The following is a 57,671-nucleotide window of genomic DNA, read 5'->3' as shown; positions in this document are numbered from 1 at the left end:
ATTAATATTTTATGGTTTTTATCAATTCATTAAAAACTTTGATTCTCAATTAGCTTTAGGTACCTGTTTGGTATAGCAATGTATTCCTCCACCTCCCCAATTATAAACTGTAGCATCTATCCAGACCAATTGTTTATCAGGGTATAAGCTTGAAAAAATCTCTTTGACGTGTTCTTCTTTTTCAGCAGAGCTATCAACTGCCAAATAAGTTGGCAAGAGCACCTTATCATTGGAAATCAAAAAATTGAGGTAAGAGGAAGCAGAAAGGTATTGCAGGGTATCTCCTAATGCCACCTTTTGGTGGGGGAGAAAATACTTGTTCCCAATAGTCGAATCACTTATTGCCCAGCCCTCTACAACAATATTAGACCTGTACCGCAGATCCGGTAAAGGAACTTTGATGATCTTGAATGGTTTTCCATCCTGATCTTTTGCTTTGACCAAAATATCATACGTTTCCTGTAGCCTTCGGTAGTTTTCAGCATGAACAGGATGTACATCTTTTTCTTCTTCATCCACCCAAGCCAGCAAAATGGTATTCGCATTGGCAAATCGGATATATTCATCGGTATGACCGGCGGTACCAATGGCAACATATCCAGGAACAATGAATTCCGTTGGATCACTATCTTCGACCAAACCTTTTCCTACCCAAATAAAATGATGGACCCCTAAAGTACGCTTGAGTTCCTCTTCAATGCTGAGTTTGGACAATTCCGGATTAACCTTAAACATCCAATCCTCATTCAACAAAATACTTCCTTTCCCATTCACCTCTATTGCACCACCATCTAAATTCAAAGGAGAGACAAGCACCTCTAGTCCCTCTCTTGCAGCTATCAAACTGTCCGTTTTTTGATTTCTGTTGAAAAATGAAGCATCGGCCTTAGCTGTGTCCGGATCCACACCTTTCTCGATTAAAAACCGTTCGAAAAAATCCTGAAATGACCAGCTATAGTCCACTGCTTTTGTGTCCCCCAGCCCATTGACCAGATACACCGGGCCAACGTCTCTTAGTGCCACAGCTTGCCATACGGGTAAAGATATAAAAGTATATGCTGCAGTATCTAAGCCATTTTCCAATAGGTATTCTTTGAAAACCACAGGATTTTCACTGGTATCTGATACAAAAATGACAGATGTAGAACCTTCAAGTGCGCGTGCCAAATCGACAACCAATGGAAAAAACTCCGGTTGCCTTTCCGTCCAACCCATTAACATAGCTTCCTGTGGTTCCCATTCAGCCGGATAGTAAAATAGTGCAGGATCCCTTTGCTCTTTCTTGCAGGAAGAAATTACAACTATCAAAAAGACAAATAATGTTAGGTTTTTCATGATTTGAGGATTTTTGTTTCACGCAGCGAACGCGGCGATTTTAAATCTCTCCCGTTGCGCTCTACCGAGATCCGGGACAAGGTTTGCGTTTTATCGTTGCGGTCGCCGCGTGAAATATCACCCTTAAAATTCCATGAAATTCAGAACACTACCAATACCCTAATGATGTGATAGCTATCCATTTAAAAAGTCAAAAAACTCCATTAAGTGACACACCTGATTAAAAAAAACAACAGCTACACCATCTTAACCAAAGTAGTGGCAATAGCTTCAGCAAGCTTTGAATTCACTTTATACTTTCCAGCATAGTCCATCCAATTGGAAACAATCTCCTGTACTTCCTGGATAATGCCTTGAGGATTTCGAATAGAGTTTTGCTTGGCAATCGTTAAAAAATCGTCCAGCACAAAATCTTTCCTTTTACCATTGATGCTCAGGCAATGCTGACTGACCCATACACTATCCGGTCTGTAAGCATGGCAGATATCGTAAGCAGGAGAAAGGCTCCATTTACCTTCCTGATCCATCAGAAAAGCAAAGTTTTTGGTATGATCATCACAGTTACGGGCCAGTACATTGAATACCATCCTTCGGAACAATTGCTCTGCCTCGGCATAGGTAAGCCGCAGTTGGCGCATGGTCTGAAACAGCTGTTCATAGCTGTAGCTACTGACATTGTTAAAATCAAAATGCTGCAAAGCACAAAAAGTCTGCATGTGAAGCTTATCCGTTCCATTCACCCTGTCAAAGCGCTTGGTCATAAAATGTGCCCTGCCTTCTTCTTCAATCAACCTGCTTTGAGCCATTTCAATACCCGCATCTATCGCCATGGCATAGTAGGCCATCTCCACTCGTCCATAACCAAATGTCTCTCCAAACTGCGTGTCATTGACCCCGTCAAACTTGATCAGCCAGTGTTCAAATCCAGTCTCCTGCAAAGTCTGTCCTGAGCGGATCATCCCTGTGGATTCATTGTATGCAATGATGGCTTTTGGTCTTGCCCCTCCTGCTGAAGTTCCCATCTTCAATACATTCAGCATGACATCTCGCATACCTTGGTCTGTGTGCATTTCAAATTGCTCCCTGCTCTCCAACAACTTTTTGGTAGTTTCGATCAGACTCGATAGCTCCAATAATTGCCCTTGCTCTTGAGCCGGCAGCGTAGAAGGCTCAAACTCCAAAGCACCCAAGCCTCTATTTCCGATGAAACAAAGTAATTCTACAGGATTCAGGGAGTTTTCTGGCCTACCATTGCGGGCAAGCCAGCCATTAATCAATTCATTCCCATAGCGATCAGGTAAGGAATCCGCCAACAAGCCAGGAAGACCTTTGAATGTTGCATTTCTCCTCAATTCCGGGAAGCTGTAAATGCGAGTTCCCAGCGGCATCCGAACAGGGGAGATATCCAGTTTCCCTGAGGCAAACCTTCGGTCGTATTCGAAAAAAGCCAACTCCTGACTTTCATCCCATACCACCGCACCTATGCGCTGACCCCAGAGCTTGACAAATGCCGTCCTTACCATCCCAGATCATCTTTAGGTGAAGACTTTTTGCTTTTGGAAGCCCTTTTCCATTTCACTTCGTCTTCTTTGGCGAGCTGCATAGGACTTATAGGCTTAACCTCTTGAAAATGCTCCAACACATACAGTGCATCCAATACCCGCAAAACTTTCAATAGATTGGTCAGGGCAATATTCTCTCCCCTTTCCAGTAAACTAAGCGTAGACCGACTGATCGCAGCCCGCTCTGCCACCTCGTCTTGCGTGAGGTTTTGCTCAATCCTACGGGATTTGACAAAGCCACCTATTTTTTTGAGAAGCGCTCCATCACTTATATATGATATGTATGAAAAGTCATTCATTATAATATTAATCTAGCTATTATGACTTATTTTTCATACAAATATATAAATTTTATTCGAATCAATAAAAACAATTTGAGTGAAATATCATTCATTAATGTATGAAATTGGTTTCAATGAATGATTTTTCATTCAAAACATTCATATAAAAACCTTCTACTGAACGTCTGTTTACAACTCACAATCAGTACAGCATTCCAAATAGCCATAAAGGGATTCTTTTGCCATTTCCACTTTCGATGTCAAGGGCAAGGTAAGCGTTGGGGACCCCTTGGATCTGGTCGGTGGTTTTGCTGCCTCCCCCTACCTCAAATACATAAGCATCATCCACCATGAAGTCCCCATATTTTGGACTTGTCACTTTATGAACTGCACTCAGTTGATTAATAAAAAAAGTTTCACGGACATTTCCCACATTGGCCATAGTTGGCGAAAAGAGATGAATAAAGTTGGGGTTTTGAAGGTATATTTTATCGGGCTTCTGAAGATAGCTGATTCCTTTTGTAGCAGACCTAAGCAGCTTAAGGATTTGGGCCTGATCCAAAATGTCCAACAATCTCAATATAGTATTTCGAGGAGTTTCTAATTTTTCTGCCAACTTGTTGATATTGGGTGTAAACGGAACACTTTCACTTAGGACAACTAGTAGCTTTTTTAAAGTCCGAACTGTACTGTGCTGCAACTCTTCAAAAGGAGCAATATCCGTATCAATCACCAGTTGGATTGTCTCCTGAAGTTTTTGTGAATACCCGATTTTGGATTCCAGAAAGAAAGGGAAATAACCAAATTTCAAATAATCCTGAAAATAGGACTGGACAGGTATATTATCCAACAGTTCAGGAGCCAGAGCATGGTGCTTGGTCAAAATATCATCCAAAGTAAAGCTTGAAAGATCTGTTCGGTACTGAAAATTCAGATACTCTCTAAAAGAAAGACCATGTAAATGATAAACAGATGCCCTTCTTGAAAGATCAGCATTACCTCTGGAAATATCAAGGATAGAGAATCCTGTCGCAATGACTTGAATATCATCATAATCATCGTATAGCTGTTTGAGATCTTTTGACCAAAATGCATACCTATGGACTTCATCCAAAAGAAATAGCCGATATCCTAATTCATAGAGTTCATTCACAAACGCTACCAATCTATGCGTTTCGAAATAAAAATCATCAAGGCTAAGGTAAATGCCTTTCTTATCGGAAGTTGACAAATATTGCAGTAAAAGGGTGGTTTTCCCTGAACCTCGGTAACCCAAGATCAAAATCAAACTTTGGGTCCAATCAATTTGATGGTACAAATACCTCTTTTGCTTTTCCTTGACAGACTTTGCTTTCCTTTCAGACTTTTTGATCAGCACTTCCATAAAATAGTTTTTATATAAAGCAAATTTACAAAATAGTTTTTACAAAAAGCATTTTTATAAAATAGTTTTTCAAGAAAGCATGATGTAAGCCCTGCTTTACTTCACCCCTCTCCTTTTGGGTTCCTGTTGTGTACTACAATGAATGCCTCCACCCTGCCAATTCATCTGCATGGCATCAACAAAGACGATTTCACGTCCGGGAAATGCTTGTTTGAATAATGCTTCTACTTCCTTTTCCCGCTTGACAAAAGCTTCATCTCTGGCATAGGAAGATGTCACCACTACGCCATTTGTAACCAAAAAATTCATTTAGCTACCAATACCCTAATGATGTGAGGTGAATTACACCATCAGATTAATTCTTGAAATTTTTCAGTTATTTATCGAAATATTTATTATTTTAAAGTCGGAAAAATATAAGTATTGAAACCATCATTTCCAGAGCAGTACTTAATATCCCTAATGATTGATATAACTTAACCTTTTTTCCCATGAAAATTCACTTCCCAAACCACGTACTTATTTTATTTTCCCTCTTATTGATATTTGGCTATTGTACACCAAAAGGAGAAAATCATAATGATTTTGATGTTGTAATTTTAAATGGGAGAGTTATTGATCCGGAAACTGAGCTAGATGGAATAAGAAATATAGGAATCAAAAATGGGTCAATTAAAATCATTACAGAAAGCACAATAGAAGGATTAAAAACAATCGATGCGGAAGGGCTGGTGGTAGCACCCGGCTTTATTGATCTCCATGCTCATGGGCAAACTTTAACAGCTGATCGCATGCAGGCTTTTGATGGAGTAACTACTGCCCTTGAGTTAGAGTCCGGCATCTTGCCCGTGGATCCGTGGTACAAACAAATGGAAGAGCAAGGAAGAATACTAAACTATGGAACAGCAGCCGCATGGACTTTTGCAAGAATTGAAACTTTAGAAGATATACCTATGGAGCCAAATTTGAAATGGTTTCAGGAAGCATTTTCATTAAGAAGCTGGGTAAGAGATGCTGCAAGTCCATCCCAAATAGAAAATATTATCCGACTGATAGAAGAAGAAGGGATTAAACAAGGCTCAATTGGTATTGGAATCAATGCTGGTTATGCTCCAGGTGGTGGATTCAAGGAGCTTTTGGCCGTTCATCAATTGGCGTCTGATTATGGTGTCCCAACATTTACACATATCAGCGGAGATTTCCCTAATGATCCCAAATCTGCTGCGGAATATGTTGGGCAAATCATTGCATTTTCTGCTGCTACTGGTAGTCAGAGCCATATCTGCCATCTAAACAGTAGTAGTTTGAGAGATGTGAAAACGACAAAAAGCATGATCATAAGCGCCCAAAACTCAGGACTTCCTATTACTACTGAAAGTTATACATATGGAGCTTCGAGCACAACAATAGGTGCTGCTCTTTTCAACGAAGAGGCAAGAGAAAAAAAAGATATCAAGGCTGAGCAGATTGAATTAAATGGAAAGCCTTTAACTGAAGATGAATTTCAAAAGGTCAGGAATGAAAAGCCTGGTTCTGTTGTGGTTTTTAGGTTTTTGTATATGCCGAGAGACGAGTCTATTTTGGATGAATCTGTTTTATTTCCCGGAGGAGTAATTGCTTCGGATGCTATGCCTTGGGTAGATATTGAGACAGATGACTATTTTGATGATAACATTTGGCCTTTGAATGAAAATGCCTTCGCACATCCAAGAAGTGCCGGTACCTTTACCCGGCTGTTGAGTCATTATGTAAGAGAAAGAGGGGTCTTGAGTATGATGGAAGCAATTGCCAAATCCTCCTTGTATCCAGCAAAGATTTTAGAGCAATCTGTAGATCAGATGAAATACAAGGGACGAATCCAAACTGGAATGGATGCTGATATCATAATTTTCGATGAAAAAACTGTACAGGATAAGGCAACTTTCACAGAGCCTCAATTGCCTGCTGTTGGAATGAAATTCGTACTTGTGAATGGTGAATTGATCATTGAAAATGGAGATTTGGTGTTAGACGCGAGACCTGGAAAAGCAATAAGAAGAACTGTGAATGAATGATTAATTTAATCCGTAATTTAAGGTACCCTTTGCATTTTTTCAGATGTCACTTTAGCAATTCTAGGCCCTTCAATTTTCTGTATTTCAGCGGACTTTTGTTCCACTGCTTCAAAGACCCTTAAAAAATTCTCTTGGGTCACCTTTTTCAGCTCCTTTTCTGTCCAACCTCTATTGGCCAACTCCAAAAGGATATTCGGAAATGTACTTGCATCCTCTATCCCCTCAATCAAGTAACTCATGCCATCAAAATCACTTCCAATACCTAAATGATCTACACCGATCAAATTTTTCACATAATCAAAATGATCAACAAAATCCTTGACCGTTACTTTAGGATGTGGATTGGCTGCTTCCCAAGCATCCCATTCAGCATCAGCAAATTCAATTTCTTCGTCAGACATCTGGTCAGGATTAGGGTATTTTTCTTGAAAGGCCTTACCCATGCTATCAAGCTTCACCAAAAAATAATCATGGGCTTCTTGAGTGGTAAAATAGTTGACAGGAGTCAACATAATCAATCCTCCGTTTTCCTTCAATTTCAAAAGTACCTGATCTGAGGCATTTCTTTCGGTATCGGTAAGGGCTCTTGCATTGGCATGGCTGAATATGACAGGAGCCCTCGTGATTTCCAGTACATCCAGCATTCCTTTTTCTGTAATATGGGAAAGGTCGATCATGATACCAAGGCGGTTCATTTCCAATACCAACTCTTTCCCATAATCGCTCAGACCATCATGAATGGGTTCATCGAAAGCCCCATCCGCAATGTTATTGTTGTTATAAGCCAAAATCACAGAGCGTAAACCCAATCGGTATAATGTCCTCAATCTCCCCAGATCATCCACCAATTCATAGGTATGCTCCATGGATGGAATGATGGCAATCTTGCCACTTTTCATCACCTGCCTGACTTCAGAAGAAGTAACTGTTACTTTGAAATCATCAGCATACTTCTCCTCTATTCTATAGATCAAGTCCCAACCTTGCAGATATTCATTCATCTCCTTCCCTCTACCAAAAATATTGGTCAGCAGTGCCCCCACACCTCCTTTACGAAGTCGGGCAATATCAATATGGCCATCCGAAATGGTATCTAATTTATAGTCATCCAACTCTCTCGGACATGCTTTACACCAGAAATAATGGATCAATAAATCATTGTGTCCATCAATCAGCGGAGCTTCCCTCAGTACTTTGGCAACCAAATCTTCATGACTTAGCTCTACATGGCTAGTGCAGGAAATCAAAAAGATTAAAATCAACCTATAAATTTTAACTTGCTCAAAGTTCATAAAACCAATAGTTTTTATTAAGGCAATTGCCAATTTCATAATTCATTGATAAAGTTTTCTAAAAGAATCATTATCTCTAGAAAGCTATTACCATTCACTCCATAATTCTTCAAAAAAAGGATGCACATCATCACGTAATCCGGACAACAATGCATCATCGTCCAAAGTCTCTTGGTTATTCAAAAGAAACAACCAAAGATTGATCAACACATCTGCCCCACCTTCATTATAAAGCTTCCTAGCAGCATCATGAAACCTGTACTGATACCAGGCATAATTCCGAGGGGACTGCGTTCCTATTTCCCAATAATTGTCTTGAAACTGTTCAAGGGATCTGAAGGTATAATTGGATTGGTCTTCTTTGGACCAATACATGGGTAAAAGTTCTAAAGCCCCAAGGAATTCACCTCTTTCTTCCGCAATAAAAGTATGTAGCATCAGGTTGCACAGTATTTCTGAAAGCCAGTTTCTTTGGGTATTAAGACCTGCTTTAGAAGCCCATGCATGCCCGAGTTCGTGGACAGGCAATAAATCAAAAAAGTACCTGCTACTTACTTCATCATTTAGACTATAAGTCATTGGAAAAAGCTCCTTGTAAGGTGAGGATAATGAAGAAAAGTCAGGAAGCTGCATCCTCCAAAATGTATTATCCTCTGCCGCAACTACTAATCTTTTTTCGTTAGGAATAAAGTGAGGCATTCCATAAATCAAATTTGGGTCAGTGTAATGTGACCAATCCTCCTTAGAAAGCACATAGATCTTGAATTCAACTTCCAAGTCCTCTAAGGTTCTTTTGAAAAAACTGTTGGCTTCATAACAGATTTCACCTGAAAACTGGGCAGAAACTTCCTGATCCTGGCTGTAAAAAACAGCCGTTTCGCCAATACTCCATTCCACGAGTAAAGGTTTATCTTGGGCTTTGCTAAAGGTGTAAAATCCCAGCAAAAACACATAAAGTATCAAAAACTTTATTTTCATCATCAAGTATTTAAAAGGTTCAAAGTTAAAGGGTTAACTCAAATTTATTTCCCTAAAACTAGTCAAATAAAAAGCATCAAAAATACCCCGATCATGTGATATACCGGATTTTTTATACTGAGTATAATTGATGAATTTTGTTAGTAATAAAAAAATGAATAGGCTTAAAAATATGCATCAAGGAGAGATTTTAATAGAAGAGTTTCTAATTCCACTAGAAATTTCTGCTTACAGATTGGCCAAGGAGACTTTTATTCCTCAAACGATTGAGCAAGTTCATAGTAACAAGCCCCGAGTTTTGGCTAAGGTTACAGAATGATTATGATCTTGAGGAAGAACAATACCAAAAAATAAATGAACTGGATAAAATCATTCCAATCGAGGATTCTACTGCTTGAGAATATTATTTCACGCAGCGAGCCAAGAGATGATCGTGGCAGGAGCAATGGAATTCTATTCTTTTTATTCTCCGTGTCCTCCCTATGTTCGGGACAGCGTCTACCTAAAAAATGCTGGGTGCGTGAATCTAAAATCTAAATTCTTAAATCTAAATTCTAAAATTCCACCACCACCCTCACTTCATCCGAAAGCACCAGACTCTTTTCACCTAACCCATAATCCAAGCGATCAATTGTGAACTCACCTTTAAACATCTGCTGTTTTCCTGTTTGGGACAAAGTAAATGGGATTTCAAGTTCTCTTTTCACACCCCTGATCTGCAACTCAAAAATCCCAATAAAAGCATTTTTCCCTTTAGACCGAAAAGACTTTGATTCCAAACTGATGAAAGGAAATTTTTCGATATGAAAATACTCTCGTCCATGTAGGTGCTTGTCCCTTAACTTGATTCCAGTTTGGATACTCTCTGGGTTTGCTTTTCCTCGAATACTCGATTGAGTCAACTTCTTTGGATCAAAATCAACCATTACTTCCCAGTCTGAGATCAATCCATCCACAGTAATCCCTGCGTTTTTGATTTTGAATTGGATGGGATTTTCTGGCTTGAAAGATTGTGCAGAAAGTAGAAACGGCACTATCAAAAAGAATATTAGCGTTAATATTAACAAACGACTTCTAAAGTCAATTTTCCCACTTAAGTAATTAAAGTTCTCGCGACGAACGCAACATTTACGTAACGATCCCCACGGGGCTACAACAATATCTAAATATCCAATATCCATCAATATCAATGTTTAAAGCGTCAACAAATAAGCAATCAACGCCTTCTTGTCCATTTCATTCAACTCCATCCCAAATTCATGTCCCTTGACCGCCTTGGTCTTCACATCATGGGGCTTGAAGGCTGTAGGTACATAATCATCTTTCAATCTTGCCGGATCAAACAAGTCCTCCAAATTGGCTAAGGAAGCATCATGCAGGAATGGTCCCCTGTACCATAAACCCAATAAAGAAGGTACTTTGTAATAACCCGTCCCTCTTCTGGTCTTCATGGTGTATCCCGGATCTGTACCCACAGAAATACCGAAGATATCATACTTGTCATAATGTGCATCAGGCACCTCAAACCCATCCGTGGGAGTCAGTTTATTGTTGGTAAAAAGCGGTGGGGTATGGCAGGTTACACAACCTTGCTCGGCAAAAATGATTTTACCACTTTCGCTCAATTCAGATGGTTTATTCGGGTTTTCAGGTGGACTGAGTGAATAAATATATTTGGCTAAAGCATATAGCTGGGCATCTGAGTGCCGGTCATAAGTACCTGGAAAAAAAATAGGTTCTCCGCTATTGAGCCTTTCTTTGGTCAAACCAATTGGATTGTAATCACCATAGAAATTTAGGAAATCCAAAGCCTGGTTCATGGAAATATACCGCATCATGTCCTCGATATTCCTGTGCTGTCCTAGGCCTCCGTGATCCAAGTACTTCCTGTCCTTGACCCCTATCAGGTTTGGCGCCTGGGGAGGAAAGAGGATACTGGTTCCTTGCCTACCAAATGCGCCTTCTGGGACAGCCCTATAAGCTTCCAGGATGGCTTCTTTTCCAGTGGCCAAGAGTTTGCCATGGGGGTCACCTTCGGCAAAAGGACTTGCAAACAAAAAACTGGTGATATTTTGTATAGCCCTTTCAGAAGCACCGTCAGTTTCCAAGGCAAAAGCAAAAGCCTTGTCACCAGGCCAGTTTCCCTGCGCACCTTTGAGTAGTGAACCATCATCCATCACGCGGGTATGGCACATGGCACAAGAGAGATTGCCAAGGTAAACCTTCCCCTTTCCAGCTACTACCCACTGGGCAAATGGCATGATACCCTCAGGAGTCAAGGGCATTTCTGTAGCAGTATAAAAATCAATATTGCGGACATGCTTTGTACTGATCACTGCACCCAAAGTGTCAATTGGATAATCAAAAAGTAGTTCTCCTGCCTTGATATAATCCTCCTCTGTCAGCAATTTACTTTCATCCAATACAATCTCTGCCTCTAGTTCATGCAACCATTCCCAATACCCTTCCGGTTCATGGTCAGGATGGTAGACAGGATAAGTCTTATAGATGACCCTTTCAGGGAGATTATAATAAAACTCCTCCGATACTGGCTGTGCTGAATATTCCGGATTTGAATTGGGCAGCTCCCAATCCTTCATGGCTTCATCCGTCCAGATGCGGGGGATATCTGAAAAAGAAAAATAGGAAACAACTTGTTTGCTCAACCCAAAAGCGAGTAGAGGTAGCAGCATGCAGCCATAAAGCCACAAGGGGAGTCTAGAAAGCCATTCTTTGATTTTCATCTTAACACTTTATTTTCAATCACTTACACAAGTTACAGCTTTCAAAAATCTTTCACAATACCCTAATCATGGGATTAGACCTGACAGGTCTCAACCAATATCCTAATCCCGATACTCGGGACAAGTTATCTAATCGTATTTACTCATATCTTTTTTTAATCAATCTCAAACGCCTGCTACTCTTCAAACTTCGAGGTCACAAAAAGACTTCAAAGGTTTGCAGTACCCGACCTTTGGGGTTTCCAAAACCCCGAAGGTCTTATTTACCAAGAATCAACCTTTAGCATTTTGTGTTTCCCGATAAAACCGTCGAGGTCAAAAAAGACCTCAAAAGTCTTTAAACCAACCCTTCATTAATAGCCTTAGAAACTGCCTCTGTTTGGCAATGTACCTGAAGCTTTTCGTAAATATGCTTGATGTGGGTCCTAACCGTATCGATACTGATTTTACATTCAGCTGCGATCAACTTAAAACTGTTTCCTTTACTAAGTGACAGTAAAACATCTTTCTCCCGTTCAGTGAGTCCGTAGTTTTGAGCGTTACCGGCTTTTTGCATGGATTGAACCACCAGCTTTGCTACAGCTGGAGACATAGGGGCACCACCTTCCAGAATTTCCTCTACTGCCAAAAAAATCTTAGCTGCTATGTGCTTTTTCAACAAGTACCCTGAAGCACCGGCTTTGATGGCATTTAGCACATTTTCAGAATCATCAAATACCGTCAAAATCAATATCAGGGTCGATGGAGCAAGTTTTTTGATGATTTTAGTAGCTTCAATTCCATTCCTCCCTGGCATTTCTATATCCATTAGAATCAATTCAGGCTGAAAAATTTTCAATTGATCTTCCAAATCGTTGGCATGTGGAAAAGTCCCCAAAAGCTCTAATTCTCCATTCAACGACACCATACTGCTGATGCTTTCACGGAGGAGCTCATTGTCTTCGTATAGGAGCACTTTGATCATTACTTTTCTCAGATTGGTTTTTGTTTTGCAAAAGAGATATTTGTAGATACTGGATATTCATAGATATTATCACTGATCATGATCCTCATCCTCAGCAAAACATCTATTTAATATCAAAAAACATTCATTAATATCAATAATAGGCATTAAAGATCCGACTTATTTTAATAACTATAAATACCACAATCATGTGATAGAGAGGAATCATGTGATAGGTGTTCTCAGCTGAATGGAAGTTCCCGTATGGGGAAAACTTTCAATTACCATATCACCCCCCATCATCTCGGCCCTTTGGTGCATATTGAATAAACCGTTCCCTTTTTTGATCGAATTCATATCAAAACCTTTTCCGTCATCCTTGATCAACAATTCCAAAGCCCCATTCTCTACCTCCAACTTGATTTTTAGATGTTTTCCATCTGCATATTTTGCAACATTGTTGACTGCTTCTTTAAATATCAAAAAGATGTTTCTTCTTTTCTCCAAGTCCAGTTTAATATCCATCGCTCCTTCAACTATTTCAAAGCTATAGTTGATTCCTTTTGGCTCAAGGATCTCTCCTGCAAATTCCTGCATTTTGCTTAGCAATTGATCTGTATTGTCATTGTTTGGGTGAATGGACCACACGATATCACTGAGCTTATCCATCATTGATGCTGTTTGGGCATTGATTTTGGAAAATAGATGATTAGTAGAAGGCACTTCTTTTTGGAGAGCCATTTGGGAAAGGATATGGATACTTGAAAGTGCACTACCTAAGTCATCATGCAAGTCTCTTGCTAGTGAATTCCTCAGTCTTTCCACTTCCAAAAGCCTATTTGCTTTACCGACAATCCTGTATTTGTTGACCAAAATCCCTGCAATTAAAATCAGAAAAATAGAGACGGACAAGATCAGCTGTTGATTGACTTTTCTCCTTTCCAGCTCTAAGTTACTAAGCTCTTTTTCTGCTTTTAGCAGGCCAATTTCATTTTCTTTCAAATCCAAAGCATACCTAGATTCGAGTTCTTTGAGTTGGGTTTGTAATCCTCCCATTCCTACAGAGTCTCTATAGGCATATTCTTTTGACTGTGCTTCCAGGGCTTCTTCAAACCTTCCCTGTTCTTGGTAATACTCTTTAAGATTCTTGTAGGCAACTATAGAATTGCTGTGATTTTTTTGTTCGGTCGCGGATTTTGTGGCAGCCAAAAGGTTTTGATAGGCTTCTTTTTGTTGAGCCAAAAGCCGCTGAACATTCCCCATATCTGCAAGAATGATAGCGTCATGGTTTTTGATTCCTGCTTCTGCCAAGGTCTTTTGTGCTTGCTGAAAGTGCTGCAACGCGAGTGGATACTCACCCATTTTCTCGTAATTCTTGCCCAAGTTGATCTGTTGTATTCCCACCATTTCTTTGAGGCCGAGACTTTCCTGGATTTCCATTGCAAGGGTAAAATATTCCTTTGCCAATTGATGCTCCCCTCGATCCATATAGATATTCGCAATATTACCAATGACTAATGACTCTCCTCTTTTATCACCCAGAGATTTTCTGTATCCCAATGATTTTAATAAATTAATCTCCGATTCATCATAATTTTTCAAGTCATAATAAACTGTCCCCAAGGCATTGTAAACAAATGCCAAACCCGTCTGATTCTGGGTTTTTTCAAAAATCTCCAAAGCTTTGTAAATAGCATCGATTTTTGACTTTCCATCATCCAACTGCCCATAAACTTTGGCTAGGTTCAAAAACAGTCCAGCCACATTATTCTGTCCTATTACATTATGGTCAAGATTTAGCGCATTTCTATAGTTTTCCAATGCTTCTGGGTATTCACTTATTCTCCCAAAATGAATCCCCAGACCATTATAATAGGTATAAGCAGTCATTTGATCCTCAGGATTTGTTTCCAGAAACCTTTTTGCCAATCCGAAATAAAAAGCTACACTATCCAATTCTCCTGTCGCAGAATAATTACCTCCTAACCTTATTGATGCCAAAGCTTTGTATTTCTCAATCGTAGGATTACCTCCCAATTCAAAAAGTTTCTTGTAAGTAGTTATAGAGCGCTTGATATCAGATCTCTCCAGAGTCGCACCCATATTAAACAAAGCTTTGGCATGAAGTGTATCTCTCTTGTTTTGAGAAATAATATGCTGCAAACTATCAATTAGAGGAGTTTGCGCCATTGCAATGGCTGAGGTTGAAACCAACGCAAGTATCAAAAATAAAAACTCAACCAATAGCTTTACGAAACACCTCATAATTAACATCTTAACAACGATATAAATTAACAGGATTTTTGCTATTCAGGAAATATTATTATAGATATTTTTTATTATCTTCTTCTAATCAATCTTTTTTATAAACCTTCCCTTCTTTCATCACAAAAATTACATTTTTCATAACCTCAATATCTTCTTCAGGATTTCCATCAACGGCAATTATATCTGCTATTTTACCTTTTTCTATAGATCCAAGCTGACCTTCCATTCCTAGTAATTGGGAAGCTCTCAAAGTAGCGGATTGGATAGCCTCCAAATTTGGCATCCCCATCTCAGTCATATAAATAAACTCCCTGTAGTTTTCACCATGAGGAAATACTCCTGCATCAGTACCAAAGGCTATTTTAACTCCCTTTTTATATGCTCTTCCAAAAGTGTCCTGAATCAAAGGGCCAATAGTCTCAGCTTTTGCTTTTACCGGAGCAGGATAGTAACCTGGGATTTTGGCATATTCAGCCACAGACTTGCCAGCTGTGATTGTAGGAACATACCAAGTTTCGGTTTTTATCATCATTTCCATGGTTTCATCTGACATGTAAGTACCATGTTCGATCGAATGAATTCCTCCTATAATTGCTCGTTTCATCCCTTCATCACCATGGGCATGTGCAGCCACATGAATCCCAAAGTCAGTTGCTGTTTCGATCACTGCATTGATTTCATCTTGTTGGAATTGAGGTGCATTCCCATCCTTTGCTACGCTCAATACACCTCCAGTTGCAGTGATTTTTATTACATCTGCTCCATACTTCACCTGCTGTCTTACAGCCTTTCTTGCATCTGCTACCCCATTGATCACCCCTGACTCTGGCCCTGGGTCACCCATCAATTCCCTTTTCATACCGTTAGTTGGATCAGCATGGCCTCCTGTTGGTGCTATTGATTTCCCTGATGTGATGATTCTAGGGCCATCTACTTTTCCCGAATTGATTGCATTTCTCAATGAAATATTTACTCCTGTCCCTCCCAAATCCCTCACCGTAGTGAATCCTGCCATCAAAGTCGTCTTGGCAAAAATCAAAGAGTTGAATGCGATGTCTGCCTCATTTTCTACAAACCTATCTAAATACCTTCTTGGGCCTGTTTCATTTTCAAGATGCACATGCATATCCATCAACCCTGGCATGACTGTCTTATCTCTTAAATCTATCATAAAATCACCCTCACCCCCATCTACAAAACCATTTTGAATCTCAACAATCAGGTTATTCTCTATCACAATTGTTCTTTCTTTTAGCATCTTGTTTGTTTTGACATCCAATAGGCTACCAGCTTGTATGTATGTTTTTTGAGCGAAAACTGTTTGAATCGATAAAGTAATAAACAAAAGAAATGTAAAAATTCTCTTCATGATAATTGAAATTAAGTGGTTGTAATTGAAATCTAATAAAAAAAGCTAGGATTATCGTATATAAACGTTTAAGAATAAAATAAAAATGAAGTTCTGATTAAATTGGGTTTTAAATCTTAAAAATATTTTAAAGGAATAAATCTTCTTTTTTACAATGCTAACCAAATTTTAGAAATATGAGTGGAATCAGAAACCGGGTTCAACTAATCGGGAGATTGGGAGCCAAACCAGAAATTAATCAATTTGATAGCGGTAAGATAAAAGCCAGTATTCGCCTTGCGACAAACGAGAGCTACAAAAATGCCAAAGGAGAAAAGGTAGAGGAAACCATTTGGCACAATGTAATTGCATGGGACAAAGCAGCGTCAATACTTGAAAGATATGCTGACAAAGGTTCGGAAATTGGTATTGTTGGAAAACTCACCAATAGAAGCTATGAAGACAAAGATGGTAACAAGAAATATATATCCGAAGTCGTCGCTGACGAGATTTTACTTCTTGGTGAAAAACCAAATTCTGTAGGATAACTATATTTATGGACTGCAATTAATAAAAAATTAGCAGTCCATTTTTTTTAATTATTACAAACTTTTTTGTTTTTGATAACAAAGACGTTCAAATATGAGTATTTTTGGAACTCGAAAAACCTATTAATAGATATGAAAAAAATTGCAGTTTTTACTTCTGGAGGTGATGCTCCTGGAATGAATGCATGTATAAGAGCAGTAGTTCGTACTGCGATTTTTCGCGGAATTGAAGTGTATGGCATCACTTACGGTTATGATGGAATGATCAATGGGAATATCAAACGTATGCAGTCCCATTCTGTAAGCAACATTATACAAAGAGGAGGTACAATTCTCAAATCGGCGAGGAGTGAAAGTTTCCGTACAAAAGAAGGTCGTCAAAAAGCATATGAGCAATTAAAAGCGTTTGGAATAGAAGGCATTGTGGCTATTGGCGGTGATGGCACTTTTACTGGGGCCAAACTTTTCTTCGAAGAATTTGGCATACCGACAATTGGATGTCCTGGGACTATTGACAATGATATTTATGGAACGGATTATACAATTGGATTTGACACGGCAGTCAATACTGCTTTGGAAGCAATAGATAAAATTAGGGATACTGCTGCAGCACATGACAGGATATTTTTTGTTGAAGTAATGGGTAGAGACAGCGGTTATATTGCTGTAGAGTGTGGTATTGGAGGAGGTGCAGAGTTTGTAATGGTGCCAGAAACTGAAACAGATCTGAAGAAAGTAGTCAAATCTTTGAAAAACCTCAGAAAATCCAAATCATCTAGTATCATTGTAGTGGCTGAAGGTGATGAAGAGGGGAATGCAGAATTGATCATGGAAAAAGTAAAAGACAAAGTCAATGACGAAGACAAGGAATTTAAAGTAACAACCCTTGGTCATATACAACGAGGAGGAAACCCAACTGCTCGAGACCGTGTTTTGGCCTCCAGATGTGGTATGGCTGCAGTAGAAGGTCTAATCAATGGAGAGTCAAACTGTATGGCTGGTGTAGTAAATGGAGATGTAACGTACACATCCTTTGAAGACTGTATTGGTAAAACAAAACCAATCAAAGGAGATCATCTTAAATTAATTGAAATCTTAAGTATTTAATCAATATGGGTTTTATTCCGATTTTCCTTACGCTTGGGGGGGCTGTTTTACTATTCATCATGGTAGTTCGCCAATCTTTGAAATCCAAAAAGAAACAATTCGATACACTTTGTGTAGCAACTTGGACTGGTTTGAGTCAGATAAGTCCTGAAGCATCTGGTGAAACCCCTTCTTTTGAAAAAATCAATAACCTCTATAAAAAAGCAAAATCCGAGTTGAAAGATGATCAACTCGGATTTTACAATTCCCAAATAAAGAAACCGATTCAAGAAGCAAAATTGATTAGAATCCACTACAATAATCTTGTTGCCAAAAGACCTTACAGTTTTGTCGCAAAAATCTTTAATATTCAACCAATCTGATTTAAAATATATTGATGGATCATTTGTTCCTGATTTGGATAGAACCACTTGATTTCTTCATCTTTCCGAAACCAAGTCATTTGCCTTTTGGCATATCTTCTCGAATTTCTTTTTAAAAGTCTCACAGCCTCCTCTTTATCATACTTCCCTTCTAAGTATCCGAAGATTTCCGTATATCCCACTGTCTGTAGCGCATTCAATGTCCTAAATGGATACAAGGTCTCTGCTTCTTCAAAAAGCCCTGATTCAATCATCAGATCCATTCTTAAATCTATTCTATTGTAAAGGACTTCACGATCCAACTCCAAACCAATCTTGATTATTTGAAATGGTCTTTTTGTCTTCCTTTTCACTCTAAAGCTACTAAAAGTTTTTCCAGTACCTTTGATTACCTCAAGAGCACGCATCAACCGTTGTGGATTTTGACGATCAACTTGTTGAAAGTAAAACGGGTCATACTTTTCTACTTCATTTTGTAAAAACTCAAGACCGTATTTTTCATAATCAGAGATAATCTCAAACCTTATTGCAGAATTTATATCAGGAATATCATCAAAACCATTACAAATGGCGTCGACATACATTCCAGAGCCTCCTGTCATTATTACTAATTTATGCTTTTGATGAAGATCCTCTAACAGTACTAAGGCGTCTTTCTCGAACGACTTGACGTCATAACTATCCTGAATTGAAAGGCTATCGATAAAGTGATGTTTAACTTGTGCTAATTCACCAGCAGTAGGCTTTGCTGTTCCTAATTTAGTTTCCCTAAAAAATTGACGACTATCACAAGAAATTATTTCTGTGTTAAATATTTTGGCTAAATTTATGCATAATTCAGTCTTGCCTACAGCTGTCGGACCGACAATCACAATTAAATATCTATTAAAATCCACCAAGGTTTTTATTTCGTTTAATCCAAAATTCAAAACAAAATTACCAATATTTGAAGATGAAAAGCAAAAAGGTTCTCATTGTTGATGATAATGTTCTAAATAGAAGAGTCTTCGAACACATTATTGGACAAATGTACGAGTACGATACTGCAGAAAACGGAAAAATTGCAATAGATAAAATTGTAGAAAATCATTTTGATTTAATTCTAATGGATATTCAAATGCCAGTAATGGACGGAATATCTGCATTAAAAAAAATAAAAAACGAGCAGTTAACTGCGGCACCAATTATTGCAATCTCCGCTTACGCTGATCAAAACGACAAAGAATATTTCCTTTCTACAGGTTTTATTGATTTTATACCAAAACCAATAAAACCAAAAGTATTCCTGGAAACAATATCTTACCATATTGATAGCCAAAAAAAAGAATATCCCAACAACCCAGAAAAAGAAACTGAAAGTATAGATTTTGATCTCAATTCTTTAAATCAACTTCTCAAATACAATAGTATAGAGAATATAAAAACTGTATATGATGAGTTTATTGATGAAACTGAAATGCTACTATTTGAAATAAATGAACTAATAAATACTGGTCAATTTGAAAATATAGGTGACAAACTTCATATAATTAAAGGGAATTCTGGTACATTAGGTGCATTAAAGATTTTTAATTCAGCAAAAGAATTTGAAAAAAACATAAAAAGTGAGATTTTTGAAAATACTTTAAAAGATTATTTAACTTTATTGGATAATTTAAATTCCTTCAAAAAGAAATTACAAACCCTGCAAATTTTGAATCCATGATTGAAAATAAAAAAGTTTTAGTAGCTGAAGATAGTTCTGTAATTATCAACCTAACTAAAAATGTATTGATGTTTGAAAATTACCATATTACTGCTGTAAAGAATGGAAAACAACTTTTGGATAAACTCGCAGCCGATGATTTCGATTTAATCTTAATGGATATCAATATGCCAATTATGGATGGTATAGAATGTACCAAGGCTGTGAGGGCACTATCAGATACCAAAAAAGCAAATATCCCTATAATTGCAATTACAGGTAACTACAAAAATTACACACTTGATGATTTCAAAAAAGCAGGATTGGATGATTACATTCAAAAACCTCTAGATTATGATCATCTTCTAGCCACTGTCAAAAAACATTTGGCTTAGTCTATAGTTCGATATGAGATGATCAGATATACAAAAAACTTTCTTGACAAACTTGAAAACCTTTTTGCAGCATCTGAATATATATTGAGATATGAAAAAGGAAGTTTCAAGTCGGGATATTGTATCCTAAAGGAGAACAAAGTCGTCATCATCAACAAGTATTACACCATTGAAGGAAAAATCAACACCTTGATAGATATTGTTAAGGAGTTGAATTTGAACCCGAAGGACTTCGAAGATAGGAAAAACCAAGAATTCTTAGGGGAATTACAACAAACCCAACTGAAGCTTTGAAAGTTACATTTTTAGGGACAGGAACATCACAGGGAGTGCCAGTCATTGGGTGTAATTGTGTCGTATGCGCATCTTTGGATTTCAGAGACAAAAGGCTTAGAAGTGCCATTTACATTGAAGTACAAGGAAAAAGTATCGTGATCGATACAGGGCCTGATTTCAGAACACAGATGCTTCGTGAAAAAATCAGTTCTCTTGACGCTGTGGTTTTTACCCATGAACACAAAGATCATACAGCAGGCTTGGATGATATTCGTCCATTCAACTTTATGCTTCAAAAAGACATGCCAATATACGGCACCAAGCAGGTTCTGAACCAAATCAAAAGAGAGTTTTCCTATATTTTTGAAAAAGTGAAGTACCCTGGAGTTCCACAGGTAATCACGCATGAAATCACAAAAGAACTGGATTTTGATGTGGAGGGAGTTAAATTTTCCCCCATTGAGGTAATGCATTATCGCTTACCTGTTTTGGGTTTTAGGATTGGTGATTTTACTTATATCACAGATGCCAAAACCATCACTGACGAAGAGCTTGAAAAAATCAAGGGAACCAAAGTATTGGTCTTGAATGCACTTCAAATCAACCATCATATTTCACATTTCACTCTAGATGAAGCTATATTGATGGTCAAAAAAATCAATCCTGAAATAGCATATTTCACCCATATTAGTCACAAACTAGGAACTCATTCAGAAGTAGAAGCAAAGTTACCCAAACATATCAAATTAGCTTTTGATGGATTGAAAATAGATATTGCAACATGCACCTCAATTACCACTTCTTAAAATTCCTTTGTCCTGCACTTGAAAAAATGTTTTCAGGAGCGGAGATTGTTGAGATTTTTTCACAAAACAAAAATGAACTAATCATAGGTTGTACCAAGGATTCGCAAGATAGCTACATCCGAGCCAATTTACTCCCAAGCATTTCCTGCCTTGCATTTCCAGATGATTTCAAAAGAGGAAAAAAAAACACTGTAAGCCTATTCCCTGAGCTAATTGGGCAGAAAATCATTGGTGTTAAAACGATTGCATTTGAAAGAGCTTTTGTAGTATCATTGACTCTTGGGTTCAAAATCCTTTTCAAATTACATGGCACCAGGAGTAATTTGCTGTTCTATAAATCGGAAGAAGATCTACCGTTCAAACTATTCCGAAATGATCTTAAAGATGACTGGCAGATAAAAATCGAAGACCTTGCAAAAAACTTGGATTTGAGCAGAACACAGTTCGACTATTTTGAGGGCAATGCTTCAAAATTCCTACCTACTTTGGGGAAAATCCCGAGGGAATGGCTGAAGCAAAGAGGCTATATCGACGCTGACATTGAAGATAAATGGCAGTTGATGACATTGTTACTTGACATGTTAGAAAGTCCATTGTTTTCAATAATCGAAAAAGAAAAAGATCATTTCTTAAGTCTTTTGCTTGAGGAAAACTATAAGCTCCAAACAATCGATCCCATTGAAGCCACAAATGAACTTTTTAGGTATTTGGTAGTAGTCCAAGCTTTTGAAAAAGAAAAACACCATTGGGTCAAAACTTTTGAAGATCAAAAGAAAAAATCCAATTCCTACATTCAAAAGTCTACAGAGAAACTTAACATCTTGGAATCAGAAATTTCCCCTGCACAAATCGCCGATGTCATCATGGCCAATCTTCATCAAATTGATAAAAATGCAGAAGAAGTTAGCCTTTTCAATTTCTATACGCAGCAGGATCAAATCATCAAACTAAAAAGAGGTCTGAGTCCACAGCTTTTTGCTGAAAATTTATATAGGAAATCAAAAAATAGAAAAATAGAAATTGATCAGATCTATCAAAACATACATGATAAGGAAGAGTTGCTAAAAAAATCATCATCTATGCTCGAAGAGATTATGGCCATTTCACATTTTAAGGAATTGAGATCTTTTGTGAAATCCAACAACCTCGTCTCTCAGGAGAAAGAAAAACAGGAGCAAGTTCCATACAAAAGGTTTGAAGTAGATGGTTTTGAAGTATTGGTAGGAAAATCTGCAAAGTCAAATGACGAAATGTTGAGATATTTTGCATGGAAGGAAGATCTCTGGCTACATGCCAAAGATGTGTCTGGCTCACATGTAATCATTAAATTTAAATCCGGGGTAAAATTCCCAAAAACAGTCATCGAGAGAGCCGCAGAATTGGCTGCATATTATTCCAAAAACAAGAATGAAACATTAGCCCCCGTGATGTACACTCCCGTAAAATATGTCAGGAAGGTAAAAGGTGCTGCTCCTGGAGCTGTGATGGTTGATAAGGAAAGCGTATTGATGGTATCCCCTATCGGGCCAAAAGAGTAGATCTATTGATACCGAATCGGTTTCCTAGGTGGACCAAGAGAAATCCTATTGAAACCACTGACAAGCGTCACTGTGCCTCCTATCCCAATTGCACCGCCAGTGTACAGTAAAGTTTTGCCCAGTTGTGGTCTTGTACCCAATAATTGCCCCCCAAGAATCGTAACGGAGTACCCCACAGTGGCTATAAAAATTCCTGTCTTGAGCCTCTTTTGCGATTGATGTAGGTTTAGATTGATTTGATACAGATTTTCTTCTAGAGTAAGGACGTGATTCATTAGAGAGTCTAGGTTTACTTTTTCAGATGTCTGGGAAAACCCAAAATTGCAAATTGCAAACACAAAAACGCTAGCAAAAATAATTTTTTTCATATTACTGATTTATCCAATTTTTAAAATCATTTAACCTATCCCTTGCTACAATGATGTCAGTTTCTGGCTGAGTGTGCATCAAAAGCTTCATTCGGCCATTTTGAATCAATTTCATTTCCAAAAGATCATCCAAATTGATAATTACCGATCTACTTATTCTGAAAAAACTACAGGGATCAAGTAAGTTTTTTTCTAGATCATTCAATGTATTATCAATCACCGATTTTTTTCTTGTCTCTCTTTCAAAAACATAAGTCAAACCATCTTGAGAATAAAAATAAGCGATATCTTCAGCATTTACAAAGCGAATTTTATTTCCCGATTTTGTCAAAAACCTTTTTTTGAAAACTTTCTCCTGATACCCTTGGATAAGTTTATTGATAAATTCAGCATTGATTTGAGATAAATCTACACTTTCTTTTCTAAGATTTTTGACCTTCTCAAAAGCCTTCAAAAGTCTCTCTTCTTGAATAGGCTTGAGAATATAATCTACGCAATTGTGCTCAAATGATTGAATTGCGTATTGATCATACGCCGTTACGAATACAATCGGAAAGGTGATTTCCCTCCCTTTGAGTGCATTGAAACTTAAGCCATCGGCCAAATGTATGTCACAAAGTAGCAAATCAATCTCTACATCACTATCTAAGACTTCTTTTAACTCTTTGATGCTCTGAGCAGTTCCTACAATTTGGTTTTCAGCATTTTGTTCTGTTACAATATTTCTGATTCTATTCAGGGTCAGTGGTTCGTCTTCTACTATTACTATCTTCATGGATCAAAGGAAGGCTAATTTGAAAATAACTTTCTGTATCAATTATTTGGATCTCCTTATCTAGAAATGAATATCTATTGGAAATGTTTTGAAGTCCAATTCCAGAAGAGTATTCTACTACTTCTTTTTTCTGCTTTTTGTTATGAATTTTGATAGTTTCACAGTCATTGGAGATTGTAACAGAAAGTGGTTCTTTTTCTGTAAAATAATTATGTTTGACTACATTTTCTACCAAAAGCTGAAGAACAGAAGGAGGCAAAAGTAGATCATTACATGTATTATCAATCTTCAAATCAAAATTTAAAGATTTTTGAAATCTAATTCCCAACAATGTGATGTAATTATCTAAAAATGCCAACTCTTCACTCAAAGGCACAAGTTCCTTGTCTTTATTGGTGAGAATATGCCTGTAGATTTGAGATAATTTTTGAAGATATTCATCAGCAAGTTTTGGGTTTTCGTAGATCAAAGAGGATAAGGTACTGAGGTTATTGAAAAAAAAGTGAGGGTTCATTTGTGAATTGAGGGTAGTCAATTGCGCCTCAATATTCAAAGAATGAAGTTTCTCAGCTTCCACGGCTTTTTCTCTATATCTTTTGCTAAAATAAAATATTGCATTGACGCAATTCAAAAATAAGTTGATCCGGAAGGCAAAGCCACTTGTAAGCAAAAGGTTTTGAAAAGTGAACGAGAAAGGAGACCCCAATATTTCCCCCGTAATCAAAACGGAAATAGAACTAATCATCCCTACACCAAGCAAACTTAGACCAAAATGTATTATCAACGGATTGATTTTAGAGTCAATACGATGTCTTTGTTTTTCAATTAGCGAATTGACAAACCAAACTGCATAACATAGGATAAAAATGATGAAAAATAGCTTATCCTGTGCCAATTCTGCCTGATATAATCTATCTCCATCTAGCACAAGGATATTCACAAAGGAATACAATGCCAAAAAACCTGGCAAAAGATATCTATAGCGGCTGTTAAACATTTAATTATTAGGGTTAATCCAAAGTAATTATCTAAGATTGAAAAATTTATGCTTAAAAAAAACAACAGAAGGTTCTAAAACCTTCTGTTGCATGAAATTTAAATTAATCTAAAGTTGGCAATAGTACTCCGTCAATAACATGAACCACTCCATTTTCAATGGCAACATCTGCTATTACTACATTGTAAACAGTACCTGCTGCATCTGTTACTGTCACATTGCTTCCTGTTCTAGTCACTGTAAGCTCTTCTCCTGCCAAAGTTGGAACTGTTTGCGGTCCTTCATCTAGGTCAAAAGAGAATGCAACTGCCGGCACTACATGGAACTGCAATACTTTGGTAACAGCTTCAGGGCCTAACAATTCAATCAACCCTGGCAAATCATCAACATCCAACTCTTCAAGCAAAGCTACAAATGCTTCATTTCTAGGCGCAAACACGGTGATAGCTTCAGCTTCCAATAATGCTCCACCAAGATTCGCCGCCGTGACTGCTTCTAGTAAAACAGAAAGACCGGCAGCTGTAGCTGCTTCAACTACATTTGGCAAATCCAATTCCGGCAATAAAACCCTATCGATTACATGCACCACGCCATTTTCAATAGCGACATTTGGAGTTACTACATTTGCTGTATTTCCAGCGGCATCTATGACAGTTACATTAGATCCAGATACATTGACTGTAAGCTGCTGTCCAGATACAGTTGTAAAGGTATTGGTTGCGGCCAAATCAGATGAAAAAGCTACGGCAGGAACTACATGAAATCCTAGGACTGTTTCCAAATTTCCTACGCCACCAATTTTGGTTACCAATTGACCTAAATCAGCAGCACCAAAAGCTGTTAGAGCAGCTGAAAATGCATCGTTGCTAGGAGCAAATACAGTGATCGCATCTAATCCAAGTAAAGTCCCCCCAAGGTCTTCTACTGCACCTACTGCAGCTAACAAAGTTGTCAAACCAGCAGAAGTAGCTGCATCTACCAAATTCGGAGCCGGCTCAGTTGGCAATTCGATTTCTGGCAACAATACTCTATCAATAACATGGACAACACCATTTGCTATTTCCACATCTGCGGTTACTACGTTGGCTGTCTCGCCAGCAGCATCAGTGATAGTAACAGAACCACCTGTTCTAGCAACTGTGAGTGTCTGTCCAGAAACAGTTGTGAAAGAGTTTGTTGGGTTCAAATCAGCTGCAAAGGCAACTGCTGGGACCACGTGAAAGCCCAACACTATTTCTAGGTTTGAAACACCACCTAATTTTGAAACAAGATCATTAAGATCAGTTGCTTCGAATGCTGTAAGCGCATTTGCAAATGCTTGGTTGCTTGGAGCAAAAACTGTGATAGCAGGCGCTCCTAAAAGGGTAGAACCTAAAGATGGAACTGCATCGACAGCAGCTAATAACGTGGTCAAGCCAGCTGCATTTGCAGCTTGTACTAAATCTGGTGCTGGTTGCGGAGCAGGCTCATCTTCTTGACATGATACAGCGAAAAGCACAAATGTGCCTAAAAGCAATAAATTAAATAATTTTTTCATAGTTGATATAGTTTATGTTCGGGATTAAAACCGCATCAACCAAAAAATGGATGTATAGACATGGATCAGCAGGGTATTGAAAAGGTTGATCTGTTGATTTTTTACCTTGAACGGTAAATTCCAAAAAAAATAGGTCACCATTGCATGGTAACCTATTGATTTATAGAATAAGCATTATAAAAACTACTCTACCACATGTATTTTCAACATATTTGTTTTTCCTTTTGCTTTTAGCGGCATGCTAGCAGTATTGATGATAACATCACCCTCTCTTACATGACCGTCTGCTTTCAATTGACTTTCTATGTCATTAAAAGTAGCATCAGTAGACACATTACTTTCGTAATGATAAGCTCTTACGCCCCACACTAAGCTCAACTGCGTGATTAAAGGAATATTCCTAGTAAAAACAAAAATATTCGCCGAAGGCCTATGTGATGAAATTCTAAATCCAGTAAATCCAGAGGAGGTAATACCAACTATCGCTTTAGCTTTGACATTTCTGGAAAGTCTAGCAGCCATCAGTATAAGGTTGTTGGAGAAAAAAGTTTTATCGTCTTCTGGAATTTTGTAAAGGTTGTGATAAATATCTGCGTTTTCTTCAATATAAGTGATTATGGAAGACATTGCTTTGACTGCAAAAACAGGGAAATTTCCCGATGCAGTTTCAGCAGAGAGCATCACAGCATCTGCACCATCCAATACAGCTGTAGCAACATCATTTGTCTCTGCTCTCGTAGGCCTAGGATTGACGATCATGCTTTCGAGCATTTGAGTCGCAATGATTACTGGCTTACAAGCCAATTTACATTTTTCCACCATTTTCTTTTGCCAAAGCGGCACCATCTGCATCGGAACCTCTACGCCAAGATCGCCCCTAGCTACCATTATAGCATCGGTTGCTGCGATAATTTCGTCTATGTTGTCTAATGCTTCGGGCTTTTCAATTTTCGCAACGATTTTACAAACCTTTCCTGCTGCTTCGATTCTTCTTCTAAGATCATAAATATCCTCAGCAGATCTCACAAAAGAAAGTGCAATCCAATCCACTTCATTGGCAAGACCAAATTCCAAATCTTCAAGATCTTTTTCGGTAAGAGAAGGAGCAGACACTTTTGTATTTGGTAGGTTGATTCCTTTTCTTGACTTTAAGAGCCCTCCATGAATGACGGTACAATTCACATTTTTTCCATCCGAACTATTTACCACCAATTCCAAGTTGCCATCATCGATCAAAATCCTATCTCCTGGGATGACATCATTTGGGAGGTTTTGGTAGACTGTACTTACCAATGCAGAAGTTCCTACAACAGGATCATTTGTGATGGTAATCGGATTTCCTGGGATTATTTCAACTCCGTTGTTTTCAACTTCACCAACTCTAATTTTGGGACCTTGAAGATCTTGGAGAATACCAATAGCAAGATTATTTTCCTTGTTTATTTTACGAATCATGCCAATGACATTTGCATGCCCTTCATGGTTTCCGTGTGAAAAATTCAATCTAAAGACATTTGCTCCAGCTCTGATTAGGTTCAATAAAGTCTCTTCGTTGTTAGAGGCAGGGCCAACTGTAGCCAAAATCTTTGTTTTATTAAAGAAAGGTACACTCATGGATAATTTTTGTTTTAATAGGTTAACAGGTTTTCTTTTGATTTTATTTTTGAGACTTCCAATTTCACTACATTTTGAATTAAAGTACTCTTGGAAAGTTGCTCAATATAAGCATTAATATTCAAATCGAAGGTAAGGTCTTGTATGAGCATAAAGTAATCCATGATTTTGAGTTCAGGAATTAGATAATGAACATTTCCATTATCGTTAAATGATCGATTTTTCAAAAGTTGAATAAATCCATGATCTATTTCAAGAATATATTGAGAAATTTTCAATTTGGAATCATCGAGAAATTGGAGCTCAAAATCGTTCGTTTTGACCAACCTAATTTTCAGACAATTGTTCACCGCCCAAGCCATTTTATAGTCTTTAATAGGGGCAACAAAGCCTAAAAGTTCAAATTCATACTGGTGCTCTACGAGTAATTTTGTTTTCTTCATTGAGGAAGAATTTTGAAAAACAAAGTTAAAAATAATCCTTCAACTTTACTGCAGTTAGAGAATATCTTAAATTTACTTAGGCGTTTTTTTTGGCTTTAAGGTTTTAAATATATTTCTTTGCGGAGTGTTTTAATATAAACTGATCACAAAATGTCTGAAATTGCACAAAAAGTAAAAGCCATTATCGTTGATAAGTTAGGCGTAGAAGAATCTGAAGTTACTCCTGAGGCTAGCTTCACCAACGATCTAGGTGCTGACTCTCTGGATACAGTAGAGCTCATCATGGAATTCGAAAAAGAATTCAACATTTCTATTCCAGATGATCAAGCCGAGCAAATCGGTACAGTAGGTCAAGCTATCAGCTACCTGGAAGCAAACGTAAAATAAGATAATCACTTAAAATTCATTTATGAATTTAAGAAGAGTTGTAGTAACAGGTTTAGGTGCCCTCACACCAATAGGTAATACCGTTCCAGAATTTTGGGATGGTCTTAGTAATGGTGTGAGCGGTGCTGCGCCTATTACTAGATTCGATGCTTCACTTTTCAAGACACAATTTGCCTGTGAGGTCAAAAACCTCAATGTGGAAGATTTTATCGACAGAAAAGAAGCTAGAAAAATGGATCCATTCACGCAATATGCAATGATTGCTGTAGAGGAAGCCATGAAAGATTCTGGATTAGATCTTGAAAAAACAAACCTGCATAGAGCAGGTGTTATTTGGGGTTCAGGTATTGGTGGACTCAAGACATTTCAAGACGAAGTAGTTGATTTCGCCAATGGTGATGGCACACCGAGATTTAACCCTTTTTTCATTCCGAAAATGATTGCTGACATCAGTGCAGGCTTCCTATCCATAAAATATGGATTCAAAGGCCCTAACTTTGTCACAGTATCTGCTTGCGCTTCGGGAACCAACGCTCTTATTGATGCATTCAATTACATCAGATTGGGCAAAGCCGATATATTTATATCTGGTGGTTCGGAAGCTGCAGTAACGGAAGCTGGAATTGGTGGTTTTAATGCCATGAAGGCTCTTTCTCAAAGGAACGATGACCCAAAAACAGCTTCAAGACCATTTGACAATGACAGAGATGGATTTGTACTTGGAGAAGGTGCGGGGGCTATTATCCTTGAAGAATACGAACACGCCAAAGCGCGTGGAGCCAAAATCTATGCTGAGTTGGTAGGTGGCGGAATGACAGCCGATGCTCATCACATTACAGCGCCTCATCCAGAAGGAGAAGGAGCTGCAAATGTTATGAAATTCGCTCTGGAAGATGCTGGCCTTACTCCTGAAGACATCGATTATGTCAATGTACATGGTACTTCTACCCCACTTGGAGATGTGAGTGAAGTAAAAGCTATCCAAAAAGTATTTGGAGAGCATGCTTACAAACTCAATATTAGCAGTACAAAGTCAATGACAGGTCACCTTCTAGGTGCTGCTGGAGCAATTGAAGCAATTGCATCCATCCTATCTGTCAAAAATGGTCTTGTCCCTCCAACAATCAATCACTTCACTGATGATGAAAACTTGGATAGCAAACTAAATTTGACATTCAACAAGGCTCAAAAAAGAGAAGTTCGAGCTGCTTTAAGTAATACTTTTGGATTTGGAGGACACAACTGTTCTATCATTTTCAAAAAAATCGATGAGTAACCTTGAGACTATCACGCTTACTCAGATTACAAGCACTTCTGTATAACAAAAATGAAAAAAGGCTTGCTGCCTCCATAAAACATATGGTGGGTAGTAAGCCTTTTAATTTATCGTTATACAAGCTAGCTATCAAACACGCTTCTGTAGCTGAAGATAGCATCAATGGGCTTAAAATTTCTAACGAAAGATTAGAATTCCTTGGTGACGCAGTACTAGGAACTATCGTCGCTGAATTTTTATTTATAAAATTCCCCTACAGAGATGAGGGTTTTCTTACTGAGACAAGGTCAAGAATAGTAAATAGAGAAGCCCTTAATCAGATTGCAGTAAAAATTGGACTCGCAAAATTGGTCAATGAAGAGATGAAGGGCAAAAATATAAATGCTCACAAATCTATTTACGGAGACACGCTAGAAGCATTGGTAGGTGCTATATATTTGGACAGAGGATATGCCTTTACAAAAAAATTTATTCTCAAAAGAATAATCATCCATTTTGATGTAGATGATATCATCAGTACTACTACTAATTTCAAAAGTAAATTGATAGAGTGGTCCCAAAAAGAATCTAAAGAAATTGATTTCAAATTGATATCAGTATCTGGAAATCAGAGGTTCAAAGAATTTTTGGTACAAATCAATATTAATGAAGAATCAATATCAGAAGGAAAAGGGGCCACAAAGAAAAAAGCTGAACAAGAAGCTTCAAAAAATGCTTGCGAAAAACTAAATATCCCTATTTAGAACACATCCTTTGGATTTAGTGTTTTAACATCTGATCTACACTTATGCCAATATTGAAAATCGCCTGCGCCACAGTTAACCAAACACCCTTAGATTGGGAAGGTAACTTTCAAAACATCTCCAATTCCATCAAAGTAGCTCAGAAAGACAATGCTGATCTTATTTGCTTTCCAGAACTAACCATCACAGGTTATGGCAGTGAGGATCTATTTTTGAGCTATTGGTATCCTCAGAAAGCTCTGAGTCAACTTCAAAAGCTAATTCCTATTTGCGAAAACATTACAGCTGTAATAGGCTTGCCCGTAAGAATTCAAGAAAAAGTTTACAATTGCGTAGCTATAATCGAAAATGCTGAACTCAAAGGTTTTGTAGCGAAGCAATTTATGGCTATCGATGGGGTACATTATGAATTTAGATGGTTTACTCCTTGGACTGCAAATGAAGTGATCACTTTTGATTTTTTTGGCAAAGAAGTTCCTTTGGGCGACTTGGTTTTTCAAAAAAAGGATGTAAGCTATGGATTCGAAATCTGTGAAGATGCTTGGAGAGGTGAGGCAAGACCTGGTTATAGACTGAAGGATCGAAAAGTAGATGTTATTTTCAATCCAAGTGCAAGCCATTTTGCAATGGGAAAAAGCATCCTTCGGGAAGAATTGGTTCGCGAATCATCTACCCTGCTTGACGCTACATATTTCTATGTCAATCTTCTAGGAAATGAAGCCGGAAGGATGATTTTTGATGGAGAAATATTAGTGGCTAAGGGTGGTAAACTACATCTAAAAAACAAACTTCTTTCATTTTCTGATTTTCAGGTATTGTATTTTCACTTTGATAAAAACCAAGAAAGCTATCCTGAAATAGAAAGTAATCATAACAAAAATGAAGAGTTTGCACAGGCAGCATCTTTGGGGCTTTTTGACTATATGAGAAAAAGTCGAAGCAGAGGTTTTGTCCTATCTCTTAGTGGTGGTGCAGATTCATCAAGTATAGCTATTTTGGTAGCTGAAATGGTCAAAAGAGGTATTGCTGAATTGGGTCTTTCTGGATTTACAAAAAAACTAGGGATTGTATTGATCCCAATGACAGACAGTCCTGTGAAAGAAATAGTCAATCAAATTTTCACAACGGCGTATCAAGCTTCTGACAATTCCTCATATGCCACTTTCAATAGTGCAAAAGCTTTAGCTGAAAGTATTGGCGCGAAATTTTATAATTGGGAAATTTCAGAAGAAGTAAAATCATACACAGCAAAGATTGAAAAAGCTATAGGTAGGAAGCTAACATGGGAGAAGGACGATATAACACTACAAAATATCCAAGCAAGGACACGATCTCCTATTATATGGATGCTTGCCAATATTGAAAATGCATTGCTGCTAACCACCTCCAATCGAAGTGAGGGGGATGTGGGTTATACAACAATGGATGGAGACACAAGTGGTAGTATCTCGCCGATAGCATCAGTTGATAAATACTTTATTCTTCAATGGCTCCGATGGGCAGAGACAGAGCTAGGACACCCAATGCTTAAAAAAGTCAATGCGTTACAACCCACAGCCGAGCTTAGACCTAATGAAAACCATCAGACAGACGAGCAAGATTTAATGCCATATTCTGTGATATTGGAAATAGAAAAATTAGCAATTCGAGACAAAAGGTCACCCTTGGACGTCTATTATATATTGAAAGATGAGATTGAGGTTGAGTCAAAGATTCTAAAAGAATATATAAAAAAATTCTTTAGACTCTGGTCTAGGAATCAGTGGAAGAGAGAGAGACTTGCTCCAGCATTCCACTTGGACGAATATAGTGTTGATCCAAAATCTTGGTATAGATTCCCTATTTTGTCAGGAGGATACGAAGAAGAACTCAAATCACTTGATGAGGTTTAAGTTTCAATTTAAGGATTCAAAACTATTTTGAGTTTAAAATTTTATGAAATTAATGTCGCATAATCATTGATAATCGACATATTTGACAAAGAATAAAAAATTAAAATGATACAAGGTATTTTAAATTATGTTGTCTGGAGTCCAGACCCAGCTGTTTTCTCTGGATTTGAAAGATTAAGATGGTACAGTTTATTTTTTGCACTTGGCTTTATCATTTCACAACAAATAATGGTCTATATCTTTAGAAAAGAAGGCCAAAATGAGCAATTGGTTGACAAACTAACCATTTATATGGTTTTGGCGACGATCATTGGCGCAAGATTAGGACACGTCTTTTTTTACGAGCCAGAAAAATACCTTAGCAATCCTATCGATATCCTGAAAATTTGGGAAGGTGGGCTTGCGAGTCATGGAGCAGCAATTGCTATCCTGATAGCATTATACATGTATTCCAAAAAAACACCAGGTCAATCTTACCTTTGGGTTGTAGATAGAATCGTAATTGTCGTGGCAATGACAGGTGCTTTGATTAGAGTTGGAAACTTAATGAATTCAGAGATCGGTGGAAAAGAAACTGGAACTGACAGCGGATTTGTATTTGCTAGAGATACTGAAGAGGCATTGGAAACATTGAGAGTACCGATTATGGAAGTGAATGCATACAAACCCGCAGATAGACAAAACGAACTGATCGGAAATGGAATAGTACCAGTCAATTTTGACATCAAAATTGAAAAAGGTAGTTATGAAGAATCTGATTTGAAAAATGCTTTGGAGACTGATGTAATGTATATTCTCAACAATTTCAGAAGCTCCCAGAAATATTTAGCCGAAGATCCAAATTCAGATTTAAATTTTGAATTGGTAGATAAAGGAAGCTATTACTTAGCTACAGTAAAGACATTTGGAAAGTCTAGGTATCCTACCCAAATCTACGAGGCACTTACATACCTTTTGATATTTATTGGCTTGTATCTCGTTTGGAACAAGTACAAAGAAAGATTGCCGGATGGGTTGTTTCTAGGATTATTTTTGATTTCAGTATTCGGATTCAGGTTTATTTGGGAATATTTCAAAGAGAATCAAGTAGAGTTTGAAGAAGGCTTAACTCTAAATATGGGGCAGGCGCTGAGTATTCCATTAGTTATCGGAGGAATAGTTTTGGTGTTGTTGGCTTCCAAAAAGGGATTGAAACCAGAAAAAGAAAAAATCTAGGGAACGGGGTCATGCCCGTGACCTCCCCAAGGATGGCAACTTGCTATTCTTTTGATTCCTAGCCACCCACCTTTGAGTACACCATGCTTCATGATGGCTTCTTTCATATAGGTGCTGCAAGTTGGAGTGTATCTACAAGTAGCGGGAAAAAGTGGAGAAATCAGGTATTGATAAATCAACACTGGAAATATTGCGATTTTTCTTATGATTGTTTTCACCTTATTTATTTGAATTTAGATTCAAACATAAAGATTATATCAAATAATTCCTTTTGTTTGATTCTAAACCAAGATAAACATTCATGAAAATAATAAAGCTGAAAAATCAATACGAAAACATTGAATCTTGGCCCTAATAGAATATCTATAAAATCTAAATTTTTAACAATTTTATTAAAAATTTGAATTTAACTATAGAAATAGCGTTTAATGCAAATGAAAACATCTATAATTGCCGGGTTATTATAATTAAGGGTTAAATTGAAAAAGCAATATCATTATTTCAGCATCATATTTCTCTTCATGATGATTCTGGTATTGCCTACATACAGCAATGCACAAATCATCGATTCACTGAGTGTTCAAAATATAAATTTGGATGTTCCAGAGAAGGCTGTTATCAATAATATTTTTGTGATTGGAAATGAAAAAACCAGAAAAAACATCATCCTCCGTGAATTGAACATAGAAACCGGAATCACCTATGATTGGGATGATTTGTTGGCTATCCTATCCGCTGATCAGAAAAAGATCTTTAACCTGCAACTATTCAACACTGTTGAAATCACACCACTTATCACTGGGGAGGAACAAATTGAAATTTTAATCTCAGTCAATGAAAGACGGTACTTTATACCCTCTATCATTTTTGAATTGGCAGACAGGAACTTTTCAGAATGGTGGACAAACCAAAACAGAAGTTTCAAGAGAGTTAACTACGGAGCGAGGTTCTATCATAACAATGTGGGTGGCAGAAATGAAAAACTGCGTGTAAGTACACAATTTGGGTTTACGCAAGCCTACGATTTATTATACAGTTTTCCATATATTGATAGAAATCAAAAACATGGTCTTACAACACAATTTGCTTATGTCACCAACAAGACAATTGCAGTAAGATCTGCAGAAAATAAACAAGAATTTTTTACAAACGAAGAAGAGGACGTTTTAAGAAGATTTTTTAATTCAAGGCTACGCTATACATATAGGGGGAGTTTCTACAATTTCCACAATGTCAATTTGGCATATACCAACATAAGGATCAATGAAGATGTACTTGATCAAAATCCAAATTACTTCCTTCATGACGATACCAAATTGAGTTATTTTTCTATAGGATATGACTTTAGACATGATAGAAGAAATTACAACTCCTACCCTACGAATGGTGCGCTGTTGAATTTTGGAGTCACAAAATATGGATTATTCAATTCTGATGATTTCAAAGATTGGGAATTTACAGCTATCGCAAATCGCTATCTACAATTCAACGATAGATTTCACTTCGCAACTGGACTTACTTTAAACGCATTTTTAGGCAAAAGACAACCATTTACATCCGTAAGAGGAATAGGTTACAACCCAAATTTTGTAAGAGGATATGAACTCAATGTAATTGATGGACAACAATCAATCGTTCATAAAAATAGTTTGCGCTTCAAATTCTTAGACATTGAATATGATATCTCCAACATTAGTCCATTAGACGGATTCTCTACGTTTCCATTAAGACTATATTTAAGCGCAAACTTTGACCAAGGTTATGTGAATGACCGAAACGATATTCCCGAAAATCGGCGATTGACAAATTCGCATTTAATTGGATATGGTCCAGGCATTGACTTGGTAATATTCTATGACATTGTCTTTAGATTTGAATATTCAATGAACAACTATAATGAGGGGAATTTTTTCTTCAACTTCAAGGCTCCATTTTAGCAAAAAAACAATTTGATTTCGGCACAATCGTGATTTAAACGTTTATGTCCGTTTAATTACTTTTCTTTTTTTTGAATAAAACTTAAATTAAAAGAATGTTTTTAGTTTAATTTTTTATCAAATGGTTAAAGTCCTATTATCGATTATTTTAGTGTGCTTTTCTTCATTGAGAATAAATGCTCAGAGTGGAATAGAAACACTTCCTAAAGGGGCTCGAAGCATGAGTATGGGAAATGCAAATCTCACCATTGCAGACTCATGGTCTCTATTTAATAATATCGGAGCTTTGGGAAGACTGGAATCCTCCTCTGCTATGGTAGGATACGATCATCGATTCAATCTCAACGAACTCACAACTATTGCCGCAGGAGTTGCGCTCCATACAGAGAAATTTCGATATGGAATCAGCGCCTCAAGCTTTGGCGGAGAACATTTCAATCAAAACACCCTCGGAATCGGAATTGCAAATCAGCTGGGAATTGCAAGTTTAGGTCTAAAAATAAACTATTTTCAAACCAATATTGATGGATTTGGTAGGACTGGAAGTCCCGTCATCGAATTTGGTGGAATGGCAGAGCTCAGTCCAAATCTATTTTTTGGTGCACATATTTACAACCTCAGCAATTCCAAATTAAGTAAAAATTCATTTGATAGAATACCTACCGTAGTTAGGTCAGGAATATCCTATAGACCTTCGGAAAAACTTATGGTGAACATTGAGGCTGAAAAAGACATTCTGCTTGACCCATTGATCAAACTAGGCCTAGAGTACAATCTGATGGATAGGCTATGGATGAGAAGTGGCTTCAATACCAACCCAAGCAACCTTTTCTTTGGGATTGGATTTCGACCAAGAAACTTCGTCATCGATTATGCAATGACCCAAAATCAATATTTGGGAAATACTCACCATTTTTCATTCGGATACTTATTTCAGAAAAAGTGAAAAAATGGTGGCTGACATATCTGATTCTCTTTCATTTATCCGTATTAAATGCACAAACATACAGGAAAGATGAAATCAACATCGAGAAGTTGATCGAGGAGCTTTTTGCAATGCAACAAGATGATGAAGATTACGAAAACATGTATGAAGGGCTCCTTCAGCTATTTCTCAATCCCATTCACCTCAACAAAACCAACCCTGAGGAATTAAAGTCCATCTACATTTTAAACCCTTACCAAATTCAGTCATTTTTTGAATATAGAAAAGCATTCGGTGAGTTGATATCAATATATGAACTGCAAGCCATTCCTGGATTTGATCTTCAAACCATCTACAAAATCATTCCATTTGTCACATTGGAAGATAGGTCAGAATCAAGCAATCGTCCACTTTGGGAAAGGATTACCAAAGAAAGAGATGCCCATTTTATTTTTAGGCAAAATAGGGTTTTGGAGACTAGAAGGGGATTTACTCCACCAGATACTTTAAGCAATGGCCGGTTGACTAGTCGGTATTTGGGAGATCCGAATAATCTTTATGCTCGATTTAGGATTCAGCACAGCAAGGATTTCAGCCTAGGGTTTACAATAGACAAAGACCCAGGAGAAGAGTTTGTCTGGGATCCAAGCACAAAAAGATATGGCTTCAATTTTTTGTCATATCATTTCACACTTTATAACCAGAAAAAATGGAAAACATTTACGATTGGAGATTTTCAAGCCCAATTTGGTCAAGGATTGGTATATGGGGCAGGTTTCTCGGTTGGTAAAGGTGCAGAAACTATCACAACAGTCCGAAGAAGCAGCATAGGCCTTAGGCCATATACTGGAGCTATGGAATTTGGTTTTTTCAGAGGTGTCGGAGCGACATACAAGCATAAAAACATTGAAACCACCTTGATCGCTTCCCTAGCTCCCCGCGATGGAAACGTCCAAGCAATCCTAGACACCTTAGAGCAAGATGATCTAGTCATCACCTCACTTCAGCTCTCAGGACTTCACCGAACCACTACCGAAATCGCCTACAAAGACCAAGTGAGAGAGCAAAACCTCGGAGGAAACATTCAATACACTCATCAAAACAAAAAACTACAGCTTGGAATAAATACTTTATTCACAAAATACAGTCAAAACTTTCAGAGAAATCCACAGATTTACAATCAATTTGAGTTCTCAGGGCAGGAGAATTATATCCAAAGCCTTTATTTTTCATACAATTTTCAGAACTATTATCTATTTGGAGAATCTGCCAGATCAAAAAGTGGTGGCTTTGGCTCCGTGCTCGGTCTGATGAGTAGTTTGGGGAAAAACATAGATTTCTCAATGCTTTGGAGAAAATTCGATCGGAACTTTCACACATTTTATGGAAATGCGTTCTCTGAAAATACCAGGCCAATCAATGAAAGAGGGATCTATTTGGGCTTAAATTTTCGTCCTAACATCAGATACAATTGGTCCATTTATTATGATCAGTTCAAGTTCCCTTGGATAAAATTCAGAACATACGCACCTTCCCAAGGTCATGAATGGCTGACAAGATTTACCTACAGACCATCAAAAGCCACCTTGCTTTTTTTTCAATTCAGAGAAGAATCCAAAGCAAGAAACGTCAGTGAAACAAGACCTTACCAGTCAACATACCAACTTAGCCAAGGAAAAAAGTGGAACTATGTGATCAACTTGGATTATAAGGTAAATGAAAATTGGAGTATAAAATCTAGGGTGATGGGAAGCAGGTTTGATTTTGACAACAAAATCACAAAAGGCTTTGCTATCAGTCAAGACCTGAATGCAGATTATCATAAATGGAGAATTTCTACCCGATTTGTCCTTTTCCAAACAGACAATTATGACAATCGGCAATATATCTACGAGCGGAATGTTCTTTGGGCGTTTTCAATACCTGCTCTTCAAGGACAGGGAATGCGCTACTACACCCTTGCGCAATATCGGGTGAGTCAAAAATTGACCATCTGGGCGAGATTTTCCAGAACAATCTATTCAGACAGGGAAAGAATAGGCTCTGGACTACAAACAATTGAGGGAAATAGGCAAACAGAGGCTATTTTTCAACTCAGATATCAATTTAACAGATAATTTCCATAATCGGTAAGTGAAGCATTTCTTCATTTTGTATCTTAACCTTTGAAAAATTGAAGTTTATGAAAAAAATCTATTTACTGATTCCCACATTGTTTTTCCTCCTCTTCAGCAGTTTTGCCCAGCAACTGGATCTTTCCAAACTGGATAAGAAAGAAGGTTTCTTTAATTTCTATTTGGACGATGACAAAGGGAAAATCTATTTGGAAATAGAAAAACTGGATCAAGAGTTTTTATATGTCAATTCTCTCCCTGCTGGAGTTGGCTCCAATGACATTGGGCTAGATCGTGGACAATTGGGCAGGACGAGAGTTGTAGAATTTAGAAAAGCTGGTAACAAGCTTCTATTAGTGCATATAAATTATGACTTTAGGGCATTCAGTCACAATCCAGATGAAGTAAAATCTGTCAAAGATGCTTTTGCAGAATCTGTCCTTTGGGGTTTTGAAATCAACAAAAAAGATGGTGAAAAATACATCGTAGATGCTACCAATTTCTACTTACAGGATGCACATCAAGTTGCAGAAAAACTTGGGTCAGCTAGACAGGGAACATATAGACTAGACAATTCCAGAAGTGCCATTCATGAACCAATGACAAAGAATTTCCCGCAAAATACAGAAGTGGAAGCTATCATTACAGTCACAGGAACACCAGCTGGAGGATATATTAGATCGGTAACCCCTTCTCCAGAAGCAGTCACCGTGAGGCAAAGACATTCATTCATCGAGCTTCCTGACGACCAATATAAACCAAGGGAATTTGATACAAGAGCGGGCTATTTCCACATCAACTACTTGGATTTCACCTCTGCTATAGGAGAACCAATGGAGAAAAAGTTTATTTCCCGTCACAGATTGGAAAAGAAAGATCCTTCTGCAGCACTTTCTGAGGCTGTGGAACCAATAGTCTATTATTTGGATAGAGGAACACCAGAACCTGTGCGAAGTGCTTTGATAGAAGGCGGAAATTGGTGGAATGAAGCCTTTGAGGCTGCTGGGTTCAAAGATGCCTTCAGGGTGGAATTGATGCCTGAAGGTGCCGACCCGATGGATGTTCGATACAATGTCATACAGTGGGTTCATCGATCCACCAGAGGCTGGTCTTATGGCTCGTCAGTGAGAGATCCGAGAACTGGAGAAATCCTCAAAGGACATGTCAGTTTGGGATCTTTGAGAGTTCGTCAGGATTATTTGATTGCTCAGGGACTTTTGCAGCCATTTGAGGATGGAAAACCAAAAGATCCAAAAATGTTGGAAATGGCATTGGCTAGATTGAGGCAGCTCTCTGCCCATGAAATCGGCCACACCATCGGATTGGCTCACAGCTATGCCTCCTCTCCTACCAACAGAGCTTCTGTGATGGATTACCCATACCCATACATCACCATGGATGATGATGGAAATCTGGACTTTTCCAAAGCTTATGATGACAAGATCGGGGATTGGGACAAATGGGCTATCCGATACGGCTACGACATCACCCCTGCAGATCAAGATGAAAAAGCCTATTTGAACAAATTGCTTGAAGATACTTATGCTGCTGGACATACTTTTATTTCCGATTCGGATTCTAGAAATGCAAGTGGTAGCCACCCACAAGCACACCTATGGGACAATGGCACATCTGCTACCGAAGAGCTTGAAAGAATGATGAAGATCAGGAAAGCAAAACTCAGAACATTTGGACTGAATACTATCGAAGAAAACACACCTGAAGCATTGACGGAAGAAGTCTTGGCTCCATTGTACTTGATGCATCGATACCAGGTAGAAGCAACTTCAAAGCTTATTGGAGGAATGGATTACACCTACAAAGTCAAAGGAGATAATCAAAGGAAACAAAGCAGGCTAGATGCCAAATCCCAAAAAGAGGCTCTTGGGGCACTTATCAATGTAATCAGTCCAGAAAATCTGGCATTACCGGATCACATCATCAATCTGATCCCTCCAAGACCAATGGGATACGGAAGAAATCGGGAAACCTTCCCATCTAGAACAGGTCCAAACTTTGACCCTATAGCTCCTGCGGAAAATGTGGTTGATATGACATTTGGGTTTCTTTTTGATGCCGCTCGGTCAAATAGAATTCTACAACAAAGTGCTTTTGATAGTACATTGCCAAGTTTAGCTGATTGTTTTGAATCAATCAGATCGAAGGTTTTTGGAAAGGAAGAGAGTAATGCATACCACCTTCAATTGAAACTGATGACCCAAAATAAGCTAATCGACCATTTGGTAAATCTCGCACAAGATTCAAGAGCAAATTCTTTGGTTAAAGCTGAAGCGAGGGCATTTCTCAAGGAGATCAACAGAAATGAATTGAGCTTATATAGTAGTAAAGACACTAAAAAAGGTAGTGATATTGACAACAATCATAAAATGTATTTAGCTGATAAAATCAATAAATTCTTAAACCTTCCAGAAATTATTAGTGCTCCAGTTGCAATCAGTACACCCGACGGAGCTCCGATTGGCTCTGACGATATGAATTGCGATTTCGAATATTGATTAAAAACTTCGAATAGCTCTCACCCAATACAAATTTGCCTTGTCTTGAGGAAATGAAAGTCCATTTCCAAAATCAAGAATAAATGCCTGTAAAGTAGGTTCATATTGAGAAGATGACCAATATGGTTCGTAAACTCCATTTCGCATATTCCCAATATGGCCTCTATTTTGAAACATAATCTCCAATTCATCTTTGCTTGGCAAGTACCAGTCTTCAAATCCACCAACACTTAACTCAGAACACAACCTAGCTGCATTGAACCCATCACAATATTCAAGAATTACATTCGTGTTATTTTTGCCCACACCAAAATGCGTAAAGTTTGCACCGGGAGCAACTCTATTTATGCATCCCCAAGGAGCTAAAACCGAAAAATCTTCTGGTGCCGCAATCAATCCATGCTTACCTGATTTGTCTAAATAGAAAACTTTCCCACCTTGGTATTCCATACCCAACTGAATAAAATCATTTCCCTCTTCACATGAGAAACAAAGAGCAATCATTATAATTGTTACGTATTTGACTATTGAATTCATGCCCCTAAATTAAAAACAACAAACTTTAAATTCATTAATTAATAGTTAATTATAGGTGTTTTTTACACATTTTTTTTATTTTTCCTAAAAATAAATTTCAGCATCTACTTTTAGCTTTTATTATTTCACGTGCGAAGCCACTATTTTGTAATTACTGACAGGATAGATCCTCGATATTTCAATTGTCAATTCTAATTTAAAATTGATGTTTTTATAGCGCTTGAGATTGGTTCATCTATTCATGCTGCATAAATGACAATCAAAATTCTAGACCGTAACCATACAAAAGATTAGTAAAAAAAAGACATAGCTTTTGTAGGCTAGATTGCTATCTAAGCTATGAAAAAGCAATAGAAGCGTAATCACTTCAAAAAAACGCAAGGGTAGGCGAAAATGAAACATTGCTCAAATTGTATTCTATATTTCTTCAAAATCAAAACCTACTTTTACTTAAATTAAAGTGCTAGATTTACTACATATGTAGCCTTTTTTTTCCATCAAAAGTCAATACAACCTTCAAATTAAGAACTGAATGTCATCAAATTACTGGAAATCTCTGAGTGTTTTAATTGCTATATTTATCCTTACGACCACGCAAATTTTTGCGCAAAACGTCGTAGTCTCAGGAATGATAAAGGATGAAAAGGACAAATCACCTTTAGCATATGTCAATATCATCGTGCTTTCTTCTGCAGACAGCAGTTTTATATCAGGGACTGTCTCTAGTGATGAAGGTAGATTTTCGCTTCCTGCCATCAAATCCGGTAAATACATTATCAATTATTCTTTTGTTGGTTATAGCTCAAAATCCAATTTTCTAGAAATAGGCCGCTTAAGTGATTACCTTGATTTGGGAAACATACTCCTTTCGGAAAACTCTGAGGAACTGCAAGAAGTGATCGTATCTGGTCAGAGAGAGGAAGTATCTTCAGCTTTAGACAAAAAAACCTTTACGTTGGAAGATAATATCAGTCAATTGGGAGGATCTGTACTACAATCGCTCCAAAACCTCCCTGGAATCACGATAGATCAGAATGGGACAGTATTTCTTCGTGGTAGTGACAAAGTAGCCATTCTTTTGGATGGAAAACAAACAGCAATCACTGGCATCGGCGCACAATCAGGTTTGGAAAATTTCCCTGCTTCATCTATTGAAAAAATAGAAATCATCAACAATCCATCATCCAAATTCGATGCTACAGGAAATGCAGGTGTGATCAATATTATTTTCAAAAAAGAAAAAGAAGAAGGTTGGAATGGAAAAGTAGGAATGATCGGTGGATTGGGAAATATGATAGAGAAAAGGGAAAGCTTAGCTGGCCTAAGAGACCAATATCGATTCACGCCAAAACTCAATCCATCTGCCTCTCTTAATTATAGAAAAGGCAACATTAATGTGTTTTTTCAAGGAGATGTACTTTGGCACAAACAAATGATGAAAAGCGAGTTTACAGACCGAGTCTTTGATGATGGCACACAAATTCGCCAACAATATATAGAGAACAGAACCCAACCGATTTATAACCTAAAAACTGGCTTTGATTGGAATCCAAACGAAAGGCACTCTATCACATTTTCCGGACTATTCAACTATAGGGAATATACAGACTTGGGCGATATTCTCTATGAAAATGCCGTGACAGATCAAAGGCAACGCTTGTGGCAATATTTTGAAAATGAAGTCAATCAAACTTTATTTGCTTCAATTACCCATCGATACAACTTCAAGCAGCCAGGACATCACCTTACTTCCGCTTTCAATTACTCTTTCCGAAGAAAAGATGAGGTATTTTTCTTTACCAATGAAGAATTGGACTTTGTAGGAACTGACACTACTGCCTTGATAGCAGATGAGAATATCTATGACCTTACTTTAGATTACCAAAAACCGCTTCGTGCTGGAAGAATGGAACTAGGAACAAAGCAAAGGGCGAGAGTTTTCCCAAACCTTATCACCTTCAGTCCAGGAAACAACTCAATATTAGATCCGGGACTTGCTGGAAGTGCTGAGTATCAAGAATGGCTATCGGCTGTCTATGGTAATTATATCCACGAAAAAAACAACTGGGAATTGGAAGCTGGACTAAGGGTGGAATATGTGAAAGTTGACTATTTGGTAGACCCAAACCATGCTGTTTTTGAAAGTGCAGGTTTTGATTATTTTGAACCATTCCCCAGCTTGAGAGCTACTTACAATATCAATCCACAAAGCAATTTCAGCGTTTTCTACAATCGTAGAGTGGATAGACCCGAAGAAAAAAACCTGAGGGCTTTCCCAACTTACGCAGATCCAGAAATCCTCAGCATTGGTAATCCTACACTGGTACCTCAATTTACCCAATCTGTCGAAGTAGGCTACAAACAATCCTATGACCTTGGATATTTCTATGGCGCTGTCTACCACAGGGCATCTACCAATATCCTGACGAGGATCACCACTGAAATCCCGGGGTCAAACAGATTGGTTACGATAGATCAAAATGCTGACCGAGGCTGGAACTCGGGAGTGGAGCTGGTACTTTCCCAAAAAATCGGAGAAAAATTCACCTTGAATGCAAATACGAATGTGTATCAAAATAGAATCGGTGCATTTTCGCTTGAAAATGCCTACCCGACTGATATCACATTCAGCAGAAATGAAGAAAGTGCAATTACAGGAAATGTAAAAATCAATGGCCTTTTCAAGCTTGCAAATAGCCTAAACATCCAGTTGAGTGCGATCTATCTCGCTCCTGATATCGTACCCCAAGGCAAAATCCTTGCACGCTATCATGTCGATGGTGGCGTCAACAAGAAAATCCAAGATGGAAATGGAGAACTTTTCTTCAATGCAAGTGACATCTTCAACACCCTGATCATCAGGTACCGATTGGAAGGAAATAATTTCACCCTAAGGTCAAATGATTATTTTGAAACACAGGTTTTCAGGTTTGGGTATAGCTATAGGTTTTAGTCAGCCTAGCAAATCTTATTATTCCAATAATCACAAGAAACCATCTTTGCTGTTTAAATAATTCTGTACTATTAATATTTCCTGTAATTTACTCTATAGTGAACAATCAGGAGAAATATAAGCATTACCTATCCATCCAGACCTTAGTCAATTTTCAGAAAAGTAATTTTTATCACAAATACCCTAATTGATTATCCCTATCATTGTAAAAGTAAACGAGATTAAACGTCTCATTTTGCTTTCTAAAGATTGAATAAAACAAAACATAAAAAATAAAAAGACATGTTTTTCGAATTAGTTTATGATAAGAGTTTGGCACAAGCCAGTTATGTAATAGGATGTCAAGCAGGTGGAATAGCTGCAGTAATCGATCCAAAAAGAGATGTTGACACTTACCTTCAGATTGCTAAAGCCAACAACATGAAGATCACCCATATCTTCGAAACACACATTCATGCAGATTTCCTGAGTGGTGCCAGAGAATTGGCTGAATTGACAGGTGCAGAAATGTACCTTTCTGACGAAGGGGATGAAAACTGGAAGTACGAATTCCCTCACAATAAAATCAAAGGTGGTGACAATATAAAATTGGGAAACTTGAATTTCGAAGTAATCCACACACCTGGACATACTCCTGAAAGTGTAAGCTTCCTACTGACAGATAAGCCTGCCTCGAGTGAACCTGTGATGTTATTTACGGGAGATTTTGTGTTCGTAGGTGATGTTGGAAGACCGGATTTACTCGAACAGGCAGCAGGCATAAAGGGTACACAGGATATAGGTGCGGCACAGATGTATGATTCTTTGCATGAATTTGCGAAGCTTGGAGACTTCATCCAAGTATGGCCGGGTCATGGTGCAGGTTCTGCCTGTGGTAAAGCTCTAGGGGCTGTCCCAAGTACAACAGTGGGATACGAGAAAATCAGAAACTGGGCATTACAACTTTTGAATGATAAAGTTGCTTTTAGCAAAGAACTCTTGGCAGATCAACCTGAACCACCAAGGTACTTTGCAATGATGAAAAAGCTGAATAAGGTCGATAGAAAACTTTTAACTGAAGTTCCTCAGGTAAAAAACCTTGGTAAGGCTGATTTTGATCAAGTAAAATCAGAAGGACTAAAAGTAATCGATACTAGACCATGGCAAGATTATGCTAAAGGATTCCTCAAAGGAACACTCAGCATCAGCAACAACAATTCCTTTTCATCTTGGATGGGCTGGTATTTGACTTATGAAGAGAACTTCGTGTTGATCGCAGAAGATGCACAGATAGAGGACTTGACTAGGAAATTGATGCGCATAGGTCTAGACAATTTAATCGGCTATATCACACCAAGTCAATTGGCAGAATTTGAAAGTGGAAATCTCTCAACATTTGAGCCAATTTCAAAAGAGGTAGTCAAGGCAGCTATAGAAAAAGGAGACACACAGATTGTAGATGTAAGAGGTGCCGCTGAGTTCAAAAAAGGACATATCGAAGGTGCAGAAAATCACTTCGTAGGTAAGCTTGACAAAAACTTAGACAAAATTTCCAAAGATAAGCCTGTGATCATCCACTGTCAAAGTGGAGCAAGAGCAGCTATCGCTTACTCTGTTTTAACTGCCAATGGATTTGATAATATTCAAAACTATTCGGGTGGTTGGGCTGATTGGAGCGCTTAAAAATTTGATTTAGATAGGTAAATTGGTTTGTTAAAATCCACCCTTGGTTTAGGGTGGATTTTTTTTGTTTTCTAAAAAACAATCTCGCATTTTGTTTTATACAAAAAACATTATGTGCTTTTGTTTTATCGGGAGAACAAAATGGAAAGGTTAATTGAATTTTTTAAGAGGAAACTGATAGCCACACCTCCAAAATTCAAAAGATATTTAAGTGACAAGATTGATTGGACATAAAGACTGATTGTGATATTAGGTCATAGAGGGACTGGGAAAACTACGCTTATGCTGCAACATATGCATGAAAGCCCTTTCAAACCACATCCCTTAAGTTTGGAGATTTGATATTGGATAGCAATTACGTTTTCGAACTTGGTGGCCCCACAAAAACCAAACACCAAATCGAAGGAATTCTAAACGCTTTTATTGCTGCAGATGGCATTAAAAGTGGCGCAGGAAGTAAAATTCCGCTTTGGTTATTCGGCTTTTTATATTAGGGAAGAACCTCAGGATTTTTATTGGTTCAAATTCTAGTTCTCATCTCTGGTAGCTTTGATCCAATGAAATATTTTATCTTCAAGATAATGTAGCAGTTTTACTTTTGGTCTTAAACTTCCTTTGGTAATAAATAATAACAGGAGTAAAAATCACAGTAGGCAATAGCCAAGCAATGAATACGGGGTCACTTTGCCAATTAATCAAAAGAAAAGCTGTGAAGGTAGCTATAAATGCGCCCATCATACGGCTGATGTGCATTCCTAGAAACCAATTTTTGGAAAATGTATGTAACTTATCACCTGCTTTAAAATCCATCCAAAGCATTGATAAAAGAAAAAATCCAAATACTGTAAATACAATCCCAAAGTCTCCTAAATCAGCTACGCCATTGATTCCAAAATAGATGATTGGTATCAAGATAGTAGCCAAAGCAACAATGCGAAAGAACAAGTCTAAATTTGAAAATTTTGGAAGCTTACTTTTTCTCAATTGTAGATACCTCCGTCCTGTCAGAGTCATATAAGTGCTAAATCCCCCAATCATCAACAGAAACATATTTCCTTTTGGAATTGCAATCACAAATGCTGTGGTACCTATACCTATCATACACCAATAATAAACGATTCCAGATACATTATGATTCTTGCCACCTTTGGGGAAGAAAATGGCCAAAACACCTGCCAGCAATGCTGTAAATCCAAAAGCTACATGAAAGTAAAGTGTGATTTTAAGTAAGTTTTCCATTTGATTTTTTTTATTTCAAATGTAGCTCAAACCTACCTTCATTGCACAAAATAGGGCTTTGTAGCAAGTTTAGGGATAAATGACAAAGCTATTCACTCAAAAATTCCTTGACTTTACTACCGAATTTGCGCGAAACTGGCACTATCATTTTCCCTTCATCCAAAAAAAGTTTATATCCTTGAGCATTTCCAGTAATGCGTTTGACTTGATGAATGTTCACCAAGTATGACCTATGGCATTGTATGATTCCAACATGACTCCATTGAGCGGCAATCTCCGAAAGCGTATTTCTGATCAATTGCTTTTTAATCCCCTCTTCACCTTGGAATACCACTTCCACATAATTGTCAGCGGATTGCATATAATACAATTGAGACAACTTGATTTCCATATCATCTTGGCCATATTGTGATTGTAAAATAATCGTAGAAGGATCATTTTTAGCAAATTCAAGGTTCGACTGTGAAATATTGCTCTCCATTACAGCCGCTGCTGTAGTGTACTTGTCATGCAGTTTGTTATACCTGTAAATCACTAGGAAAAACACAGGAAATACACCCACAGCAAAAGTGAAGGCGATGGATAATGAAAAGGAATGTAGTGTCAAAGTGACCCCACCTATACAAACAGTATAGATAAAATTTCCAAATGAAATCAATCCCAAAATACTCAGATTTTGTACGATTTCTTTCCCTGTGGTCCAGGTAGATTCATCAAAATAACTTGAAAAAAGCCACTTGACCCCACCATTAAAAAAGAGCATACACATAAAGGTGACAATACCATAGCCCGTGATCAAGGGAAATTTATAAGCTGTTGGGATCTGTTGCAGACCAAATGGTTGAAAAATCAATAAAAAGCTAGCAACAAAAAGACCAATCAGAAAAGCTAAACGAATTATACTTTTCCAATTGGTGGTTTCACAAGGATAAGGTTGCTTCAGAAAAGCCAGCATTTTTATTTCTTCTGATGTCTATCTATCAACACATCCATGACTTCATCAAGCTCGTAGCCTTTTGCTTCCAATAGCACTAAGTAGTGATAGAGTAAATCAGCTGCTTCTCCCATGAAAAGCTCTTTGTTGTCATCTTTAGCTTCGATCACAATCTCCACAGCTTCCTCCCCTACTTTTTGGGCTACTTTATTGATGCCTTTGGCAAAAAGAGATGCTGTGTAGGATTTGTCAGTAGGATTGTTTTTACGGTCTTTGATGATGGCTCTAAGTTCATCTATGAAGAAGGTCTTGCTTCTATTTTCTTCGGAAAAACAGGTATCGTCACCAGTATGACAAACAGGTCCAACTGGTCTGGCTTTGACCAAGACTGTATCATTGTCACAGTCCACAGTCAAGGAAACGACATTCAGGAAATTTCCTGAAGTTTCTCCCTTCGTCCAAAGTCTGTTTTTTGTTCTGGAGAAAAACGTTACTTTTTTGGTATCCAAAGTGATGTCCAAAGCTTCTTGGTTCATGTAGCCCAACATCAAAACTATGTTGGAGTCTGCATCTTGAATTACTGCAGGCACAAGGCCATCTACTTTTTCGAAATCTATTTTCAGTTTGTTCATTGTTATCTAGAATTCGACCCCATTAGGGTCGTAGGTTTAATGGGATTTGAATTTATTTACCACCGTGTTTCACACGGGGCTCCGCCACGGCGGACAAGTTACTCATGGTTAGACCCTGCCTACGTCAGGCAGGCCCATTCGGGGTTGATTACATCTTCGCTATCTCGTTTCTAACTTCTAGCTTCTCGCCTCTCTCTGTCTTGAGTCTTGCATCTTGTATCTCATGTCTCAAATCTCAAATCTCATTTTCTAACCGCAATATATTCACCGCTAAGATAGGCCTTCAATTCGGGAATTGGAATTTCTTTGAAATGGAAAATGCTTGCGGCCAAAGCAGCATCTGCTTTTCCAAAGGTAAATACATCCTTGAAATGTCCGATATTTCCTGCTCCTCCAGATGCAATTACCGGGATGGAAAGCATGCTGGATATTTCTGCGGTAATTTCGTTGGCAAAGCCTGCTTTTGTACCATCATGGTCCATGGAGGTCAAGAGAATTTCTCCAGCACCTCGTTCACAGACTTCTTGTGCCCAAGCTTGTGTTTGCAAGATAGTTGCTTTTCTTCCTCCATGTGTATGCACAAAGTCAATTCCATCGACATTTCTTGTATCTATAGCCACCACAATACATTGGCTCCCAAATTCAAGCGCCATTTCATTGATGATGTCTGGATTTTTTACTGCTGCGGAATTGATTGAAATTTTATCGGCCCCTGCGTTTAGCAAAATTTTCACATCCTCCACAGTTGAGATCCCTCCTCCCACGGTAAATGGTATATTGATGGCTTTCGCTACTTTGGTCACGAGCTCTGCCAAAGTTTTTCGCTTGTCCACAGTTGCAGTGATATCCAAAAACACCAATTCATCCGCACCTTCATCTGAATATATCTTAGCTAATTCTACAGGATCACCTGCATCTCTTAACTCCACAAAATTAACTCCTTTGACCGTACGGCCATCTTTGATATCTAGGCAGGGGATGATTCTTTTTGTCAGCATTTTGGATTGGGGAATTGAAAGATTTAAAATTAGAAGATTGTTGGAAAGTTTGAAAGTTGTAAGGTTGTAAGGTTAGCTTAAGCGAGATTGGAAGATTTTTAAATTATAAGAAGATAGGAATAATTAATCTTCTGCACTTCATAATTCATCGTTTGACATTCGATATTCGACATTTTTAATTTAGAATTTTGAACTCCGAATACTGAATCAAGAAGTAGTTTAATTGCCCCTTTAAGGTAGTTCTAGTCGTCTCTAGCTTCTCAAAAAGCAGCTAGCTCTTCAAGGCTGATTCTTCCTTCGTAGTAGGCTTTGCCGACTATGGCTCCGTACACACCTGTTTTTTGAAGTTCTTCGAGGTCTTTGACATTGGACACACCACCGCTTGCAATCAATTTGATATTTGGGATTTCTTGAAGGATCTCTTTGTACAAGTCCACTGATGGCCCCTGAAGCAAACCATCTTTGGCTACATCAGTACAGATCACGTAGCTGATCCCTTTGGCGTGATAATCCTTAATGAAGTCTATCAAATCCATGGATGTAGTTTCCTCCCAACCTGAAATAGCAATTTTCCTATTTTTTGCATCAGCTCCAAGGATGATTTTTTCTCCTCCATATTTTGCAATCCAAGATTCAAACATGCTTGGATTTTTCACTGCTATACTTCCTCCTGTCAACTGATACGCTCCCAACTCGAATGCCAAGGCTATATCTTCATCAGACTGTACACCTCCTCCAAAATCTACTTGAAGGGATGTGCCTGAAGTAACGGATTTTAAAACTTCTTTATTGATAATTTTCTTTGCTTTAGCACCATCCAAATCCACTAAATGTAACCTCTTGATTCCAGCATCCTCGAATCTTTTAGCCATTTCCAATGGGCTGTCATGGTATTCTTTCTTCTGATTGTAGTCGCCTTGGGTAAGCCGAACACATTTTCCGTCGATGATGTCTATTGCGGGTATGATATACATTTTAATTGTAGATTTTAGATTGGTGATTTTAGATTGGTGATTTTAGATTGGTAGATTTGAAAATTGGAAGAACTTGTCCGCCGTGGCGGATTTTAAAATTACAAGATTGTTGGAAGGTTGGAAAGTTTTAAGGTTGGGAGTCCTCCCCGCAATTCTGCGGGACAAGCTTCTCCCGAATGCTTTCGGGATCGAGGTGGCTTAGTCCTGTCTTGAATCTAGCTTTTTGTTTCTCGCTTCGCGTTTCTTGACACTTCGTCTCGCATCTCGTTTCTAGTCTCTCGCTTCTAGTCTCTCGCTTCTTTGTACTTATCACTTCGTACTTCCTACAAGCTAAGGAAATTCTTCAAGATCCTTTCTCCTACCAAGCCGCTCTTTTCGGGATGGGCTTGCATGGCGTAGAAGTTGTCTTTGTGCATCAACCCAGCAAATTCATGCACATAGTTAGTCGAAGCGATGGTATAATCACTAAGTTCACAGTAAAAGCTATGAACATAATATACAAAGGATTCATCACTGAGACCTTTGAGCAATGGGGTTTTGAGATCAAAGAGATTGTTCCAACCTACGTGGGGAACTTTGAAATCAGCTATATTTTCAGGTATGAACTTTTTGACTTTGACAGGAAACACACCCAAACATGCTGTGTCATTCTCTTCGGAATGCTCACAAAGCAATTGCTGCCCAAGACAAACACCAAAAAAGGGTTGTTTAAGATTTGGAATCAATTGGTCTAGCTGCTTTTCTTTCAGATATCTCATCGCTGTGCTTGCTTCTCCCTGACCGGGAAAGATAACTTTATCAGCTTTTGAGATTTGATCTAGGTCATCTGTCAAAATCGCTTCTGCACCAAGCCTTTCTAATGCGTAAAGAACAGATTGGACGTTGCCTGCATTGTATTTGATGACTGCTACTTGCATTTTGGATTTTAGATTTTAACCCCGATTGCTTTCGGGTAGATTTTAGATTTGGAAGATTCAAAATCCAAAACTGTTGCTCTTTAATTATAAGATTGCAAATTTAAAAATAAATCCCCCTGAACAATGTTTATTTAGAATTCTTATCAAAAAAATATATGAGTATCCGCAATGTTGCACGTTGGGTAAGAAGTAGCTTTGTAAGTTGCGAATACTCGTCATCAGACAATAGTTCACAGTCAACAGAAACACAAATCGATCCTCCAAAAATCTATTATTTGGCTACGCGCAAGAAAGCTGATACACATAAAAAAATATGAGTATCCGCAAAGCCGCAAGCTAAGCAAGGGGTACCACTCCCATGATGGAGCAAATTACGTTTAGAAACAGCGATAATATCAAGCCTGAATTTTACAATTCTTCAAAAACTTCTCTTGCGGGCAGAAACACTGATTCTTCCTCGAAGTCTAGCAGCCTTTTGATAGCCAACCTTCCCATCAAGTAGCTCAAAGTGGATTCGGCTCCTTGGTTGAGGTTGACATTGAATTCCTCTATCCCGTCATAACAGCCACCTGTACAGGGATTGTAAACTATTTGATTCAAATGGTTGTCTCCCAAAAACCAATTAAAGGCAGTTTTTGCTTTTTGACTGTAAGACTCAAGGCCAAAAACATGATAAAATTTTTCCAAAGCCATAATCGTATATGCTATATCAATAGGTTGCTCTCCTCCTACGGGAGCAAAAGATGTCTCGTTCCTTACATGCCAACCTTTGTTGGAAATGACTTTGATTTTTCCATCGATAAAGATCTTGGAAAGCAAAAACTCAAAGCTTTCTTTGGCAACCACTTTGAACAATTCGAAATTGGTACTTAGATAAGCACAAAGTAAAGCTTCTGGCAATAGGCTATTGCCATAAGTCAGATAACTTTCGAACCAATGCCAATCATTTGACTTTTCATGTGCATACATTTTCACCAATCTATTGCCAAGTCTTTGAATCAAAGATGTGTTTTCATTTTTGTTTTGATAATGCAATCCTTTGATGACAAATGCCATTGCACGGGTCGAGTGAATTTTATCTAAATGAGGCAGTGCTTTTTGAAGTATTTTTTCCGCTTCATCTACATATGTATCAGGCAAAATTTCATTGAGAGAAATGACATAGCCTAAAGCCCAAACAGCCCTTCCATTGCTATCTTCGAGGTTTTCTGGGTAATTTTGAAAAGAAAATTCTTCATTTACATTCACGTAATTCAAAAACTCTCCATTGAACTGCATGCAATATTTGACAAATTTTAAATATTTGTCAATCAATAAAAGGTCTTCTTCATTTTTGTAAAGTTGATAATGCTGACAGATGGCGATCAAAGCCCTAGCATTGTCATCCAAAGTATATCCCGATTCCAAATCAGGCGATGCGATTTTTGAAAATTGAATCATCCCAAAATCAGTAGTCATCTTTTTGATATGATCCAAATTGATTTTTGGCAAGGAATATTTAATCTCAATTTCGTTTTCAGTAAGATTTTTGAAAACCATAGTATGGGCAATTGCTGAATTTTGCCAAGCCGTAAATGCCATTTTGTGAAAACTATTAGAAGAAATCTCAGCTCTTAATTTTTCATTTCCCAAAAGAGAAATGACTGCTTTCGCCAATTGTTGAGGATTTTCAAAATCTACTATAAGCCCATTATTTCCACTTAAGACTTCTTTTGCATGGGGAATTGGGGTTGAAATTACAGGACTACCTGAGCTCACAGCATAAGAAAATGTACCGCTTACTGCTTGATTGGGGTCATTGGAAGTAAAGAGGTAAACATCAGTAAGTTGAAGATATTCCAATAAAATAGGTAAGGGCAAGTATTCATTAACAAACCTTACGTGCTTTTCAAGCTGTAATACTCTGACTATTTCATGCAATGAATCTCTATACTTTTCACCTTCTTCCTTTACAATGTTTGGATGTGTTTTGCCCAAAACCAAAAACAGCACATCGGGATGCTGCTGAATGATGCTTAGCAAGGCATTCAAGGTAGTTTCAATGCATTTGCTCTTCCCTAACAATCCAAAAGTTGAAAGTACTTTTTTGTCTTCAAGGTTATATTTCACCTTCAAACCATTACTTTCCAAAGGTGATAGCAAATGAGTTCCATGAGGAATAATGGTGATTTTTTCAGCTTCTAAATTGTATTCTTCTACCAAAATATCTCTAGCGCTCTGTGTCATTACTACAATTGAAGCGGCATTAGCAGCCATGTCTAGTACTTGACTTCTCATGTCTTCAGTCGGATTTGGAAGTACAGTATGAAAAACAAAAACTATTGGTTTTGAAATACTATAAATAAAAAGGTTAAAATCATTCAGTTCGGAAGCAAACAATCCAAACTCGTGCTGAATCACAATCAGCTTTACATTATAGTCTCTATTTAGATTGAAAGCAGTTTTTGCATAGGAATTTCTATTATCAGTATTCAATACAAATTTTGGCTTTTGTTCGTAGGTAAACTGCTCCTTAGCAGATTCCAAAGCACAGATTGAATATTTGAAGCTTTCTCCAAATTGGTTTTCAAGAGCCTGAACCAAATCTTGGGTATAAGTGGCTATTCCACATTGTCTTGGTGGAAAAGATGTGACAAATATGATTTCAGGAAGATTTGATCCGTTTTCGGTCAAAGTGATGTCTGTCAATGATAAAAATCCACCTTCTGAGTTGGGATATTTGAAATTAGAAAATTTCGGAAGAGATGAAATGAAATTTCTCATAAGGTTAGTGATTTCTTTGTTTTTGGATTATACTCAGCCAATTCTGCTAAAAGCTCCTTGAGGCTTACCGAGGCTACTGCTATTCGCTCATCAGCAGCCCCATAATAGATATAAAGATTATCTCCATCCAAAATAGCTCCTGTTGGGAAGCATACATTGTTTACTTCACCTGTAGTCTCCCACTCTTCTTCGGGGGAAAACAATGCATAAGGTAGTCTGGAAAGCTCTTTCCTTGGATCATCTAAGTCTAATAAAGCGACGCATGCAGCATATACATACCCACTTACTGAATCTTGAACACCATGATAGACCATCAGCCAGCCTGCTTCTGTTTCTATAGGTGGGCAACCTCCTCCGATATAACTTATTTCATGCTGATGTTTTGGAGCTAACAAAATGTGGTGTTCAAAATGGGAAAAATATTCTTGCCAAAACTCAACCGTAAGATCCTCCAATTTGTCCAACCCAACGACGATTTGGATATCTGGCTTGATCCTATGAAGAAAGCAAAATTTATCATTTATTTTTCTCGGGAAAAACATAAAATTTTTGTCCCAAACAAAAGCTGTTTGCTTCTGGCTTTTTTGTATTTTCTTATATTCGTTGAATCGAATGTATTTTTCATTTATAGCACATTCAAGATCCGTGAAATGTCTGAAATCTTCATATGTAAATTGAGGCAAAATGATCCCACGCTTTTCCCAATTCACTAAATCTGTAGAGGTCGCCAAGGCGCCCATTGCATTGACACCATCGTAGGCTGTGTAGGTGAGGTAGAAGATTCCTTCAATTTCAACTATTCGAGGATCTTCCAAGCCATGAAATTCATAATCAAACTGCGGGAGTAAAACTGGCTTTTCAGATCTACTTTCAATCACCGTAGGTGTCGAAAGCTTACAATAACCGATAGTCGAATAATTTCCCTTGGCTACTGCTCTGTAAAACAAATGAATGGTGCTTCCAACCTTGAATGCAGCAGGATTGAGCACACCTTCACTTTCAAAACCCTTGTCGGTTTTGTCAAGTATAATTCCATGCTTAATTACTTTTACCATATTTTAGTATTTGAAAGTACAATGTCCGTTTGGGTGTGCTATTTCTTAAAGTATGAAGCTATTCTTCGTAGCCACTTTTGATGACTGTAGTGATCATCTTGAATTGTTCGTTGGCTGTAAAACTGTGCTTGGAATGGGCAGGAATGACAATCCCCTCTCCCAAATTCAAATAGAACGTCTTATCCTCAATCTTCACCTCTGCAGTACCATCAATAATTTGAACATAAGTATCAAAAGGTGTTGTCTTTTCCCCTAGTTCCTCTCCTAATGCCATGGATGTAGCCGTTACATTGCCGGTGGTTTTTTTGATAATAGTTTTACTGACTACTGCATTGGGAATGTATTCTATAATCTCTATGATAATATGCACTTTGCCTTTTTCAAGTACTTCGGGATTTTTCATTGTTTTGATTTTTTGATGATTTGATATAGGTCTTTTGAGATGTTTTACATGAACATTTCGCTTTTTCACCTAATCTGTAAAAGATTGAATTAAACAGAAGCTTTCTTAATAAAATAGTTTACAATTAAAGCATCTCTATTGACACGTTGCTAAAATTCACTATTAAGGCAAAACCAAAAGGGAATGATATATAGCTATATCATAAAGGTCACCAATTAAGCTGCCGAAATCATTACATAATTAGAACAGAATCTTGTATAATTTAATGAAGGGAGGAGGGAAAAAAAATCTTATAGGTCCTCTAAGTTGAAACGCTGCCTTCTAGACAAAGACTTGAAAAATGTAGGTGTCAAACCCGTCACTTGCTTAAACTGTCTTGACAAATGAGAAACGCTATTGTAATGCATGAGGTAAGAAATTTCTGTCAGATTTAGCTCATCATAAATGATAAGTTCTTTGATTCGCTCTACCTTATGTATGATTATGAAATGTTCTATGGTAATGCCTTTGGTTTTGGAAAAAATCTCAGCGAGCTTGTGATAATCAAGCCCTAACTTCTCGCTCAAAAAAACGGAAAAATTCACTTTGGGCAATTCGTCAGAATAATGGACCATTTCGACTATTACATTTGTAATTTTTTCGATGAGCATAGCTCTCTTATCATCCATCAGTTCCAAGCCTGATTTATGCAAACCTTTTTTTAGCTTTTCTCTTTTTCCTGTTTTGTGCGGGTGTATTTTAGTTTAAAATTAAGTGTTTGAATTTCATTGCCTTAGATTGTTTGATTTTGTATTTTTGGGTGTCTCGGACTATTTTTAGTTTATGTTTGTAAGACGCAAAAAGAATTCCAGCGGTAGCTTTAGTGTACAGATTATCCAAAAAGTGGGAAGAATCAATAAAGTTGTCAAGTCATTAGGTAGTTCTTTTGACGAATCAGAGCTTATTATTCTTGAAAGGCAA

Annotated in this window: 51 protein-coding genes and 1 pseudogene; 21 read left to right on the top strand and 31 right to left on the bottom strand. The window is 37.7% G+C overall.

Annotated elements, in window-relative coordinates; genetic code table 11:
- Nucleotides 1-45: 45 nt before the first annotated feature.
- The 5 genes from MM213_RS15865 to MM213_RS15845 all read right to left on the bottom strand — a co-directional run bounded on the left by MM213_RS15865 (nt 46) and on the right by MM213_RS15845 (nt 4,871).
- Nucleotides 46-1,335, bottom strand: a complete 1,290-nt coding sequence (locus MM213_RS15865; RefSeq protein WP_241413815.1) for an agmatine deiminase family protein — start codon at nt 1,333-1,335, stop codon at nt 46-48.
- Between the two features lie 236 nt (nt 1,336-1,571).
- Complete coding sequence (locus MM213_RS15860; protein ID WP_241413813.1) at nt 1,572-2,858, bottom strand: type II toxin-antitoxin system HipA family toxin; 1,287 nt, start codon at nt 2,856-2,858, stop codon at nt 1,572-1,574.
- The gene (locus MM213_RS15855; RefSeq protein WP_106133701.1) at nt 2,852-3,196 is read right to left on the bottom strand and encodes a helix-turn-helix domain-containing protein; all 345 of its coding nucleotides are present in this window, start codon (nt 3,194-3,196) and stop codon (nt 2,852-2,854) included. Before MM213_RS15855 ends, MM213_RS15860 begins: the two co-directional genes overlap by 7 nt.
- Nucleotides 3,197-3,380: 184 nt before the next feature.
- The gene (locus MM213_RS15850; RefSeq protein WP_241413812.1) at nt 3,381-4,562 is read right to left on the bottom strand and encodes an ATP-binding protein; all 1,182 of its coding nucleotides are present in this window, start codon (nt 4,560-4,562) and stop codon (nt 3,381-3,383) included.
- A 96-nt stretch (nt 4,563-4,658) separates the two neighbouring features.
- Nucleotides 4,659-4,871 carry an agmatine deiminase family protein gene (locus MM213_RS15845; RefSeq protein WP_241413810.1) on the bottom strand — a complete coding sequence of 71 codons (213 nt, stop codon included), beginning with the start codon at nt 4,869-4,871 and terminating at the stop codon, nt 4,659-4,661.
- Between the two features lie 182 nt (nt 4,872-5,053).
- On the opposite strand from MM213_RS15845, the gene MM213_RS15840 reads away from it, so the two are divergent.
- Nucleotides 5,054-6,616, top strand: a complete 1,563-nt coding sequence (locus MM213_RS15840; protein WP_241413809.1) for an amidohydrolase family protein — start codon at nt 5,054-5,056, stop codon at nt 6,614-6,616.
- A gap of 17 nt (nt 6,617-6,633) precedes the next feature.
- Here the strand turns inward: MM213_RS15840 and MM213_RS15835 are convergent, their stop codons facing one another.
- Both MM213_RS15835 and MM213_RS15830 read right to left on the bottom strand, forming a co-directional pair.
- Nucleotides 6,634-7,908: a dipeptidase gene (locus MM213_RS15835; RefSeq protein ID WP_241413807.1), complete on the bottom strand. Its 1,275-nt coding sequence runs from the start codon at nt 7,906-7,908 to the stop codon at nt 6,634-6,636.
- Nucleotides 7,909-7,995: 87 nt separating this feature from the next.
- Nucleotides 7,996-8,889 (bottom strand): hypothetical protein, encoded by an 894-nt coding sequence (locus MM213_RS15830; RefSeq protein WP_241413805.1) that lies wholly within the window; start codon nt 8,887-8,889, stop codon nt 7,996-7,998.
- 151 nt (nt 8,890-9,040) lie between these two features.
- On the opposite strand from MM213_RS15830, the pseudogene MM213_RS15825 reads away from it, so the two are divergent.
- Nucleotides 9,041-9,284 (top strand): annotated as a pseudogene (locus tag MM213_RS15825) (helix-turn-helix transcriptional regulator).
- A 156-nt stretch (nt 9,285-9,440) separates the two neighbouring features.
- On the opposite strand, the gene MM213_RS15820 reads toward MM213_RS15825, so the two are convergent.
- From MM213_RS15820 to MM213_RS15800, 5 genes are all read right to left on the bottom strand, one after another.
- A complete protein-coding gene (locus MM213_RS15820) occupies nt 9,441-9,920 on the bottom strand; it encodes a YceI family protein (RefSeq protein WP_241413803.1) in 480 nt (159 codons plus the stop codon).
- Between the two features lie 159 nt (nt 9,921-10,079).
- Nucleotides 10,080-11,630, bottom strand: a complete 1,551-nt coding sequence (locus tag MM213_RS15815) for a hypothetical protein (RefSeq protein ID WP_241413801.1) — start codon at nt 11,628-11,630, stop codon at nt 10,080-10,082.
- Nucleotides 11,631-11,967: 337 nt separating this feature from the next.
- Complete coding sequence (locus MM213_RS15810; RefSeq protein ID WP_241413799.1) at nt 11,968-12,594, bottom strand: response regulator; 627 nt, start codon at nt 12,592-12,594, stop codon at nt 11,968-11,970.
- Nucleotides 12,595-12,798: 204 nt separating this feature from the next.
- Nucleotides 12,799-14,838 carry a tetratricopeptide repeat-containing sensor histidine kinase gene (locus MM213_RS15805; protein ID WP_241413797.1) on the bottom strand — a complete coding sequence of 680 codons (2,040 nt, stop codon included), beginning with the start codon at nt 14,836-14,838 and terminating at the stop codon, nt 12,799-12,801.
- A gap of 88 nt (nt 14,839-14,926) precedes the next feature.
- Entirely contained in the window at nt 14,927-16,210 is a 1,284-nt protein-coding gene (locus MM213_RS15800) for a metal-dependent hydrolase family protein (RefSeq protein WP_241413796.1), read from the bottom strand.
- A 176-nt stretch (nt 16,211-16,386) separates the two neighbouring features.
- Here MM213_RS15800 and MM213_RS15795 point away from each other — a divergent pair, with 176 nt between their 5' ends.
- The 3 genes from MM213_RS15795 to MM213_RS15785 all read left to right on the top strand — a co-directional run bounded on the left by MM213_RS15795 (nt 16,387) and on the right by MM213_RS15785 (nt 18,206).
- Entirely contained in the window at nt 16,387-16,737 is a 351-nt protein-coding gene (locus MM213_RS15795; protein ID WP_241413795.1) for a single-stranded DNA-binding protein, read from the top strand.
- A 132-nt stretch (nt 16,738-16,869) separates the two neighbouring features.
- The gene (gene pfkA, locus MM213_RS15790; protein ID WP_241413794.1) at nt 16,870-17,844 is read left to right on the top strand and encodes a 6-phosphofructokinase; all 975 of its coding nucleotides are present in this window, start codon (nt 16,870-16,872) and stop codon (nt 17,842-17,844) included.
- A 5-nt stretch (nt 17,845-17,849) separates the two neighbouring features.
- Nucleotides 17,850-18,206, top strand: a complete 357-nt coding sequence (locus MM213_RS15785) for a hypothetical protein (RefSeq protein WP_241413793.1) — start codon at nt 17,850-17,852, stop codon at nt 18,204-18,206.
- On the opposite strand, the gene miaA is transcribed toward MM213_RS15785, so the two are convergent.
- Nucleotides 18,194-19,105: a tRNA (adenosine(37)-N6)-dimethylallyltransferase MiaA gene (miaA, locus tag MM213_RS15780; RefSeq protein WP_255806990.1), complete on the bottom strand. Its 912-nt coding sequence runs from the start codon at nt 19,103-19,105 to the stop codon at nt 18,194-18,196. The two genes, MM213_RS15785 and miaA, sit on opposite strands and share 13 nt — an antisense overlap.
- A 53-nt stretch (nt 19,106-19,158) precedes the next feature.
- On the opposite strand from miaA, the gene MM213_RS15775 reads away from it, so the two are divergent.
- Genes MM213_RS15775 through MM213_RS15755 form a run of 5 tightly spaced genes read left to right on the top strand, consistent with a single transcriptional unit; the run spans nt 19,159 to nt 22,905 of the window.
- On the top strand, nt 19,159-19,911 hold the full coding sequence (locus MM213_RS15775) for a response regulator (RefSeq protein ID WP_241413790.1): 753 nt from the start codon (nt 19,159-19,161) through the stop codon (nt 19,909-19,911).
- Nucleotides 19,908-20,285 carry a response regulator gene (locus MM213_RS15770; protein WP_241413788.1) on the top strand — a complete coding sequence of 126 codons (378 nt, stop codon included), beginning with the start codon at nt 19,908-19,910 and terminating at the stop codon, nt 20,283-20,285. Before MM213_RS15775 ends, MM213_RS15770 begins: the two co-directional genes overlap by 4 nt.
- A gap of 18 nt (nt 20,286-20,303) precedes the next feature.
- Nucleotides 20,304-20,579 carry a hypothetical protein gene (locus MM213_RS15765; protein ID WP_241413786.1) on the top strand — a complete coding sequence of 92 codons (276 nt, stop codon included), beginning with the start codon at nt 20,304-20,306 and terminating at the stop codon, nt 20,577-20,579.
- The gene (locus tag MM213_RS15760) at nt 20,576-21,367 is read left to right on the top strand and encodes an MBL fold metallo-hydrolase (protein WP_241413785.1); all 792 of its coding nucleotides are present in this window, start codon (nt 20,576-20,578) and stop codon (nt 21,365-21,367) included. Before MM213_RS15765 ends, MM213_RS15760 begins: the two co-directional genes overlap by 4 nt.
- Entirely contained in the window at nt 21,343-22,905 is a 1,563-nt protein-coding gene (locus MM213_RS15755) for an NFACT RNA binding domain-containing protein (RefSeq protein WP_241413783.1), read from the top strand. Before MM213_RS15760 ends, MM213_RS15755 begins: the two co-directional genes overlap by 25 nt.
- 2 nt (nt 22,906-22,907) lie before the next feature.
- Here MM213_RS15755 and MM213_RS15750 read toward each other — a convergent pair whose 3' ends face one another.
- The 6 genes from MM213_RS15750 to MM213_RS15725 all read right to left on the bottom strand — a co-directional run bounded on the left by MM213_RS15750 (nt 22,908) and on the right by MM213_RS15725 (nt 28,639).
- A complete protein-coding gene (locus tag MM213_RS15750; protein ID WP_241413781.1) occupies nt 22,908-23,273 on the bottom strand; it encodes a hypothetical protein in 366 nt (121 codons plus the stop codon).
- A gap of 1 nt (nt 23,274) precedes the next feature.
- Nucleotides 23,275-24,048, bottom strand: coding sequence for a LytR/AlgR family response regulator transcription factor (locus MM213_RS15745; RefSeq protein ID WP_241413779.1), 774 nt, complete (start codon nt 24,046-24,048; stop codon nt 23,275-23,277).
- A complete protein-coding gene (locus MM213_RS15740; RefSeq protein ID WP_241413778.1) occupies nt 24,005-25,045 on the bottom strand; it encodes a sensor histidine kinase in 1,041 nt (346 codons plus the stop codon). The genes MM213_RS15745 and MM213_RS15740 overlap by 44 nt, the downstream gene beginning before the upstream one ends.
- 103 nt (nt 25,046-25,148) lie before the next feature.
- Nucleotides 25,149-26,582 carry a fasciclin domain-containing protein gene (locus tag MM213_RS15735; protein ID WP_241413776.1) on the bottom strand — a complete coding sequence of 478 codons (1,434 nt, stop codon included), beginning with the start codon at nt 26,580-26,582 and terminating at the stop codon, nt 25,149-25,151.
- Nucleotides 26,583-26,765: 183 nt separating this feature from the next.
- Nucleotides 26,766-28,196 carry a pyruvate kinase gene (gene pyk, locus MM213_RS15730; RefSeq protein WP_241413774.1) on the bottom strand — a complete coding sequence of 477 codons (1,431 nt, stop codon included), beginning with the start codon at nt 28,194-28,196 and terminating at the stop codon, nt 26,766-26,768.
- A 14-nt stretch (nt 28,197-28,210) separates the two neighbouring features.
- The gene (locus tag MM213_RS15725) at nt 28,211-28,639 is read right to left on the bottom strand and encodes an IPExxxVDY family protein (protein WP_241413772.1); all 429 of its coding nucleotides are present in this window, start codon (nt 28,637-28,639) and stop codon (nt 28,211-28,213) included.
- Nucleotides 28,640-28,789: 150 nt separating this feature from the next.
- On the opposite strand from MM213_RS15725, the gene MM213_RS15720 reads away from it, so the two are divergent.
- From MM213_RS15720 to MM213_RS15700, 5 genes are all read left to right on the top strand, one after another.
- Nucleotides 28,790-29,026 carry an acyl carrier protein gene (locus MM213_RS15720; RefSeq protein WP_008629501.1) on the top strand — a complete coding sequence of 79 codons (237 nt, stop codon included), beginning with the start codon at nt 28,790-28,792 and terminating at the stop codon, nt 29,024-29,026.
- Nucleotides 29,027-29,048: 22 nt separating this feature from the next.
- The gene (fabF, locus tag MM213_RS15715) at nt 29,049-30,302 is read left to right on the top strand and encodes a beta-ketoacyl-ACP synthase II (protein WP_241413770.1); all 1,254 of its coding nucleotides are present in this window, start codon (nt 29,049-29,051) and stop codon (nt 30,300-30,302) included.
- A 2-nt stretch (nt 30,303-30,304) separates the two neighbouring features.
- On the top strand, nt 30,305-31,045 hold the full coding sequence (rnc, locus tag MM213_RS15710) for a ribonuclease III (RefSeq protein ID WP_241413769.1): 741 nt from the start codon (nt 30,305-30,307) through the stop codon (nt 31,043-31,045).
- A 44-nt stretch (nt 31,046-31,089) separates the two neighbouring features.
- Nucleotides 31,090-32,937 (top strand): NAD(+) synthase, encoded by a 1,848-nt coding sequence (gene nadE / locus MM213_RS15705; protein WP_241413767.1) that lies wholly within the window; start codon nt 31,090-31,092, stop codon nt 32,935-32,937.
- A 105-nt stretch (nt 32,938-33,042) separates the two neighbouring features.
- The gene (locus MM213_RS15700; protein WP_241413765.1) at nt 33,043-34,152 is read left to right on the top strand and encodes a prolipoprotein diacylglyceryl transferase; all 1,110 of its coding nucleotides are present in this window, start codon (nt 33,043-33,045) and stop codon (nt 34,150-34,152) included.
- On the opposite strand, the gene yidD is transcribed toward MM213_RS15700, so the two are convergent.
- Complete coding sequence (gene yidD / locus MM213_RS15695) at nt 34,149-34,370, bottom strand: membrane protein insertion efficiency factor YidD (RefSeq protein ID WP_241413763.1); 222 nt, start codon at nt 34,368-34,370, stop codon at nt 34,149-34,151. The two genes, MM213_RS15700 and yidD, sit on opposite strands and share 4 nt — an antisense overlap.
- Nucleotides 34,371-34,631: 261 nt before the next feature.
- Between yidD and MM213_RS15690 the strand changes: the two genes are divergently transcribed.
- The 4 genes from MM213_RS15690 (at nt 34,632) to MM213_RS15675 (ending at nt 41,644) form a co-directional block, all read left to right on the top strand.
- Complete coding sequence (locus tag MM213_RS15690; protein WP_241413762.1) at nt 34,632-36,089, top strand: BamA/TamA family outer membrane protein; 1,458 nt, start codon at nt 34,632-34,634, stop codon at nt 36,087-36,089.
- A gap of 121 nt (nt 36,090-36,210) precedes the next feature.
- The gene (locus MM213_RS15685) at nt 36,211-37,035 is read left to right on the top strand and encodes a PorV/PorQ family protein (RefSeq protein WP_241413760.1); all 825 of its coding nucleotides are present in this window, start codon (nt 36,211-36,213) and stop codon (nt 37,033-37,035) included.
- Nucleotides 37,032-39,131, top strand: coding sequence for a ComEA family DNA-binding protein (locus MM213_RS15680; RefSeq protein ID WP_369413943.1), 2,100 nt, complete (start codon nt 37,032-37,034; stop codon nt 39,129-39,131). The genes MM213_RS15685 and MM213_RS15680 overlap by 4 nt, the downstream gene beginning before the upstream one ends.
- A gap of 65 nt (nt 39,132-39,196) precedes the next feature.
- Nucleotides 39,197-41,644, top strand: coding sequence for a zinc-dependent metalloprotease (locus MM213_RS15675; RefSeq protein ID WP_241413759.1), 2,448 nt, complete (start codon nt 39,197-39,199; stop codon nt 41,642-41,644).
- On the opposite strand, the gene MM213_RS15670 is transcribed toward MM213_RS15675, so the two are convergent.
- Nucleotides 41,645-42,181 (bottom strand): Lcl C-terminal domain-containing protein, encoded by a 537-nt coding sequence (locus tag MM213_RS15670; RefSeq protein WP_241413757.1) that lies wholly within the window; start codon nt 42,179-42,181, stop codon nt 41,645-41,647.
- Between the two features lie 532 nt (nt 42,182-42,713).
- On the opposite strand from MM213_RS15670, the gene MM213_RS15665 reads away from it, so the two are divergent.
- On the top strand, nt 42,714-45,134 hold the full coding sequence (locus MM213_RS15665) for a TonB-dependent receptor (protein WP_241413755.1): 2,421 nt from the start codon (nt 42,714-42,716) through the stop codon (nt 45,132-45,134).
- 282 nt (nt 45,135-45,416) lie between these two features.
- Complete coding sequence (locus MM213_RS15660) at nt 45,417-46,796, top strand: MBL fold metallo-hydrolase (RefSeq protein WP_241413754.1); 1,380 nt, start codon at nt 45,417-45,419, stop codon at nt 46,794-46,796.
- A gap of 573 nt (nt 46,797-47,369) precedes the next feature.
- On the opposite strand, the gene MM213_RS15655 is transcribed toward MM213_RS15660, so the two are convergent.
- From MM213_RS15655 to MM213_RS15610, 10 genes are all read right to left on the bottom strand, one after another.
- Nucleotides 47,370-48,035: a DUF2306 domain-containing protein gene (locus MM213_RS15655; RefSeq protein WP_241413753.1), complete on the bottom strand. Its 666-nt coding sequence runs from the start codon at nt 48,033-48,035 to the stop codon at nt 47,370-47,372.
- 88 nt (nt 48,036-48,123) lie between these two features.
- Nucleotides 48,124-48,990, bottom strand: a complete 867-nt coding sequence (locus MM213_RS15650; protein WP_241413751.1) for a LytTR family DNA-binding domain-containing protein — start codon at nt 48,988-48,990, stop codon at nt 48,124-48,126.
- Between the two features lie 2 nt (nt 48,991-48,992).
- Nucleotides 48,993-49,601: a bifunctional phosphoribosyl-AMP cyclohydrolase/phosphoribosyl-ATP diphosphatase HisIE gene (gene hisIE, locus MM213_RS15645; RefSeq protein ID WP_241413750.1), complete on the bottom strand. Its 609-nt coding sequence runs from the start codon at nt 49,599-49,601 to the stop codon at nt 48,993-48,995.
- A 242-nt stretch (nt 49,602-49,843) separates the two neighbouring features.
- Nucleotides 49,844-50,599 (bottom strand): imidazole glycerol phosphate synthase subunit HisF, encoded by a 756-nt coding sequence (gene hisF / locus MM213_RS15640; RefSeq protein WP_241413749.1) that lies wholly within the window; start codon nt 50,597-50,599, stop codon nt 49,844-49,846.
- A gap of 260 nt (nt 50,600-50,859) precedes the next feature.
- A complete protein-coding gene (gene hisA, locus MM213_RS15635; protein ID WP_241413747.1) occupies nt 50,860-51,573 on the bottom strand; it encodes a 1-(5-phosphoribosyl)-5-[(5-phosphoribosylamino)methylideneamino]imidazole-4-carboxamide isomerase in 714 nt (237 codons plus the stop codon).
- A gap of 323 nt (nt 51,574-51,896) precedes the next feature.
- Nucleotides 51,897-52,490 carry an imidazole glycerol phosphate synthase subunit HisH gene (gene hisH / locus MM213_RS15630; protein WP_241413745.1) on the bottom strand — a complete coding sequence of 198 codons (594 nt, stop codon included), beginning with the start codon at nt 52,488-52,490 and terminating at the stop codon, nt 51,897-51,899.
- A gap of 408 nt (nt 52,491-52,898) precedes the next feature.
- Nucleotides 52,899-55,253 (bottom strand): glycosyltransferase, encoded by a 2,355-nt coding sequence (locus tag MM213_RS15625; protein ID WP_241413743.1) that lies wholly within the window; start codon nt 55,251-55,253, stop codon nt 52,899-52,901.
- Nucleotides 55,250-56,308: a glycoside hydrolase family 130 protein gene (locus tag MM213_RS15620; protein WP_241413742.1), complete on the bottom strand. Its 1,059-nt coding sequence runs from the start codon at nt 56,306-56,308 to the stop codon at nt 55,250-55,252. Before MM213_RS15620 ends, MM213_RS15625 begins: the two co-directional genes overlap by 4 nt.
- A 58-nt stretch (nt 56,309-56,366) precedes the next feature.
- Nucleotides 56,367-56,711 carry a cupin domain-containing protein gene (locus MM213_RS15615; protein WP_241413741.1) on the bottom strand — a complete coding sequence of 115 codons (345 nt, stop codon included), beginning with the start codon at nt 56,709-56,711 and terminating at the stop codon, nt 56,367-56,369.
- Nucleotides 56,712-57,001: 290 nt separating this feature from the next.
- Entirely contained in the window at nt 57,002-57,403 is a 402-nt protein-coding gene (locus MM213_RS15610; RefSeq protein ID WP_241413739.1) for a helix-turn-helix domain-containing protein, read from the bottom strand.
- Between the last annotated feature and the right edge of the window lie 268 nt (nt 57,404-57,671).

Origin of the sequence: Belliella alkalica (assembly GCF_022549785.1) — a bacterium.
GTDB lineage: Bacteria > Bacteroidota > Bacteroidia > Cytophagales > Cyclobacteriaceae > Belliella > Belliella alkalica.
The sequence above is the reverse complement of the archived record's forward strand: the minus strand, read 5'-3'. Positions and strand labels throughout refer to the sequence as shown.

What these genes read in the sequence shown, in the direction of transcription:
- MM213_RS15865 (WP_241413815.1), bottom strand. Translation starts at nt 1,335, where the DNA reads ATGAAAAACCTAACATTATTTGTCTTTTTGATAGTTGTAATTTCTTCC.
- MM213_RS15860 (WP_241413813.1), bottom strand. Translation starts at nt 2,858, where the DNA reads ATGGTAAGGACGGCATTTGTCAAGCTCTGGGGTCAGCGCATAGGTGCG.
- MM213_RS15855 (WP_106133701.1), bottom strand. Translation starts at nt 3,196, where the DNA reads ATGAATGACTTTTCATACATATCATATATAAGTGATGGAGCGCTTCTC.
- MM213_RS15850 (WP_241413812.1), bottom strand. Translation starts at nt 4,562, where the DNA reads ATGGAAGTGCTGATCAAAAAGTCTGAAAGGAAAGCAAAGTCTGTCAAG.
- MM213_RS15845 (WP_241413810.1), bottom strand. Translation starts at nt 4,871, where the DNA reads ATGAATTTTTTGGTTACAAATGGCGTAGTGGTGACATCTTCCTATGCC.
- MM213_RS15840 (WP_241413809.1), top strand. Translation starts at nt 5,054, where the DNA reads ATGAAAATTCACTTCCCAAACCACGTACTTATTTTATTTTCCCTCTTA.
- MM213_RS15835 (WP_241413807.1), bottom strand. Translation starts at nt 7,908, where the DNA reads ATGAACTTTGAGCAAGTTAAAATTTATAGGTTGATTTTAATCTTTTTG.
- MM213_RS15830 (WP_241413805.1), bottom strand. Translation starts at nt 8,889, where the DNA reads ATGATGAAAATAAAGTTTTTGATACTTTATGTGTTTTTGCTGGGATTT.
- MM213_RS15815 (WP_241413801.1), bottom strand. Translation starts at nt 11,630, where the DNA reads ATGAAAATCAAAGAATGGCTTTCTAGACTCCCCTTGTGGCTTTATGGC.
- MM213_RS15810 (WP_241413799.1), bottom strand. Translation starts at nt 12,594, where the DNA reads ATGATCAAAGTGCTCCTATACGAAGACAATGAGCTCCTCCGTGAAAGC.
- MM213_RS15805 (WP_241413797.1), bottom strand. Translation starts at nt 14,838, where the DNA reads ATGAGGTGTTTCGTAAAGCTATTGGTTGAGTTTTTATTTTTGATACTT.
- MM213_RS15800 (WP_241413796.1), bottom strand. Translation starts at nt 16,210, where the DNA reads ATGAAGAGAATTTTTACATTTCTTTTGTTTATTACTTTATCGATTCAA.
- MM213_RS15795 (WP_241413795.1), top strand. Translation starts at nt 16,387, where the DNA reads ATGAGTGGAATCAGAAACCGGGTTCAACTAATCGGGAGATTGGGAGCC.
- pfkA (WP_241413794.1), top strand. Translation starts at nt 16,870, where the DNA reads ATGAAAAAAATTGCAGTTTTTACTTCTGGAGGTGATGCTCCTGGAATG.
- MM213_RS15785 (WP_241413793.1), top strand. Translation starts at nt 17,850, where the DNA reads ATGGGTTTTATTCCGATTTTCCTTACGCTTGGGGGGGCTGTTTTACTA.
- MM213_RS15775 (WP_241413790.1), top strand. Translation starts at nt 19,159, where the DNA reads ATGAAAAGCAAAAAGGTTCTCATTGTTGATGATAATGTTCTAAATAGA.
- MM213_RS15770 (WP_241413788.1), top strand. Translation starts at nt 19,908, where the DNA reads ATGATTGAAAATAAAAAAGTTTTAGTAGCTGAAGATAGTTCTGTAATT.
- MM213_RS15765 (WP_241413786.1), top strand. Translation starts at nt 20,304, where the DNA reads ATGATCAGATATACAAAAAACTTTCTTGACAAACTTGAAAACCTTTTT.
- MM213_RS15755 (WP_241413783.1), top strand. Translation starts at nt 21,343, where the DNA reads ATGCACCTCAATTACCACTTCTTAAAATTCCTTTGTCCTGCACTTGAA.
- MM213_RS15750 (WP_241413781.1), bottom strand. Translation starts at nt 23,273, where the DNA reads ATGAAAAAAATTATTTTTGCTAGCGTTTTTGTGTTTGCAATTTGCAAT.
- MM213_RS15745 (WP_241413779.1), bottom strand. Translation starts at nt 24,048, where the DNA reads ATGAAGATAGTAATAGTAGAAGACGAACCACTGACCCTGAATAGAATC.
- MM213_RS15740 (WP_241413778.1), bottom strand. Translation starts at nt 25,045, where the DNA reads ATGTTTAACAGCCGCTATAGATATCTTTTGCCAGGTTTTTTGGCATTG.
- MM213_RS15735 (WP_241413776.1), bottom strand. Translation starts at nt 26,582, where the DNA reads ATGAAAAAATTATTTAATTTATTGCTTTTAGGCACATTTGTGCTTTTC.
- pyk (WP_241413774.1), bottom strand. Translation starts at nt 28,196, where the DNA reads ATGAGTGTACCTTTCTTTAATAAAACAAAGATTTTGGCTACAGTTGGC.
- MM213_RS15725 (WP_241413772.1), bottom strand. Translation starts at nt 28,639, where the DNA reads ATGAAGAAAACAAAATTACTCGTAGAGCACCAGTATGAATTTGAACTT.
- MM213_RS15720 (WP_008629501.1), top strand. Translation starts at nt 28,790, where the DNA reads ATGTCTGAAATTGCACAAAAAGTAAAAGCCATTATCGTTGATAAGTTA.
- fabF (WP_241413770.1), top strand. Translation starts at nt 29,049, where the DNA reads ATGAATTTAAGAAGAGTTGTAGTAACAGGTTTAGGTGCCCTCACACCA.
- nadE (WP_241413767.1), top strand. Translation starts at nt 31,090, where the DNA reads ATGCCAATATTGAAAATCGCCTGCGCCACAGTTAACCAAACACCCTTA.
- MM213_RS15700 (WP_241413765.1), top strand. Translation starts at nt 33,043, where the DNA reads ATGATACAAGGTATTTTAAATTATGTTGTCTGGAGTCCAGACCCAGCT.
- MM213_RS15685 (WP_241413760.1), top strand. Translation starts at nt 36,211, where the DNA reads ATGGTTAAAGTCCTATTATCGATTATTTTAGTGTGCTTTTCTTCATTG.
- MM213_RS15675 (WP_241413759.1), top strand. Translation starts at nt 39,197, where the DNA reads ATGAAAAAAATCTATTTACTGATTCCCACATTGTTTTTCCTCCTCTTC.
- MM213_RS15670 (WP_241413757.1), bottom strand. Translation starts at nt 42,181, where the DNA reads ATGAATTCAATAGTCAAATACGTAACAATTATAATGATTGCTCTTTGT.
- MM213_RS15665 (WP_241413755.1), top strand. Translation starts at nt 42,714, where the DNA reads ATGTCATCAAATTACTGGAAATCTCTGAGTGTTTTAATTGCTATATTT.
- MM213_RS15660 (WP_241413754.1), top strand. Translation starts at nt 45,417, where the DNA reads ATGTTTTTCGAATTAGTTTATGATAAGAGTTTGGCACAAGCCAGTTAT.
- MM213_RS15655 (WP_241413753.1), bottom strand. Translation starts at nt 48,035, where the DNA reads ATGGAAAACTTACTTAAAATCACACTTTACTTTCATGTAGCTTTTGGA.
- MM213_RS15650 (WP_241413751.1), bottom strand. Translation starts at nt 48,990, where the DNA reads ATGCTGGCTTTTCTGAAGCAACCTTATCCTTGTGAAACCACCAATTGG.
- hisIE (WP_241413750.1), bottom strand. Translation starts at nt 49,601, where the DNA reads ATGAACAAACTGAAAATAGATTTCGAAAAAGTAGATGGCCTTGTGCCT.
- hisF (WP_241413749.1), bottom strand. Translation starts at nt 50,599, where the DNA reads ATGCTGACAAAAAGAATCATCCCCTGCCTAGATATCAAAGATGGCCGT.
- hisA (WP_241413747.1), bottom strand. Translation starts at nt 51,573, where the DNA reads ATGTATATCATACCCGCAATAGACATCATCGACGGAAAATGTGTTCGG.
- hisH (WP_241413745.1), bottom strand. Translation starts at nt 52,490, where the DNA reads ATGCAAGTAGCAGTCATCAAATACAATGCAGGCAACGTCCAATCTGTT.
- MM213_RS15625 (WP_241413743.1), bottom strand. Translation starts at nt 55,253, where the DNA reads ATGAGAAATTTCATTTCATCTCTTCCGAAATTTTCTAATTTCAAATAT.
- MM213_RS15620 (WP_241413742.1), bottom strand. Translation starts at nt 56,308, where the DNA reads ATGGTAAAAGTAATTAAGCATGGAATTATACTTGACAAAACCGACAAG.
- MM213_RS15615 (WP_241413741.1), bottom strand. Translation starts at nt 56,711, where the DNA reads ATGAAAAATCCCGAAGTACTTGAAAAAGGCAAAGTGCATATTATCATA.